The organism is Flavobacterium sp., assembly GCF_027533505.1.
Lineage (GTDB): Bacteria > Bacteroidota > Bacteroidia > Flavobacteriales > Flavobacteriaceae > Flavobacterium.
This window is the reverse complement of the sequence record NZ_JAPZUB010000029.1, coordinates 1-57,671: the sequence shown is the minus strand read 5'-3', so window position 1 is coordinate 57,671 and position 57,671 is coordinate 1. Positions and strand designations below refer to the sequence as shown.

The following is a 57,671-nucleotide window of genomic DNA, read 5'->3' as shown; positions in this document are numbered from 1 at the left end:
GTTTTTTAAATTATGAAAAACGCCTGTAACTTTATCTTCTAAATAAATCGGTTGCTGACCTGCAAACAATCCATCCGTTTTATACAACGCAATGGCGTACGTTCCGGATGTATTCACATAAACACCCAAAGGTACACGATCATTCCCTGTAAAAGGAAGACTTTTTCCTTGAATCGAGAAAGGCTCATCTTGTAATAGAGAGTAAATACTCAATTCTCCCGTGATTTTATGAATACAATCATACAAATGATCGCGACCGTTAGTGGCTTGACTCGCATATCCTACCAAAGTGCGTTCCGAATTTCCGTTGGTGGTATTGACGATATCCAACCATATGCGGTGTTTCTGATTGGAAAGCCATTGTGCATTTCGGTAAAAATCGGTATTATCATAGGGCATCAACAAGGCATCCGCACGAAGACTATTTTCAAAAGCAAGCGTATTTGGCGTAGCAGCTGTATGCAACATGTTGACCATAAATCCTTGCCCTGCTCCAATTTTTCCAGCAAATGAGTCAGGCTCTGTCGAACCCAACCCGTTGTATTTGATATAATCTGAAGTCCAATAATTGTATTGGAAGTTGTTGTAAAACGGACTGGTTGTCGAGGTTGGGGCTAAACCGTATTTCCAAACCCAAATGGAACCCTCAATTTTCGTTTGATTCAATACCAAAAACTCTTCGGCATCAATCGCTGAAGGGTACGGATTTCCGACTAAATTCCAATTGTCATCAAAACGTGTGGTATCAAAATTATCCGGATTTGTAAGATCAGCATCATAATCAGGACCATCATAGTTTCCGCGTGAAATAGGAGTAGTAAACTGACCGTTATGCGGTTTGCCGGTAAAGGTGGCTGTTAAAGGAGTTGCCGTAGCTGCCCCATTGGAAGCACGAGCGATATAGCCTTTTCCGCGCACCATCGTTCCCGAAGCTCCAAGCCAGTTTCCTAGTGTACCATTGGAATTTGCAAAGGTTGGATTCCATTCGTAACGCAAGGCATTGGGTAACGAATTTACAGCCACATTCTCGGTTGGAGCACTCCAATACACATAATCATAATTGCGAGCTAAAGTGGTACGATCCATTCGGAATTTTGTCCCTGAATAATCCCCATCGTTGGTATCTGTCTCATTGATTTGTATCAATTGCCCCGTATTGTTAATGTTTAAAATTCCATCTAACGTCAGTTTATTAAACGCAAAAACATAGTCATCAGCGCCGATGGTCAGAATTTTATTCAACTTGACTTCTAGATTTCCTTGGGCAAATAAATTATTGGAAGTATTCGTGTTAAAATCATTGTCCAAAACTACATTATAAAACTGCTCTACATTAGTATGTACATTCCCGTTGATAACTTGCGGAGCGCTCCCAACAAAGTGAACTGTTCCGTTTCCTTCCTGGAATTGAGCCGCTGAAGCCGCATTGGTCCAATTACCATATAGGTATAAATTCCCATCTGCGGTGCTCGAATTACTGTCATCCATATCCACTATTCCAGTTCCTGAAACACTAAGATTTCCATAGACCTCCAGTCGATTTAACGCATTTCCTTGAATTTGAACACGACGCCCTGAAATGGTCAAGTCTTTACACTTGGCGATATCAGAAAAAGTATCCGAATTGGCTGCTGTATAATCAATAATGGCATCATTTCCTGAAGTTGCATCAATCACCACATCGGTTAACTCATCGGGAACCGATAAAAGTGCCCAGTTATTACAATCAAACCAATTGGTGTTCAAAGCTCCCGTCCATTTGTTAAAAGGATCTGCTGCGGTGATTACAAACGGAGAGTTTGAAGGACATGTACCTAAAGTTGTTGTCCAATTGGTCGTATAATTTAAGACAGACCCAATCAAGTAAGGTCTGCTTCCCGTAGTAAATGTGGTTGAAGAAGTATTGTAACTTACTTCATAGGCTCCGGTGGTCGTGTTGGCTTGTAAAGAAGCACAAATTAGCTGCGGATGTTTTCGAGACCTGCGGAAATTATTGCCACTAATGGCTGTTAAATTATCGGTCAATTCATACCACACACCCCCATCTTGCACACCAGAAAGAACGGTGCCTGTAAAGGTTGAACCTGTTATGTCGTAGGTAAAAAATCCTTGCAACAAAAACATGGAATCGGGAGCTGAACTCGATACGTTAACACTACCGTGACTGGTTAAGGTTGTACCATCTGCATTTCGTCCAGAAATAGTGAATGAATTATAAGTTGCTCCTGAACCATCAACTACTGAAATAGTCGAACCCGTTCCTGCACTGACCGTATTGATACAAAACACAGAAGCCGCTGGTATAGGGGTTGTTCCCGTGTAGGTAAACTCTAAAAAGGGTAAATTTCCATCGGGGGCTGCAGTACAACTGTACCATTTGTCGGTGCGAACATTGGCTGCTGGCATCCCTCCTGTTTCATAGGTGGCATTGGCCCAAATAAAAGTCGTTCCCGGATTGATGTCTACTAAAGATAAAAGTCGTATCGCATCATCGGCGCCTGAGGTTGTATTATCATAAGCAATCAACAACAAGTCTCCTGTTTTTAATACCGTTGGAACAATGTTCAAAGGCGTTAATGCGACCTCGACTCCCGAACTCCAATCGGTTCCACTACGCACAAATAGTTCAATATAATAGGTAACACCATTGGTCAATCCTGTGATATTTACATTGTTTCCGCTGGAGGCATAGACAACTTGATTGAACGCTGTAAAAGCTGGGTTGGCCGTATACGCACTTCCATCGCCAGTTGGGGCAAATGTAATACCAGGAGCCGCGGTGACTACTACCAAAACTTGGTCAAAACAAAGCGCATTGGGATTAGCCCAACCGATTAAGCCCGTAGTATTTCCTGGTGTTGCGATAGCATTACTAACATTACTCAAAGCGGCAATTTGCGTAAGCGAACGAGGGGTTGTTGAAAAAACAGTATTGGTGGGGCCGTTGTTACGGTACGTATAAATTTCATAAACATAGGTTGCTCCTGCTGTCAATCCAGTTATCGTGGCTGTAGTTCCCGTACCAATATAGACGACACGCGAAAGTGGTGCCGTGCTGCCATAGGTGGGTGCCAACGAAAAATCGGTGTTGAAGGGTTGTGTTGAAGCTACCAAACTCGTCACCGCATGCGGATTTAATCCCCCTTGACGGGCAACTATGATATACCCATCGAAAGGACCGGTGAGAGGCGCTGACCAATTCAAGACTTGCGTCGTATTGCTCGAGCAACCGCGAGAAAATGTTGCAGGAAGATTGGGCGCAGAAGGGGCAATGGTTTGCAAGCCGCTATTGGTTGTATTTCCACTGCGCGCAACACCTCCGAAGAAAATAAGGTTAGCCCCTACATTGTTAAAACCGTTTACACCAATGGTGTTGCCAAGGGTGGCCGTTGCTGAAAAATCAGCGGTAATAAATAAATAGCCAACGGTTCCTGCATTGATTACGGTTGACGTAAAGGGTGTGAAGTTTTTATTTCCAGCCACTCCTGGAGCAGTCAAGGTACATAAAGTTGCATCGCCTGCATCCAAAATGTTATCCAAGGAGTAGCGAACTTTAAGATTCACAATATCGGCAGCAGCGTATGTCCCTGTAACAGGAATCGCTTGAAGTCCGTTTAGCGTCGCATTGGAACTGCTTACGGTAAGTTGAAAACGGTGTAAAACGTGATCCACCGTGCCTTGAGAAACAAAGGCTGCCGGAACTTGTGTTCCCATATTGGCTAAAGCTACGATTGGTGTGGCTACAGTTAGTATGGCTGCATTAGAATTAACAGCAGCACAGGGCGCCGTTCCTGTTACCACACAACGATAGCGATACCCATTTAATGAGGATGGAGTAGCATTAATATTCAGGGTAGAATTGATCACATTAGCATAGGGAGCTCCATTGGTTAAATTCGTCCAAGTGGTCCCTCCGTCGGTTGACACTTGCCATTGATACGAAACGGCATTGGAAGCAGCAACCGTAAACACCGTATTGGTTAACGATTGAACGGTTTGACTGGCAGGCTGTGTAGTAATGTTTACCGCAGGAACTATGGTAATGGCAGCGGAAGCCACGTTTCCGGTGGACCAACACGAGGTAGCGGAATTAAATGCACGCACATAATACGTTCCGCTAGTGGTTACATTCAAAGGGGTTGCCGCATTGTTTGCCGTCGACGTACCTGTTGGCGTGGTTTGCCAATAATTGACTACCGGTGCAGTAGCGGTTCCGGTGAAGGTTAGCGTTGTCGACCCACAAGCCGGTGTGGTTCCCGTAATTGTACCGGTTGGATTGGCGGGGGGAGTACACGGAGTGATGAAAGTGGCTGTACACGAAATATCATCCAATCCAAACTCATCTCTAGAGCCAGTTCCACCAATGTCAGCACTTGACCAACGAAGATAAATGTAACTTCCAGGCGCAATATTTAATCCTGTAATCGTTGTGCTTCTTGAGGGAGAAGTTCCCACTTGTACCCAACCTAAAGCATCGGCAGCAACTAAAGAAGTATAATCTAAGGCTCCAACAGCGGTATAGGCTGCATCATCAATAGAATACGAAAAGTTAAAGCTATTCGAACGACCTTGATCATTTCGTACAAACAAATTATACGATAAAGCTAAATCAGTAATATTAGTTGTCCCGTTATTTTGAATACGTAATGTTAACGTACCGGGTGCAAAATCACTTCCACCAGGTTGAATCATCAAACAGGGATTAGCAACCGATTGTGGCGCACCAGTATAGGTATACATACCTCCAGTTGTGACAGCCACTGCAGTAGCTCCACGAGTGTAATCCGTCGCAGCAGTAGTTTGGGTGCCTCCAAACAACAAAGCACCATTACTCCAACCTGTTACCGCCCACGCATTGGAATTCAATTGGCCTGAAACCGGGGTGGCCTGAAAACCAGATCCAGTAAAAGCACCATTTCCTACCGTTGCTTGCATTGAAGCAGAAAAATCAATAGTTGAAGAAGGAGCTGCATTGGTCAATACCATTTGACCTTGCATTACAGTAGCCACAAAAAGAAAAAGGAAAAGTAATTTCTTAGTCATCAGTTCACGTTAATTCAGCGTACAAAATTACAGCTAATTCACAGGATTTCAATAGCTTTGTATTACTAAATTATTAACAAATCAATTGTAACTTTACGTGGTTTTGCACTCAAAATCAGGACTTTCTGCTCAAGAAGTATTGGCCAAACTTGAATATTATTGCGCTTACCAAGAACGGTGCCATCTAGAGGTGTGGCAAAAGCTTCAAGAGTTCACCCTTTCATCACAAGAAAAGGACGAAATTATTGTGGCCTTAATTCAAAACAACTTCTTAAATGAAGAACGGTTCGCTATGGTTTTTGCCCAAAGTAAATTTCACCAAAAAAAATGGGGGAAAGTGCGCATAAAAAACGAACTGAAAGGGAGACAAATCGCCGAAATACTCATCCAAAAAGCCCTCAAAGCAATTTCCCCCGAGGCCTACGAAACGACGTTTGAACAATTGGCTATCCAAAATTGGGAACAAATTCATGAACCCAACCTTTTGAAAAAAAAGAAAAAATTTTGTGATTACCTTCTGCGGAAAGGATGGGAACATTCCCGAATTCTGGATTGGCTTAACGAGCAGAATGTTTAATTTTCTTACAACTCAACTTGTAAGTATTTACTTGCCTTCTAAACCTAACCTTGTTGTGTACTAAAAAATTATTTTTACCTCATTTTCAGGTATTTATTTCCTACTAAAGAATACGAAAACGTTTTCGTTAATCGAAGTTAATCGTGCATTTCATCGATTTTTTTGTGTATTTCGTCGATACTTTGTCAAGTTTTGGTCGACTTTTAAAAAAGTACGTCAAAATCAAAAAATGCCTCAATTACCCATGAAAACAAAAAGATCATCTGTAGCATTACACCTTTGGTCGTTTTTTTTAACACTTCTTTTTAACCTAAATCTTAGCGCACAATGTCCAACACCTCCTGGAAATCCAGCCCTCTATGGCTCTGGATCGTGGAGAGCGTATGTCTACTCGTACACGGATACGGGAAATCCCCCCGCAAATCCGTTTGCTACGTATCGTGGTTTTTTTACCTTACCCGAAACGTTCAATAATGATTTGGCAAGCGGCTCAATTGCTGGCCCCAACATTTGTGGAACTTACAGTGACACCTTCGCCATTCGCATGCGTATGCAACGGACTTTCACTCCTGGCAATTATACCTTTACCGTTGGAGGCGACGATGGATATCGTTTGAGTTTGGATGGCGGAGCAACGTTTATTATCAACAATTGGAGTGACCGCTCGTATGGAACAACTACAAGTGCTGTCGTCTATTTGGATGGTCCTGTAAATATCGTCTTGGAATATTATGAAAAATTTGGACTTTCAAGAGTAAGTTATTCGTTTAACACCTGCGCAAGCTCAACAGCGCCAACCGCTATCAATGCTCCAACTGCCTTATGTCAAAATGCAGGCGGAACAACATTGGTTGCCCAAGGTGGAACGCATGGATCTGGAGCGGTTTTTCAATGGGGTACAGGCGCTGTGGGTACAAACATCATTACCACCACTACTGGAAACGCCCTTTATGTGAATCCTACAGCCACTACCACCTATTGGGTTCGTCGCATCGATCCAGCGCCTTGTCCAGCAAACAACTCGGGACACATCACGACAACGTAACTGTCAATCCGAGTTCGACAGCCCCTACAACCATTACCCCTTCGGCAACAGCTATCTGCCCTGGAAATAGTGTAACCTTAACCGCATCGGGAGGAACAGCCCTTTCTGGGTCAACGTTTCAGTGGGGAACAGGAACAACCATCGGGTCAAATGTTATCAGTGGACAAACGGGGGCGAGTATAACTGTGAGTCCAAACACTACAACAACCTACTGGGTTCGTCGCTTTGATCCTTCGTGTAATGCCTTTACCGCAGGAATTACATTCACACTTCCCACAGCAGTAGCACCAGGAAATCCAGCTCTTTTTGGAGCCAACACATGGAATGTCTATGGGTACTCAGGAGCCGATGTAAATTTAGGAACTACTACATACCTCGGATTTTACACGACCAATACTTTAAATTTCAACACCCAAACCGGAACCAATAGTTGGGCAAACAACACTTCTCCTTCTAGCGCTTCAGGTTGGAATGGATGTCCTGTCCCTGCCGATAGTCATACCTTTACAGCAAAACGCCGCGGATTTCCTTGTGGAAATTATACCGTAGCCATGCAAAATTGGGATGATGTAGCGCAATTATACATCAACAACACACTCGTTTGGTCTGCTAACTCGTGGAGTGGTAATGGAAACTTCAATGTCATTGTTGGAACCTACTACTTAGACTCTACCTCAACCGTGGAGATTCGTAATCGCGAAAACGGAGGCCTCTCCAATATCAGCGTTACTTTTACCAATACAAATATTCCCTCTACAGCCCCAACAGCCATTACAGGAATTACTGTTCTTTGTGAGGGTACTTCTACAACGCTTACAGCTACAGGAGGTACGATGGGAACTACTGGAGCCTTTCAATGGGGCACCGGTACTACGGTAGGCGCAAATATAATTGCAGGTGCAACAAGCGCTTCACTTACGGTTACCCCTACAACAACGACGACCTATTGGGTACGAAGAGTCGACAGCATTTGTTGGGTAACTACTGCTGCGGTTACTACCACTGTTACAGTCAACGCCACCACAGTAGCAGGAAATCTTTCGTCTCCAACAACCACCATTTGTAAAAACACTGCTGTTTCTGAAATTACGTTAACAGGAAACACAGGTGCAGTCATCAAATGGCAATATGCCGCTGATGCAGCATTTACTTCTGGGGTCACCGATATTGCTGTTACAAATACAAGTTTATCGGCAGCTCAAATTGGTACATTCGCTAGCACACGCTATTTCCGTGCCGTGGTTCAAAATGGAAATTGTTTGGTGGTCAATACCGCTCCACTTGCCATTGTTGTACCTGACACTGTTGTCTTTAATGGTACATGGAGTGGAACCCCAACCGATAAAACACCGATACTCATTGCCTCAAACTATACGTTGACTTCCGATTTGGAGGCTTGCTCTTGTCAAATAGCCGCCAATGCAACCTTGACCATTCCCGCAGGTCGAACGCTTCGTACGCAACAGGAAATTGAAGTAAGTACTACAGGCGGTCTTATTGTAGAAAATAATGGAAGCTTGGTACAAGTTAACGATGCCGCTATCAATTCAGGTTCGATTACCTTCAAACGAAACACCACCCCGCTAAAACAATTTGACTACACCTACTTTTCGAGTCCCATTCAAAACACAACATTAGGGCAACTGGCACCCCAATCCATGTTTTACTCCTTTAATCCAACCATTAATAATTGGAATTTGGAAAATGTAAACACAGTAATGACGTCAGGAAGAGGGTATATTTTCCGAGCGCCAAATACGCTTAACTTCAATACTCCCCAAATTTTTGGTGTATCTCTCAACGGGACACCCACCAATGGAATTGTTTCTACAACCATCGTGAAAGGAACGGGGACAACATTTAATTTAAAAGGAAATCCGTATCCTTCGGCAATAGATATTGATGCCTTTTTGATGGATCCCACCAACGATTCGATTGTAAATGGAACCATTTATCTTTGGACACACAACACCGCAATTGCGAATGTGAGCGGCACAAACATTTATGTGTATACCAGTGATGACTATGCCAAGTACAACTTGACAGGTGGCGTTCAAACTGCCGATCCAGCAATTACTGGTGGTACAACCCCCAATGGCAGAATTGCTTCTGGACAGGGCTTTTTCATCGAAGCCAACGATGCACTACCGGCGGGAACCTATACTGCACGCTTTAACAACAGCATGCGTATTATGGGTGAAAACAATCAGTTTTTTAGAACATCAGGCGTGACTACCCAAAGTACCGTTTTGAACAAACACCGTGTATGGTTAAGCTTGAGCAATGCCCAAGGAGCATACAGCGAGCTCTTGGTAGGATACATCACAGGAGCGACCCAAGGTATGGACTCTAAATATGATGGAAGAACCCTTCCTGCCGGGAACGTAGTATCATTTTACTCCTTGTTGAATGCTACGGAGTTGGCGATACAGGGACGAGCCCTCCCTTTTCACGATAATGATCGCGTGCCGCTTGGATTTCAATCGACTCTAACGGGAACGTTTCAAATTCGTTTGAGCAATTTCGACGGTTTGTTTCAAAATCAAAATGTATACTTATACGACACCACTACGCAAACCTATCATGACCTTAAAGCGGGCGCCTTTTCATTTACCATTACACAAGCCGGAACAAATAACAACCGTTTTGAATTGCGTTTTACCGATGGAAATGCATTAGACACAGGAACTTTCACCCCAGACAACACGGTCATGGCCTTCATAAAAGAGGGAATGTTACATATTTCAAGTGCCCGTGAATCCATCGCAAATGTAGCAATGTTTGATTTGTTAGGGAAAAAAGTATACAGCCAAAAGGGAATTAACAGCACGGTTTTCCAGTCGGAATTTCTACCCTTTTCGAATCAGATTTACATTGTTCGCATCACTCTATCAGACGAAAGTGTTGTCACAGAAAAAAAAGTACGTTAATTAAAAATTGGGCTTTTTGTTAACAAAAAAGAACCGTCTTTAGTTAGACGGTTTTTTTATTTTGAAATACGAATCGTCACTGCATTGCCGCCAAATCCAACCGCATTCACTAGAATATTACGCATCGGTTTTACAATACTAAAATCAGCGCCAAATGGTGTTCCAAAAAACGTTTGGTCCTGTAGCATTAACAGCGCCTGTTCCAAACTGAAAATACCCGAAGCGCCAAAAGTGTGCCCCATTTTCCATTTATTCGTCGTTAACAGCGGTAACTGTTCACCGAAAACCTTTTGAATGGCTTTGTATTCCGATAAATCGCCTTTGATAGTGCCCGGCGCATGCATCACGATGGCGTCAATCTCCGACAAAGGCAAATCCCCTATCGCCATTTGCATCGACTTTTGAAAACAAACCGCCTCATCCGAAATGGAAATGTTGTGCTCCAATTCGTCAGTAGCATACCCTACTCCGGTGATGTAGGCCAACGCATTTTCGTTATGACGCTCCAAAGCTACCACGCCAGCTCCTTCCCCCAACACCATCGTATTGCGCAGTTTATCTAAATCCAATGCCTTACACGGATACCCTTCTGTTTCCCGCGAATAGATTTTTAACGCTTGCATTTGTGCTAAAGTAAATGGAGTCAACGGGGCCTCGCTACCTCCCGCAATAAACTTCGCCGCCATTCCCGATTCAATCCAAGCTACCGCGTTTAAAATGGCGTGCAAAGCGGTCGAACAGGTGATGGAATGGGATATTTCGGGTCCGGTAGATTTTAAATCATGGGCCACCCAACTCGAAAGATTGCCCAATGTGGTGGTGGGCGAACTCAAGGTCGCCGTTTTACCGGTCGTGATAAATTCGCGGTGGTACTGTTCCCACAAATGCGTGGCACCTCGGGACGAACCAATATTGATGCCTATCGCCTCCCCCGACTCCCAACCCGCTTGTGCTACTACACGGCGACTCACATCCAAGGCCATAAGTACCGAGGGATCTAGGTTTTTGTATTTCGCATCCGATAACCGCAATTGTTCTAATCGCGCTTGATCGGCTGCTCTCAAGGGAGCTACCCAATAATCATGAGTTCCCAAACGCTTTTTTTGAATAGCAGTTGCGCGCGAAGAATATGCTTCACGAATGTCTTCTTTGGAAGATCCTAAGGGAGATACCGTCGCTAAAGCAGTTATGGAAATGCGGTGTTTCAACGTAAAAAATTAAAGTTGTAAAGTTAGTCGATTTCTACCGCCGCTTCCACCACTTCATAGACTTTTTCCAATTGATCATCAGTTATGATATAGGGCGGTAAAATATATACGATATTCCCCACTGGACGTAAAATCACACCCTTTTCAATAAAAAATTGATACAAGCGGTTTCGGAACGTTCCGTAATAACTCTCCACCCCTTCTCGCGCTATCTCTAAAGCAAAAATAACACCCAAAACCCGCGTCGTTTTTACCCGTGGATGTGCGTTCGTTTTTTCGGCAAAAGCCAAATGCCGTTCATGAATCCGCTGTATGTTGGCTTGCATTTCTGCCGACTCTAACAATCCAATACTCGCCAAGGCTGCGGCACAACCCGTTGGATTCGCCGTAAAGGTATGCCCATGAAACAACGCTTTGTTCACATCGGTATCCAAAAATCCGTCAAAGATTTCTTGGGTAAACGACGTAATTGCCATTGGAATCGTGCCGCCCGTCAACGCTTTGGACAGGCACAGCATATCGGGTTGCTCCGTCAAATAATCACAGGCAAAGTTTTTTCCCGTTTTACCAAAACCCGTCATCACTTCATCGGCAATCGTAAACACCCCATATTTACGACAAAGGACCAGCATTTGATCTAAAACTTCGGGCGCATACATCACCATTCCCGCCGCACCTTGGCATAAGGGCTCGAAAATAAAAGCGGCAAATTCACCCGTTTTTAATTGTTCCTCTAAAACTTGTAACGCATGGGCTTCTTGCCCTTCTACCGGCACTGGAATACGGTAGACATCGACGAGCGATCCTTGAAAGGCTTCGGTAAAAAAGGTAATACCACTGGATGCCATCGCTCCAAAAGTGTCGCCGTGAAAGGCATCATCAAAGGCTAGAATTCGGCGTCGAACTTCTTTCTTATTATAAAAATACTGCATCGCCGCTTTGAGGGCAACTTCTACAGCGGTCGAACCGTTATCGGAAAAGAATACTTTCTTTTGATTGGAAGGCAATAACGAAAGTAATTTCTCCGCCAATTCGACCGCAGGTTTATTGGTAAAACCGCCAAATAACACGTGCTCTAGCGTGGTCAATTGCTTGTAAATCGCCTCCGCCATCACGGGATTGGAATGCCCATACGGATTCACCCACCATGAAGCAATGGCGTCTAAATATTCGTTGCCGTGTTCATCCCACAACACCGCGCCTTGTCCTTTGACAATCGCCGGTAACAAACCTACTGTTTGATGCTGTGTATACGGATGCCAGTTGTACAGCTGGTCTTTTTCGGATAAATTCATATTTTTTGGAGCAAAGAGAAAAGAAGAAAGAGGAAAGAAATTATTTGTAAACTCCAATTTCTTGTCTCTTGTTTCTTGCTTCTTGTTTCTTTCTTCTTGTTTCTTAACCCAACTTCAACAAGGTCGCACGAAATTGCTCTGCATAATCGCGCACCACATTTTCGTCAAAATAAGGTTCGTTATTAATTCTTCCCAAAAAGGGAACCTTCGTTTTTTGTAAAATAATCGATTCGGTAGGCTCGTGTTCGTCCCCCGAAAAGATAATTCCTGCAATGTTTATTTTTCGTGCTTGCAACGCTTCTAGCGTCAACAAGGTATGGTTGATGCTACCCAAATAATGACGGGAAACCACAATCACTTGGTAATCGGGCTGAATCAAATCAATCACACAATCTGTCGCATTTAACGGTACAAAAACACCGCCAGCTCCTTCAATCACCAAATGATTATCTGTTTTCGGCTCTTGAATTTGTGCGATATCTATGGTAATTCCGTCCAATGAAGCGGCCAAGTGGGGACTCGCAGGGGTGTGTAACGCATAGGCATTCGGATGAAATTGTGTTCTGGTATTGGACACGCGGCGTCTGACTTTATGCGTGTCGCTATCCTCCAAATCACCCGCTTGAACAGGCTTCCAATAATCGGCTTCTAGCGCTTCCGTTACGATGGCGGCTGCGACGGTTTTACCCACATCGGTTCCAATTCCCGTAATGAATAATTTCATAGCTTTAATTTTTGGCAAAGTTCGGGAAGTGAATGGAAAATCCCATCAAATTTTAACGAAAGCTTATTATTTTGGGCGGTGCCATCGGCCCGGGCTATTCGCAGTGCCGGCCTTCCTAGCTTCAGGCAGGGCACTTTGCTACTACTTGCCTGCCGATAGGTAGGTCCCTACCGCAATTCCTGCTCCTACTGAAACAACGAGCTCGCCAACAACTCCAGCAAAGCCGTAATGGATTCCATAGGCGTGTAGGCATGCAAACAAATACGCAGGCGTTCTTGTCCTTCAGGAACCGTGGGTGATAAAATGGGTTTCACCTCAAAACCCGCCGCTTGAAGCGTTTGTGCTACGTGGCGCACCTTTTCATTTCCGGGCACAATGGCACAGTGAATCGCCGACTTAGAATACACGAATAGCGGTTGGAGTCCGAGACGCTTCACCTCTTGATTCATGTGCACAATACGCGTTTGCAAGGCTTTGATAGTGGTCTGTTCGTGTTGCAAAAACTGATACGCTACATGGATGGTAGCCACAGCATGCGGGGACAGACCGGTTGTATAAATAAAACTTCGGGCGAAATTGACTAAGTAGGTTTGTAAGTCTTGACTTCCCAATACCGCAGCACCGTGACAGCCCAAGCCTTTTCCAAAAGTTACGATTCGGGCAAAAATGCGGGATTGTAGATTGAGATACTGTACAACTCCTTCGCCATATTCGCCCATGACACCCAAAGCATGGGCTTCATCAACAACCAGCAATGCCTTATGGTGTTCACACAGTTGCACCATTTCTTCCAGCGGCGGCGTATCACCATCCATGGAATAGACGGTTTCGAGGGCGACATAGATATCGAAGTGATTTTCAGCAGTGCGTTGTGCGTTCCATTTCTCCAATAGCCCTTGCAAATCTTCGGGATTATTATGACTAAATTTAAAGGATTTGGCTTTACTCAATTGGAGTCCGTCCCGAATGGAGGCATGACAGAGTTCGTCATACAAGATAACATCGCCACGTTGGGGCACGGCACTAAAAAATCCTACGTTGGCATCATAGCCCGAATTAAATATTAGGGCTGATTCGGCTTGATGAAATTGAGCAATTAATTTTTCGGTTTCGGTATATACGGTATGATTTCCTGAGATAAGGCGCGAACCTGTAGCGCCATTGACTTTGCAATTTCGAACCGTGAGAAAATCATGTACGGCCTCAAACAAAGCACTATTTTGTGCAAATCCCAAATAATCGTTGGAAGAAAAGTCTATACGATTTCCATATACAGGTAACTGGCGTAAGGCATTCTCGTCCTGACGTTCTTGCAACTTATGCTGTAGTTTACTTGGAAATTTCATCGTTCAAATATACGGGATTTAGCCCGGAACTTCCTCATTACGGCAGTCAGGTCGCAGCGGCATCCTCCCGACGTGAGGAGGGCGACCTACCAAGGCAGGCGGGGTTTTAAATAAAAAACCCGATACAAGGCTGCATCGGGTTTTATTTATTTTGAATTAGTCGGGATTAATCGGCTAATACAATGACTTTATTGTCTTTCATTTCGATCGTTCCCGAGGTAATGGCTAGACTGTAGTTTTGGTCGTTAATTTTGGTAAAGCGACCTTTTACAGTTTCGTCAAAATTGAAGGCGCTCGCTGTAATTTTCACAGCACCATCTTTCAAAATGGAAACGATAGGAGCGTGGTTGTTTAAGAGTTGGAAGGACCCATCTACACCAGGAAGTGTTACTGAAGTAACTTCTCCTTTGAACAACGTTGCTTCGGGTGATACTATTTCTAAAATCATAATTTTTATTTAAAATTCCCAATTTTAAAGTTCCAAATTCCAAATTGGGATTTGTGATTTTATTTTTGAAGTTTATCAAGCTTCGCTTGATTTATGCTTCTGCTAACATTTTTTGACCTGCTTCGATCACATCCTCGATAGTTCCCTTCAAGTTGAAAGCCGCTTCAGGCAAGTGGTCTAATTCCCCGTCAATAATCATATTAAATCCTTTGATGGTATCTTTAATATCTACCAATACCCCTGGGATACCTGTAAATTGTTCCGCCACGTGGAACGGTTGCGACAAGAATCGTTGTACACGACGTGCACGTGATACGGCCAATTTATCTTCTTCAGACAATTCCTCCATACCCAAGATGGCGATAATGTCTTGTAATTGTTTGTATTTTTGAAGAATTTCTTTCACACGTTGTGCACAGTTGTAGTGCTCATCCCCTAAAATGAGTGGTGTTAAGATACGTGAAGTGGAATCAAGTGGGTCTACCGCAGGATAGATCCCTAATTCCGCAATTTTACGTGACAATACGGTAGTGGCATCCAAGTGAGCAAACGTTGTTGCTGGCGCTGGATCCGTTAAGTCATCCGCAGGTACGTAAACCGCTTGTACTGAAGTAATCGAACCTTTTTTCGTAGAAGTAATACGCTCTTGCATCGCCCCCATCTCGGTAGCTAATGTAGGTTGGTATCCTACTGCAGAAGGCATACGTCCTAATAACGCAGACACCTCAGAACCCGCTTGTGTAAAACGGAAGATGTTGTCTACGAAGAACAGTACGTCTTTACCTTGATCAGAACCTGCTCCATCACGGAAGTATTCTGCAATTGAGAGACCAGACAACGCCACACGAGCACGAGCTCCAGGTGGTTCGTTCATTTGACCGAATACGAATGTCGCTTTTGAATCGCGCATTCCTGCTTTATCTACTTTAGACAAATCCCATCCTCCATTTTCCATAGAGTGCATGAAATCGTCACCATATTTAATAATTCCCGACTCCAACATCTCACGCAACAAGTCATTTCCTTCACGGGTACGTTCACCTACACCTGCGAATACAGAAAGACCCCCGTGACCTTTAGCGATGTTATTAATCAATTCTTGGATCAATACGGTTTTTCCTACTCCGGCACCCCCGAACAAACCAATTTTACCCCCTTTTGCATAAGGCTCAATCAAATCGATTACTTTAATCCCTGTGAACAAAACTTCTGTTGAAGTAGAAAGTTCGTCAAATCTTGGAGCTGCTTTGTGGATAGGCATTCCGTTTGCACCTTCTTTTGGCAAATCGCCTAACCCATCGATAGCATCCCCAACTACATTAAATAAGCGACCATAAATGTCAGACCCAATAGGCATTTGGATCGGCGCTCCAGTAGCTTGAACTGTAGTACCGCGGCTCAATCCATCGGTAGAATCCATCGAGATCGTACGTACGGAATCTTCTCCGATATGTGACTGAACCTCAAGGATTAACTTAGAGCCGTCTTGTTTTACAATTTCCAAAGAATCATAAATTTTAGGTAATTCATGTTCTTTTGTATTGAACACCACGTCAACAACCGGACCGATGATCTGTGAAACTTTTCCTATTGCGTTTGACATTGCTTATGTATTTATTTAATAGCGAATTAGATTTGAAAAAACGTCGATTTTTTTTCGAGTGCAAAGATAAGTTTTACAAATAGAAAATCAATACAAAAAAGCGATTTTTTTAACCCTTTTTTGATTTTTTCGAAGTGCATTGCCCCAACCATCATGAATTCTATAGAAAACAAAAAACCACCGGGAATACCGATGGTTTTAATGTATTATGGGTTTGTGACTACAAACTTGCTGGGAATAAAATGCGGAAATCTCCGAGGTTATACCCTTTAAAATTAGAACCATACGTGGTGTTAATTGCTTTTAAAAACTCGTTAGCAATTAAACCGTATCCTCTTGGACTTGGATGTACTCCGTCTAAAGAGAATCCTCCACCTGTTACATAGGTTGAACGAACTGTAAAGCCGTCACGAGAAATTCCTGTCGTTGCCACTTGATTCAGAAGTGTATTAGCATCTACAAAGGCTAACCCTTTAGAAGAAGCAATAGCAGCAATTGAATTGTTGAATGCCGTTGTAGCCGTTTTCACTTCAGCGGCTTCAGCAGCGGTCAAAGTTGTATTGTCTTGCATTGGGAATGAAACCCCAACCGTGTTAAACGGTGCTGGAGCACTTGTGGTGGTCGTACCAATTACCCCTCGTGCGGATAATAAAATATAATCACGCGATGAAGCAGCACTACTTGCATGGCGCGCTCTTCCATACAATCCACCTACAAACGTTGCTGTCGTTGGGCCAAGAACGGGAGTTAAAGCATTGGTGATGGCCGCCGATAAATCTACTAATGATTCATCTTGAATTAACAACGGATTATTTTCAACGGTAGCAGCATTTCCATCATCAGCCACTAAAGTTTGAAAACGATTAGGTTGTCCGATTGCTGTAGTAATTTGATTTACTGCGCCAAACAACAAATTCAATTGTCCGGCATTAGCTGCAGGTAATCCTGGTATTGGATTGGTGGGAACTGTAGTAAAAAAAGGTACAGCAGTCACATCGGGAATGTTTGCCACTACGCCTTTAGCGCCATTTGTAGTTAATCCATTTACGAGATTTGTATAAACATTTTCAAATAGTGTTGGATCGGTAATGTCGTTGCTTCCGTAAGTAGCTGGGTTTGGGTTTCCTGCTTGATTCACTCCAGAACCTCCTGAAGTAGCATAGGCCAACACATCATTGTTTCCAATCCATAATGAGAAAAATGTGGGACTTTGTGCTACAGCATCTGCCAAAACATTAGCAGAAGGACTGCTTGCAAAACGCACATAATACGGATTGGCTTGGCCCGTAAGTACACCTGCTGCGTTTCCGTAACCATTGGCTAACAAATGAAAACTTTTGGCCCCGGGAATCCCCATATTATTAAAAGGTCCCGTCAAAACATTGGTCACCTCAGTTGAAGGCACTCCTGAGACATTTACTGGAGCCGTACCGTTGAAGAATAGACGTGTTCCTTGAATGGGCGTACCACCTAATAAAAGTCCACCCACATTATCATTCATATAAGGCACTTTAAACTCTCCTCCGCCAACTAAGGCAAACTTTTGAGCCATTAAGTTGGGATAAGAACCTTTTTGTCCTTCAATAAACAAGGCATTATCGGAAAATCCAGCGGTGAGTGAGTTTCCTAAAGCGACAAACTTTGAAAAATTAGCAGTTCCCGCGGTTAATGGAAGTCCATCTGATGAATTGGCATCGGCTACTGGATCATCGTCGCTACTACATGCTGTTAAGGTAAGTGCTACCAAAAACAACCATTTATAATTCTTTATCATGAGATCGAATGTTTTAATTAAAATTAAGGATTGATGGTTAAAGAAGCAAAATATTGACTTCCGATAAATCCGGCACCTAATACTTGTTGGTATTCATTACCTAAGATATTAGTAGCTCCGATTTTTAGAACCGATTTCAACTTTGGTATATTGTAGTTGATTTGAGCATCAAACACAGTTGCTTCATCAATCCACCCGTCTACGAAAGTTGATTCCCAGCGGTACCCAGTATTCCATCGTCCGCTGATGCTGAATCCAAAGTTTTTAAACAAATTATCATTGCTGATACTCGCTTTAACACGGTGTTTGGGTGTATTGAATCCTGCTTCAAATCCTGGATCTTGATCTTGATCATAATCAAACTCAGCAAAGTTGTAGTTGGCACTAAACTCGAAGTTTTTAGGTAAACGATAGTTGAATCCCGCCCCAAAACCAAGCGAACGAACTTCAACACCTGTATTGGTATACAATTGGAAAACACGGGTATTTCCTGTTGCCAAAGCATCAACCGATTGCGCTCCTGTATCGGTAGGCCCCGCTAAAGGATTGGGAGCGTCTTGAGCCACCCCGTATAATGGAGTTACTACGTTTACGTTACCAATAAAGTCGTTGTAAATATTGTAGTATCCCGTAATGTCATACGATAAATTTTTAATTTGACCACGGTATCCTAATTCAAAAGCTTTCACCGTTTCAGGTTGCACCAAATTTACATTCGCTCTGCGTAACAAAGCAGAGGCTGCAATAGGATCGGTTCCCGCTAGAGCTGCAAATTGTGCCGCTGAAGCAGCAGTATATGAATTGAAGTAGGCATTATTACCATTGATGGTTGTAGAGGTACCTCCAACGATGGCTTGACCTGAAGCAGAAGTAATCGGTAAGGTTTCGGTATAACGGTCTAAGTTATCAGGGGCAGAACCTAACAATACCGCACTCCCTACGTTGAACCCAATATACTGGTCTTGCGTCGTTGGGTTACGGAAACCGGTTTGGAACGAAGCACGGAAATTATGGTTACGTTGTTCACCTGCTGAATACACCAAAGATAAACGTGGTGAATAATCTCCATCAAAGTTTTGTGATTTATCGTAACGAATAGATCCCGTAAACTTCAAACGGTCATCCAAAAATTTCTTTTGGATTTGTGTATAAATTCCATATTCACGGTATAAGATATCTGTTCCTTTATCGGTGTAAATACGACCCAAAGAGTTCAACTCATACATACGGAAAGATCCTCCCACTTGAATTTCAGCAAACTTAACGAGGTCTTTAAAGTTATAATTCGCATCTGAGTGATACAATTTCGAGTCGTCTACCAATCTTGATCCCGTAAGCACATCGGGATCAGCAATAACGCGGTTAAATGCGGCTTGGAATTCAGGTGTCCCTGGAATCAAACGCCCTGTATCGGCAACACCACGTGCCGCAGCATGAGCTTGAGCAGGCGTAGCTCCCGCTAATGTAGATTGAACATACGCTCCAGCATATTGACCAAACCATTGTGCATCGGATTTCCACTGACGGTTTACGTTTAATCCCGTAAACAACATGTCATACGAATTTCCACCATCTTCTGTAGTGAAATATCCCCGCACGAAATAATTTTTCCCTTTAAATTCTAATTTATGTTGTTGCATAAAGAAACCGTTCAAATAGTAACGATTCGCGCCTTGATACACGGTATTTCCAAAACCAAATTTACTTTGCCAGATGATTTCGTTATCATCACCCCAAGGTTTAAAGTGCAACGAAAAGTCAACTTTCGCATTTCTCACTTTATTGTCGGTCAAATCAACTTCATTATACCCTGTTCGACTTACGTTGTAGTTCGGTAAGATTTGTTGGAACACAGCAAATTGAGCTGGCGTAATAGCTCCAGCATTCAAAAGCCCTGTCGCCACACCCCGTAAATTAGTTGAGGCTTCATCTCCGTAAACGTTAATACCATTGTAGTTGTGAAACGAACGATCTAACCCTACATTGTTTACCAAATCTCTATCGCGGTAGTCTGTTGCAAACCAATCGGTTCCTGTCATGAACGAAAAATTGGCTTTGGCCGCAAAATTCTTATTGAATGCATGTGCAACGCGAACACCATAGTCAGCATATTCATTAGTTCCTGCCGCACGTTGACTGGTTTGACCATACTTCACATAGGCTGAAACACCTTGACTTGTAAAAGGACTCTTACTGGTCATGAATAAAATACCATTAAACGCGTTAGCTCCATACAATGCCGAAGAAGCTCCAGGCAGTAATTCCACGCTTTGAACATCAATTTCAGAGATACCAATCAAGTTCCCCAACACGAAGTTCAACAACGGTGAAGAGTTGTCCATCCCATCCACCAACTGCATGAAACGCGTGTTGGCCACCGTAGCAAATCCGCGTGTATTGATTGACTTAAACGACATACTACTCGTGTTCATGTGCACCTCTTTCAGGTTTTCCAAACCATCATAAAAAGTAGGAGATGCCGAACGCTTGATGTCTTTCACCGTCATACGCTCAATTGTTACAGGGGATTCCCGTATGCGCTCAGGCGTTCTTGACGCTGAGATTACAATTTCATCCAATCTGGTATCCTCATTTTGCAACACAGCATCCACTTTTTGAGAAGCAGATGTTACTTGAACCTTTTGCGTGGCAAAACCAATGCTAGAGATTTCAAGGGTAAAAGGAGGTTTTTTGGTCGTTTTTAAGGTAAACTTACCGTTAGCATCTGTCACGGCAGCGGCAGATTCTCCCGCTACTTTAACATTCGCCCCAGGTATGGGTTCGTTTTTACTGTCTTTTACCGAACCTGTAATGGTTGTTTGTGCAAAAGTCACCGCACAGAACAACAGCGTTACAAAAAGATGATAAATCCTCATTTGATTATATTTTGTTGGTTTAAGTAGCCAAAATACGAATAATTTTGATATTATAAATTATGCGCGCATAATTTTTCATTACCTTCAATTTATTGGGATATTTTAACACAATGTCGTTAAAAAATTCTGATTTTTACCAGACTTAAACGAGTAATGAATGAAGAATCTACAACGTTTTCTTTAATTTATCATGAATACAAAAAAAGCAGGACCTAAATCCTGCTCTTAAAAATTGTATTGTTTTGTAGCAAATTAATTACTCAACCGTAACCGATTTCGCCAAATTACGAGGTTGATCAACATTACATCCGCGTAAAACGGCGATATGATAGGATAATAACTGTAATGGGATGGTCGTAATCAAGGGTGATAAAGCATCCGATGTCTCTGGAATTTCGATTACGTGATCGGCCAATTCTTTCACTTGAATATCCCCTTTAGTTACAATGGCAATGATTTTACCGCTTCGGGATTTAATTTCTTGAATATTACTCACAATTTTATCGTAATGCCCTTGCTTTGGCGCAATAACTACCACGGGCATTTTCTCATCAATCAAAGCGATTGGACCGTGCTTCATTTCGGCAGCGGGATACCCTTCAGCGTGAATGTATGAAATCTCTTTTAACTTAAGAGCCCCTTCTAAAGCAACTGGGAAATTATAGCCACGTCCCAAGTACAAACAATTGGAGGCGTCTTTGTAAATCTCGGCGATTTCTTTCGACAATGCATTGCAATTTAATGCTTCGGCTACTTTTTCAGGAATCAATTCCAACTCCTGCAAATAACGGAAGTAATCCGAATTGGATAAAGTTCCTTTTGCTTTCGCTAAACGCAACGCAATCATGGTAAGTACGGTAATCTGCGTGGTAAATGCCTTAGTAGATGCCACTCCAATTTCGGGTCCAGCATGCGTGTAGGCCCCTCCATTGGTTTCACGAGAGATTGACGATCCAACAACATTGCAAACACCAAAAACGAAAGCTCCTTTTTCTTTGGCTAATTTGATAGCTGCCAAAGTATCGGCTGTTTCTCCTGATTGCGATATTGCCACCACTACATCTTTCGGTGTAATAATTGGATTACGATAGCGGAATTCGGAAGCGTATTCGACTTCAACAGGGATTCGCGCAAATTCTTCGATAACATATTCAGCGACTAATCCAGCATGCCAAGAAGTTCCACAAGCAATAATCAAAATGCGATCGGCGTTCAAAAATTTCTCTAAATTATCTTCCACCCCAGCCATTTGAATCAACCCTGTTGACGCATGGAGGCGTCCGCGATAAGTGTCCTTGATTACGTTAGGCTGCTCGTAAATCTCTTTTAACATAAAGTGATCGTAACCCCCTTTTTCAATTTGCTCCAAATTCATTTGCAACTCTTGAACATAAGGATCCACCAAAGTATCATCTTTAATCTTACGAATTTTTAACGGCTTGTGTAAACGCACAATGGCCATTTCTTCATCTTCAAGATAAATCGCATTGGACGTATATTCAATAAATGGCGAAGCATCTGAAGCAATAAAATACTCGTTTTCACCCACCCCAATGGCCAATGGACTTCCCAAACGCGCTACTACAATTTCATCGGGTTTGTTTTTATCAAAAACACATATTGCATACGCCCCAACCACTTGGTTCAAGGCTACTTGTACGGCCTTCCCTAATTTTAGTCCGTCTTTTTTCTGAACATCTTCAATCAAGTTGACCAAAACTTCAGTATCTGTATCTGAAGTAAAGGTATATCCGCGTTTGATAAGCTCTTTTTTCAAAGGCTCATAATTTTCAATAATTCCATTATGGATTATGGCCAAATTGCCCGAGTTGGACAAATGAGGGTGTGAGTTTACATCATTGGGCACACCGTGCGTAGCCCAACGTGTATGGCCCATCCCTATGGTGCCATTGGTAGTGATTTCTTGTTGGGAACGCGCTTCCAGGTCGGAAACTTTTCCTTTGGTCTTACTGATTTTTAAATCCGTACCGTCATACAGCATCACACCGGCACTATCGTACCCTCTGTATTCTAGACGCTTTAAGCCTTTTATTACAATAGGATACGCTTCGCGATGCCCAATGTAGCCTACAATTCCACACATAACTTTGTTTGTTTAATCGGGTTTGGTATAATATACTTGTAAACGAATTCTCTTATTTTCGGGCACATTGGGGTGACCTCCATAGAGAATAGTTCCCAATGGATTCACCACAGCCATGGCCGGGATGTATTTATTGATGCGATTGGCAAAAGAAAATGGGGTACGCAAAAAGGCCCGATTTACATTATTAATATTTTCAGTCACCACCAGTCCAAGTCGTACGTTGGTCGAATCGTTATAAATAAGATTTTGGACGTGACGGGTTAGGCGAATCTTATAAAATTCCCCACGACCATCACTGTCTTTGGAAATAATTCCCCCGTGAATAAACTTATTGTTTTTGACTGAGGCACTTGTCGATAAATCGGCAGAATAATCCACCAAAGGACGGTTATTATTTAAATCATACAATAAAATTCGATTGGGCTCAGGTGCTTTTTTACCATTAATATCCGAGGGAAGTTGCATTTGATCTTTGTCGATATGAAAGACAAGATTCGCTTCATTGACCAACCATTTTTTACCATCAGCGGGGTTGCGTAAACGATCGAGTTCGTCAGAGATTCCATTGGGCGTATTCACTTGATTCCCGTTGGCATCAAAACCAATATTATCGGTGGGATTGAATAGATTTAGCACCGCCATCGAACCTTGCCCGCCTTTCAAATACAGGCGTTGATCGCCATTGACTACATCGGGTGTTGCAATGGGGTTAACATAATCGGTTTCAAAAAAGTTGATCGTACGAGGGCCAAAGTTGAGCACCATCTTTTTTCGAACCTTTTCGGTTCCCGAACTTGAGGCAAAATCTTTGTATAAAATAGTAATTGTACCTCTAGAAAAATTCAACCGTGCCATAGCCCCTTGATTTTCAAAACCAGCAGCTGCTTCGGCTTTAAACAACAATCCTCTGAAATAATTGCGGAACGTATTGTTGTTTAAAAGCACTCCCGAAGGGGCATTGATAATTTTATTTTCGAAAAAAGTTTTATTCAAATTTAAATACATCCCGGGCGCCAATCGCTCTTTAACGGTACCACTGGGACGCAAAATTTTTACCTCATCATCGCGAAATACAAATTGGTCGTTTTGACTAAAATCAGTGGTCGCAGGCGTGTCAATATTGGTATTATCGGTGTTAATTCGCTGACCCCCATTGGCTAAATTTCCTTCAAATTCTGCCAGTTGATCGGAATAATAGTATTGTGGTTGTTGTAAGCCTGAGGAAGGGTCAAAATCTTGAATCGCATAGCCCGATTCGTAGACACTTAGCTTGATTTTGGGCAAAGCCGTTCCTACTTGATGCGCAGGCAAAATAGAATCCAATCGGTAAATGGGGTCACCTGAAGTTTCATCGACATCCGTTAATGTAGCAAAGTAAGGGACATGCATGTAGACGGAGTCAATGGTAATGTCATCGGCATAAAAAATAGGATTATTCGCCGCTAATTCCAATTGAGTTACTATACTCGCCTTGGTTTTCCCAAAAACAGGATTATTGTAATACCCTAAGGAATTTATAGCCATATCATTGGCTTGTACAGCCCCTGTGTTTTGGTTGTAAGCCATTACATCAAAATAGGTTTGATCCAATCCATAATGATCTTCCCCTACTATATCAATTCCTACATTGGTAAAATCTTTATCACAAGAAACCAAAGTCACTAAAGATACTACACCTAAGAATCGTAAAAAACTTGAAAAATTCATATACTTTATTATAACATTTGCTTGTAAAAAGAAGTATAGGCTTCAGCAAACGCTTCTTTTGGGGTGAAAGGTAAAAAAGGTTTTCCGGATGATGCTATAATTTTTGTTAAACCTCCATCCAATGCTTCCGAGCCCACAATAATTCCATCAGAATGCGCAATAGCTACCTCCATCCAATTTTGATAATTGGGTTCTGCAAGCGGCGCTAAAGAGGCTGCGGGCACGCCATCAAACTTAATTTTTTCTATCGCCTCTTTGTCTAATAATCCTTCGAAACCTGAATTATATACGGAGGTAACAATTTTAGTGTCTGAAAACAAAGCCTCATGCTTGTAAAAATGCTTCATATACACGGGCAGCATCGAAGCCAACCAGCCATGAACATGAATAATGTCGGGAACCCAATTTAATTTTTTGACGGTTTCTACAACCCCTTTGGCAAAAAATATAGCCCGCTCATCATTGTCAGGATACAATACCCCATCTTCATCTGTAAACGTTGATTTACGTTTAAAATACTCGTCATTATCAATAAAATAAACCTGAATACGCTCTTTCGGAATGGAAGCAACCTTAATAATTAAAGGCATATCTACATCATTCACCACTAAATTCATTCCCGAAAGACGAATCACTTCATGCAATTGGTGTCTTCGTTCATTGATATTCCCATAACGAGGCATAAAAATTCGTATTTGTCCGCCTTGATCGTTAATCATTTTGGGTACGTCATACGACATTAACGAAACCTCATTTTCAGCTAAATAAGGCACCACTTCAGACGACACATATAATATCCTCTTGTCTTCCATAGGTTGATTCTTGATTGGTTTTGGTTTTACTGTTGTTTAAAAAACAGGCAAAATTACAAAAAAATATGGTGTTTTACACGAAACCTACTAAGTTTGTACCGTAAATTTGAAAACAAATTCATGTTGGTTTTTGACAAAAAAGACGCGCTTTTGCATCATTTAGAGACCCTTAGGCAACCGAAAACCACGGTCGGCTTTGTGCCAACGATGGGTGCGTTACACCAAGGCCACCTCTCTTTATTGGCGCAATCGGTGGATGAAAACGATATCACAGTGATTAGCATTTTTGTCAATCCAACGCAATTTAATAATCCGGAAGATTTAGAAAAATACCCTCGTACGTTGGAGAGCGACATTCAAAAAGTAGGTACTGTTTCTTCTGAAATACTAATTTACGCCCCCTCTGTTGCGGATATTTATGAAGGGAAGACCGAATCAAAATCCTACTCGTTTGAAGGCTTGGAACACCAGATGGAGGGAAAATTTAGACCTGGCCATTTTGATGGGGTAGGCACTGTGGTGAAAAAGCTTTTCGAAATTATAACCCCAACCAAAGCCTATTTTGGCGAGAAAGATTTCCAACAACTTCAAATCGTTAAAAAACTGGTGGCCAAAGAACAACTTCCCGTGGTTATTGTAGGTTGCCCTGTTTTTAGAGAAGCCAATGGACTAGCCATGAGTTCGCGCAATGAACGATTAAGTCCAAAGGAGCGGCAAGAAGCAGCGCTGATTTATGCCACACTTCAAAAAACAGCCGGTCAATTTTCCAAACTATCGATTGCAAAAATGCGACAAATGGTGATTGAGACATTTGCCAATCACCCGCTTTTTCAGTTGGAATACTTTGAAATTGCCGAAGAGAATACGTTAAAACCAGCACTGAAAAAACAAAAAAATAGAAAATACCGTGCTTTTATTGCGGTTTTTGCAAACAATGTGCGACTCATTGATACCATTTCATTAAATTAATTTACCTTTGCCCCATGCAAATTCAAGTAGTTAAATCCAAGATTCACCGCGTAAAAGTAACCGGTGCCGATTTGAATTACATCGGTAGTATCACCATCGACGAAGCGTTGATGGAAGCCTCCAACATTATTGAAGGCGAAAAAGTATCCATTGTCAATATCAACAACGGCGAACGCTTTGAAACCTACGTGATTAAAGGAGCGCGTCAATCGGGTGAAATCACCTTAAACGGGCCCGCAGCACGAAAAGTTCAACCGGGTGATATCATTATTATTATTGCGTATGCTACCCTCGAATTTGAGGCAGCAAAATCCTTCACCCCTTGGTTAGTATTCCCCGATGAAACCACCAATTTGTTGAAATAACCTTTGTGAACAAGCAAGTCAAAAATGTATTGTTACTGCTCATTCCATTACTCCTTGGATGTGGAATAATCTATTATCAATACCAATCACTCTCCCCTGAAGCCGTTCAGAATATAAAAACTAGCTTGTGGAAAGCCGATTATTTCTATGTGGCACTCTCCCTCCTCGTCGCCACCTTAGGACATTGGTTGCGCGCTTACCGTTGGAAATATGCTTTGAACCATTTGGGTTATTATCCAAAAACACACAATAACTTTTTGACCGTTTGCGTATCGTATTTGGTCAATCTAACCCTTCCACGGTCGGGAGAGGTCACCCGTGCCGTATTGCTTAAAAAATACGAGAACGTCCCTTTTGACAAGGCTTTTGGCACCATCGTTGCCGAACGGATTGTGGACTTAGCACTATTCTTTCTCTTTGTCATCATTGGATTTGCGCTTCAATTTGACACCTTGTACGGCTTCTTACAAACCAAAAACATTGGCCTTCAAACCATCGTTTACCTCAGTATCGGTTTTTTGGTGCTGATGGTACTTTTTATTTTTATTTGGATTTATGCCGAGTGGCCTATTATTCAAAAACTTAAGCTTAAATTTTCTGGACTTACCGAAGGCTTGCTAAGTGTCTACAAAATGGAAAAAAAATGGCACTATATTGGGCATTCTTTTCTGATTTGGGGATGCTATCTGGTCATGTTTTATATTCCCATTTTTGCGCTAAAAGAAACGCATGACATCGGTTTTGATGTGATTATTATGGGTTTTATCTTTGGTAGTTTAGCCATCGGATTTACCAATGGAGGCATCGGTGCCTATCCCTTTTCAATTGCCTTAATCTTCGGATTGTATGGCATTCCCAACGAAACAGCTACAGCATTTGGTTGGTTGGTTTGGACTTCGCAAACGCTTCTCACCTTATTGTTGGGTTTGTTATCCTATCTTTTGTTACCCCTACTAAATCGAAAATAATTCCTATATTGGTGGTCGCTTACTGCAACCTAACCCAATATAAAACATGAAAAAAACAATCCTGCTTTTAGTACTTGCCCTGAGTCTAAACGGATTTGGACAAGTCATCAAAGACAGTATTTTTTCAAATCGCTTGGACAAATACCGCTACCTTTCCATTTCATTGCCTCCTTCTTACGGAAAAGACGCAAAACGTACCTATCCGCTGCTTTTGGCATTGGATGGAGATTATTTGTTTGACCCTATTCAAGGCACCTTAAAATACGCCTATTATTGGGATGATCTACCCGAAGTTATTTTGGTCGGATTAAACCACACCTCCGATACCGAGCGCGATGAAGAGTGTAAAGTCGATGAAACCACGGGACTTCCCGAGGGCATGGGAGAATCGTTTTTTGAGTTTATTGGGGGTGAACTCCTCCCGTATTTGCAAAAAAACCTGCGTATTGCCCCTTTCAAAATTGTTGCAGGACATGACGTTACTGCAGGGTTTATGAATTTTTATTTATACAAAGACAATCCCGTTTTCAATGCATACATATCGTTGAGTCCGGTGATGCCTTTAGAAATGGAAACACGTATTCCCGAACGTTTGGCGACTTTTCAAACCAATATGTTTTATTATGTAGCCTCCGCAGATGGTGATATCAAAGCAATAAAAGAAAAAGTAGTAACCTTGGACACCCAAATGAAAGCCGCCAACTTAGCCAAAGTAAACTACCGCTATGATGAGTTCAAAGGGTGTTCCCACTACTCATTGGTTCCTTTTGCCATTCCTAGTGCTTTGTATCAATTTTTTTCAGTGTACCAACCCATTTCATCCAATGAATTTCAAGAAAAAATTGTGGTCCTACAATCGGGTTATGTTGAATACTTAAAAAACAAGTACGATATGGTCGAAAAAGCCTTGGGCATGAAAATGAATATTCGTCTCAATGATTTCAAAGCCATCGAAGCGGCCATTATCAAAAACAAAGCCTTCAACGAATTTGAACAACTTGCCCAATTATCGCGTAAAGCCTATCCCCGATCGATGTTGGCAGATTACCACATGGCGCGTTTCTATGAAAATAATGGCGATTTAAAAATGGCATTGAAACATTATCAAAACGCTTTCCAATTGCAAGAAATTGGCGACTTAACCAAGGAAATGATGATGGACAAAATGGAAGAACTCAAACCTCAAGTCAAGAAAAAATAACCTCTTTTACCCCCAATGGCGAAACTAAAAACAACTTTTTTCTGTCAAAATTGTGGCGCTCAATACGCCAAATGGCAAGGCCAATGCAATGCTTGCAAAGAATGGAATACCATCGTAGAAGAAATCATTCAAAAAGAAGAAAAAGTCGCCTGGAAAGGGACCGTTGAAGTTAAAAAAGCGCCAAAACCTTTAAAGATTAAAGAAATTGATTCCGCGCAAGAAATTCGTTTAAACACGGGAGACGGCGAACTCAATCGGGTCTTGGGAGGCGGCATCGTTCCTGGTTCGGTTATTTTATTGGGCGGCGAACCGGGTATCGGGAAAAGTACACTCTTACTGCAACTTTCGCTGATGCTCCCTTACAAAACGCTTTATGTATCGGGAGAAGAGAGTCAGAAGCAAATTAAAATGCGTGCCGAACGCATCAACCCAAATAACGAAAGCTGTTTTGTACTCACCGAAACCAAAACCCAAAATATTTTCCGTCAAATTCAAGAAGTCGACCCTGAAATCGTAATCATCGATTCCATTCAAACACTCCATACCGATTATATTGAATCAACGGCGGGAAGCATTTCACAAATACGAGAATGCACTGCCGAGTTGATCAAATTTGCCAAAGAAACCAATGTTCCCGTTATTTTAATTGGGCACATCACCAAAGACGGCAACATCGCCGGACCCAAAATTCTAGAGCACATGGTGGACACGGTACTACAATTTGAAGGCGACCGGAATCATGTGTACCGCATTTTGCGCGCCTTAAAAAACCGTTTTGGTTCAACGGCTGAATTGGGAATTTATGAAATGCAAGGCTCAGGCTTACGCGAAGTCACCAATCCTTCCGAAATATTAATTTCCCACCGCGAAGAGGAGCTCTCGGGGACAGCCATTGCTGCTACTTTGGAAGGGATGCGCCCCTTGATGATTGAAATTCAAGCGCTGGTTTCCACCGCTGTTTACGGAACACCGCAGCGCAGCACGACCGGATACAATGCCAAACGATTAAACATGATTTTGGCCGTATTGGAAAAACGGGCCGGATTCCGTTTGGGTACTAAAGATGTGTTTTTAAACGTCACCGGTGGTATTTCGGTAGACGATCCTGCCATCGATTTGGCGGTGGTAGGCGCAATACTCTCTTCCAACGAAGATATCGCTGTCGGGAAAGAAGTTTGTTTTGCGGGCGAAGTAGGTCTATCGGGCGAAATTCGCCCCGTAAACCGTATTGAACAGCGCATTCAAGAAGCCGAAAAATTAGGCTTTACCACCATTTTTGTGTCCAAATACAACAAAGTTACCTTACCGAATCTCAAAATTAGAGTCGTTTTGGTCTCCAAAATTGAAGAAGTTGTTAGTGAATTATTTGGATGAAACGATTGCACTTTTCCCGTAAAAAAATCAAAACCATTGGATTCTGGATCTTGGGACTCTTGGTCTTAGGTATCGGAATGGGGTTTGCCTTTCGTCAATCTATTTTAGAACAAATTATCGCCAAAGCGGCCGTAAAAATGAAATCCGAGTACCAATGTGAATTGGTCGTTGAAAATCCGCATTTTGAGGGACTTGAACATATTGTAATCGATGGCTTACATCTCACCCCGCATCATGCCGACACATTGGTGCATTTGGGACGGGTTCGAACGGGATTCAACTTTTGGAAACTAATTACTGGAACGCTACAGATCAACGATTTAGAAATCAATGGCGGCTATATGCAATGGGTAAAATCGAAAAACGGTTCCAATTTTGACGCCTTCCTTCGGAAAAAAGAAAAAGAAGATCAAGGAACAACGGTAGATTATGCCGAACTCGCTAATCGGTTGACCGCTCGTTTTCTCAACTTGATTCCTACGCAGATGAATGTCAAAGGATTTGCGATAAAAATCAATGATTTGGGACATAAAGTCCAACTCGATTTTACCCAATTCATCATGCAGCAACAGCAACTCACAACAGCCATACAGTTAACCGAAGGGAAAATACAACAGCAATGGCAGCTTTCGGGTTTTGCCGATCCGCGCAACCGAAAAGCCGATTTGATTTTTAAATCCCCAAAAAAGGACACTATTGTATTGCCTTATATCCGCCATAAATTTCAATTGAAAACTGCGTTTCAATCGGCCGCATTTCACCTCGATGCTCTGGGTATGCGCGGGGGCGATTTTCACACCGACGGTTTTGCGTCCATTCAGCAATTGGTGCTCAATCATCCCAAAATTGCCTCCAAAGATGTTGAAGTAGCGCAAGCCCGTGTGGATTTCCACTGGATCATTGGAGAACGAAGTATTGCATTGGATTCCAGTTCACTCCTCACTTTAGGAAAATTACAATGCCGCCCTTATCTTTTTTATCAAAAAGAAGACGGGAAAACCTATGCGTTAAAATTACAAATCCCGAAAACCAAGGCACAAGACTTTATCGATGCGTTGCCCAAAGGCTTGTTTTCGCATTTTGAAGGCATGACGGCAACTGGAAATTTCAAGTATCAATTGGATTTTAAATACCATGATCGCCAACCAAATGCCCTTGTTTTTGAAAGTAAACTCCAACCCGAAAAATTGCAAATCACACACTATGGCGCGGCCGATTTAGGAAAAATAAACAGCGAATTCGTGTATAGGGCTATTGAAAAAGGGATTCCGCAACGCCCGATTCTTATCGGAAGCAGCAATCCATTGTACACATCCCTTACTGAGATTTCACCGTTCCTGCAAAAATGCGTATTGACCAGCGAAGACCCATCGTTTATGCGGCACCGTGGATTTATCAATGAAGCTTTTAAACAGTCGATTGCCAAAAACATTCGCACCAAAAAATTTGCACGTGGGGCTAGTACCATAAGCATGCAATTGGTAAAAAATGTATTCCTCACGCGAGAGAAAACGCTTTCACGCAAATTGGAAGAAATACTTTTGGTGTATATTTTAGAAAACCAACGCATCGCCACGAAAGAACGCATGCTGGAAGTCTATTTCAATATTATTGAATGGGGACCCGATATTTACGGAATTGACGAAGCAGCACAGTATTATTTTCAAAAAAAACCGTCAGAATTGACCTTTAAAGAATGCTTGTTTTTGGCGACAATTATTCCCAAACCCAAAGGATTTATGTATCGCTTTGATGGAGCACAACAGCCCAAAAAGTTTGCCCAACAACAATTTGATTTTCTCACCCGATTAATGTTACGCCGGCAACTGATTACTCCAAACGACACGCTAGGCTACAGTCAACCGCTTGAAATTAAAGGTCCCGCGCGAGAACGCCTTCAATCCAAAATACGGGATACTGTCGTTATAGACAGTCTACGGTGGGATGAATTTGAATTCTAAATTATACGATTCCACGGTTGTTTGCGTTAGTAGTATACGAAACAACTTCACTATGAAAACAACCTTTGGACTCCTCACCTTTTTGCTTTTAATTACTGCCGCTTGCCAACAAAATAAAGGGGCTCGGGAAATGATTGATTTTCCTGAAAGCCGTCAATGGGCGCAAAAGGAACCTAAAAAAATAACCTTAACTCTCAAAGAAGCAGGAACGTACACTGCTTTTGTCGAAGGAAGTGTCGTTTATGGGTCACAATTTCCGAGTTTGCCCATGACTTGGGAGCTATCGGGAACCAACATGAATGAAAACGGTACCCTTTCGCTAGCACTGAAAAATGAGAAAGGAGAAGCATTGGGCGATTGCACGGGTGATGTATGTGATGTTAAACAACAACTCTTTACCGGAAAACCATTTAACGCTGGAACATATACGTTTACCCTAAAAAACACTTTTGAATTTCCGTATTTCCCCAATATTATTGCGCTTGGAATTTCGTTGGAACAAGAAAAATAGTTGCGCTTCCAACCTTTTTGTAGCTTGGCTCCTCTTTGTAGAAAAGCCATTTTATGAAAAAAATTTTCTTACTGCCCCTATGTTTTATCCTTTGGAGTTTTACCCTGAGTGATAATCCGTTGGAAAAATATTTAACCCGTATTACCGATCCTGACATCATTAAACGGGATTTGGCAACCCTTACGGTGTGGAATTCCAATCCCAAAAAAGAAAGTGATCAAAAAATCACACCCCAAAGCCAATGGGAACTCCTCTATTTTTATCATTCGGGATGGCATGAAAATATGCCCAATCAACGAATGACTATTTCAGAAGTTTATGTGGGCACCCCTGGAAATACCATCGCAGGGCAAACCCTTTTGGACTTTACAACATCACCCCATCAAGCGACGTTGATTTACAGTGACAATCCGCTCATGGCAAACATGCTATCGGAAGCCCGTGGCGCCCCATTTAATGGGAAATGGGTGGTCTTTAGCTTGCGGGAAAACCGTATTTGTTTGCGCTATGTGCACAGTTATCCGAATGGTAATCAATCCAGTTGGTACCACCGAAAAGAGTATTATTTCCAGTCCAAAAATTAGCCATGAAAACCATTCTATTTTTTATTTTTTGCGCATTCTCGATTTGGGCACAGCGCCCCGTTTTTGCGAAAGCAGAACTCGTTGCGGCTACCGTTTATTTCTCAGGAGCTGAACTTCGTCACAAAACGAGCGTTATACTACCCGAAGGAACCACTGAAGTGGTGATTTCCAATATAGCCAATGCCGTGGATGAATCCTCCTTACGCATCAGTTCCCCAAAGTCAATTACCGTTTTGGCTACCCAATTCACACAACACTACGCTACCGAATTTGACCCTGAATATGAACGCCCTGAACTCGCCAAAGTCCATGACAGTATTCGCTTTTTTCAATCCCGTTTACAATCCACACTCATTCAAAAAGGAGCCGTTGAAAAAACTATCGCCTTATTGAATGCGAATACCACACTTGGCGGAACTAATAACGGTGTTGTGACCCAACAATTGGCCAATTACACACGCTATTTTCAGTCCAAGCTCTATGAACTTTCATGGGATGCCTTTGTGTTGGGTGAAAAGCAATTGCGCTACCAAAAACAATTGGATTTTTGGCAGCAACAATTAACGCCCAAACCCAATAGCGCTGTAAAATCCAAAGGCCAATTGGTGTTGTATCTCAACACGACACAAGCCGGAACCCATTCACTTCAAATTTCGTACACGACAACCTTGGCGGGCTGGGAACCCACTTATGACCTCAAAGCGATCTCTTTAACTCAACCCTTAGCATTGGTGATGAAAAGTCAATTGTGGCAAACTACAGGTATTGATTGGAAAAATGTCAAACTCACGCTCTCCAACGGGAATCCAGCCACCCAACATGAGGCACCCTTGCAACAAACATGGACATTGGTATACCGCAATCCGTATGGGAAGAAAGAAAAAATTACAATGCAACCAAATGCTGCCGTTTTAAATACGTCACAAGGGCAACTGGCCGGAGTCAATATCACCGCAGGAACAGGAAATCCTGACGCAAAAAGTACTGTTATCATTCGCGGTGTGAGTTCAATTAAGGGCAACTCCGAACCCTTATACATCATCGATGGCAAGCCTTCAAACGCAGAGGATTTTCGTAATCTCCCTCCTAATGCGATTAAAAATGTGGAAGTGATAAAAGATGCAAATGCAGTGGCAATCTATGGCAATCGAGGTTCCAACGGAGTGATTGTAGTTACTACAAAACAAAACGTTTCCGACTATACCGAAGTGGTGGAGCGGGAACTTAATGTATCCTTTGACATTGATTTGCCGTATGTAATTGTATCGAATGGTAAGAAACACGGCATCGAAATTAAAAACCTTAAGATTCCAGCCAACTTTCAGTATTATAGTGTTCCTAAAATGAATCGGGACGTGTTTTTGATGGCAGAAATTACTGATTTTGGCCGGTACAACTTGCTTCCTGGAAAAGCTCAATTGTATTTTGAGGATACTGGAGTGGGTACCACCCATCTCGATCCGAATGAAACGCTTGACACCTTACGTTTGAGTTTGGGTCGCGATCATAAAATCAGCATCCTTCGTGAAAAAGTCAAAGGAAAATCAGCAACCCGATTTTTGTCATCCCAAAAAGAACAGCATTTCACCTATGAAATTACCCTTCGAAACAACAAAAAAGAACCCATTACCATTGACTTGCGCGATCAATATCCGTTGAGTAATGATTCTAGTATAACCATCGAGCTTACTGATAATGGGAAAGCGACGGTCAATTTAGATAAAGGGTTCCTGCGATGGAATCTTTCGTTAAAACCCAACGAAACCAAAAAAGTGCGGTTCAGTTATACGGTACGTTCAGACAAACACAAAATGCTCGAAAAACTATAATTTCAAAACAATAGAACCTATGAAACCGTCGTTTATACATACAACCAACCGAAACCCTTTTATAAAAAACATTCTCTGGCTGCTCCTCGTTCCAGCAAGTCTCCTCGCCCAAAAACCCTTGTTTACCACCGCCAAAACACAAGGCGCAACGGTTTATTTCAGTGGTGCCGAATTGCAACATTCCGCGCAAGTAAACTTACCTGTTGGAAACAGTGAAATCGTAATTAAAAATGTAGCCGACTACATCAACGAAAGTACCTTACAAATCAAAGCCCCAAAGTCGGTCACCGTAATGTCGGTACAGTTTACCAAAAATTATATTTCTGAATACGAAATTGACGAAAGCAACCCTGCCATAAAAAAGGTGCGCGATAGCATTGAAATCGTCAAGAAAGAAATTAAAAAAGTTCAAATTCAAATCTACACCCACCAACAAACCATCGGACTCCTCGACAACAACCAACAAGTAGGCGGCGCCAATTCGGGCTTGAACACCGCCGAATTGATGAAAATGGTGGAGTATTATAAGGCGAAACGCATCGAATTGGACAACCAGATTGAAGCGTTCAAAGAGAAAGAAACCAAGTGGAACAAAACCTTGGCCAACTTAACTGCGCGATTGCAATTGAATACCGCCAAAGAGGAAAAAATGTCGAAAGGGAAATTGGTGTTGCAGGTTTTAAATGAAGTAGCGGGGACTGTTACCTTGAATTTTTCCTACATCACCAACAGCGCAGGTTGGAAACCGATGTATGACCTACGCGCCAACAGTATCAAAGACCCGATTCAATTGCTCTACAAAGCCCAAGTTTGGCAAACTACAGGCATCGATTGGAAAAAAATTAAAATGAGTTTATCCAGCGGTAACCCGAATCAAAGCAATGAAGCGCCATTGCAGCAAGCGTGGTTTTTGAGGTATCGAGAATTTAGAGATGGGGATAAAAATATTCTATATGAGACTACTTCAAATAATTTCAATTACTACAGAGGTAATGTGTTTTCAAAATCAAAAGAAGATAAGTCTGTAGACACAACAGAAGTTGATTATGGTTATGATAGTATCGACGATTATGTAGAAATCTCCGAATCGCAACTCAACGTCACTTTTGACATAGACATACCGTATGATGTGTTGTCCAATGGAAAAATGCACAGTGTATCGCTGAAAGAAATCCAAATTCCGGCCACTTATAAATTCTACAGTGCACCGCGTTTAGAAAAAGAAGCTTATTTATTAGCTAAAATTGATAATTACGGGCAATACAATTTATTGCCGGGTGAAGCCAATATTGTTTTTGAAGAAATGAATGTAGGTAAAACTTTCATCAATCCCGAGCAAACGGGCGACACCTTGAGTTTGAGTATGGGTCGGGACAAAAAGATTTCCATCAAACGCGAGAAAGTCGTCGATAAATCGGGCACCAAGTTTTTGTCTTCCTACAAAGAGCAAACATTTACCTACGACATCACGATTCGCAACAACAAAAAAGAAGAAATTACCTTGACTTTAAAAGACCAATATCCGTTGAGTTCAGACAAAGACATTACGATTGAACTGTTGGAAGACGGTAAAGCGTCGGTCAATCCTGAAACGGGCTTTATGACATGGGATCTTAAATTGGCGCCCAACGAGTCCAAGAAAATACGAATCAGTTACAAGGTGCGCTATCCCAAAGATAAAATCATCGATAATTTATAAGCCTAACCTAAACACACATTTTTATGCCAAGAATCCCGGGAAACTCGGGATTTTTTATTGACAATCAAACCCTTATCATTTTTTTGTATCTTTCGGGAAATAAAGTACACTATGAAAAAAATATTATTTTCACTGTTGATGGGTTGGGGATGTTTCACCTCAGCACAGACTATTGCCATACAAACCGTGGTTACTGGACTGAGTAATGCCGTTGAAATTACCCATTGTGGCGATTCGCGCTTATTTATAGTTCAAAAGGGCGGATTGATTCGAATTGTTCAAAATAATACCGTATTAACGACGCCTTTTTTAAATGTTTCCTCGCTCACTGTGAGCAGTGGGGAACAAGGGTTGTTGGGTTTGGCGTTTCATCCGAATTATGCTAGCAACGGCCAATTTTTTATTAATTACACCAATCTAGTGGGCGATACAGTTATTGCTCGGTATACTGTGAGCAGTACGGATCCTAATGTGGCCAATCCAACGGGGACAATACTTATGACGATTGATCAACCGTTTTCAAACCACAATGGCGGTACGTTAAAATTTGGTCCTGACGGGTATTTGTATATCGGTATGGGCGATGGCGGTAGCGGGGGAGATCCACAAAATTTTGCCCAAAACCTTCAAGTAAACCTCACCGCTCCTTCGCGGGTGTATTTAGGAAAAATGTTGCGTTTGGATGTCAATACCACAGCAGGTTCGTTAAACTATGGATATCCTCCGACCAACCCTTTTGTAAATGAAAGCGGAAAACAAGAAATATGGGCATTGGGATTACGCAATCCGTGGAAGTTCTCTTTTAATCGATTGAACGGCGATTTATGGATTGCCGATGTGGGTCAGAATGAAGTTGAAGAAATCAATCGAATTCCCTCGCCGCTCCCCAACACGGGGTTAAACTTTGGCTGGAAATGTTTTGAAGGTTCTGTAGTGTACAGCGCTTGCAGCAATACTGCCGGAATGATTGCTCCTTTTGCTGAGTATACGCATGCCGCCACGGGGGGATGTTCGATCACAGGAGGCTATGTGTATACCGGCACCTTATATCCCAATATGTTGAACAAGTACTATTTTGCCGACTATTGCCAAAACCGCATGGGGATTCTCAATATTACAACGGGGGCAATTACCTATACACCCTATTTTAATGGCAATAACTTCTTTACTTCCTTTGGGGAAGATGTCAATGGCGAATTGTACATTACAGGAGGATCGTCGTTGTTCCGCATCACCGATACCTCATTGGGTTCACAAACGTTTGCTGCTTTGGGACTCACTGTAGCGCCCAATCCTTCGCGAGGAACGGTTGTGTTGAACAATCCCAAACAACATGCTATTCAAGCCTTAACACTTTTGGATATTTCTGGGAAAATTATACAAACGGTTCAACCCGAGCAAAGCACATTGCAATCGATTGACATCAGTAACCTAACCCCCGGACTCTATTTTTTACAATTGGAAAAAGACGGCCTGCGGTATACGGAGAAAATCATTCGCAAATAAAAATCAAAAAGCCCTTTCAACAAGGGCTTTTTTTATACTACTTGAGGATTATCGTTCTCCCATTTTTCGCTCGAGTTCCGCTTGAAATTCCTCCATCACGGGTTTAACGGTACTTTCTGGCAAATCGGCGATACGAATATACATCAACCCATCGACGGCATTATTAAACAACGGATCGACATTAAACGCAATCACGCGGGCATTTTGCTTGATATATTTTTTGATTAAAACGGGTAACCGCAAATTCCCGGGTTCGATTTCATCAATGATTTTATCAAATTTATTCAAGTCGGCTTCCGCTTCATTGAAGACAAAATCCTTGTCGGCATCTTTCAATTTTACCTTATACTCCATTTTAGGATGAATGTACTGCGCTACATACGGATCATAGTAATGCGACTTCATAAACTCAATCATCAACGATTTTGAGAATTCGGTAAACTGGTTGCTGATGCTCACGCCACCAATCAAATATTTGTGATCAGGGTGACGCAGCGTGGTATGCACAATTCCTTTCCACAATAAAAATAGAGGCATCGGCTTTTGCTGGTACTCTTTGATAATAAACGCGCGGCCCATCTCGATGGATTGTGCCATCATCGGATACAATTCGGGTTCAAAGCGAAACAAATCGTTTAAGTAAAACCCATCGATGCCGTATTGCGGAAAAATTTCACTTCCCAATCCCATCCGATAGGCCCCAGCAATGCGTTGGGTTTCTTCATCCCACAAGAACATGTGCTGGTAGTACTTGTCAAATTTATCTAAGTCCAAGGATTCATTCGTTCCTTCGCCTACTTCCCGGAACGTAATTTCACGAAGGCGCCCGATTTCATGAAGAATATTGGGAATTTTATCGGCAGATACCAAAAAAACCTCATAATTTTTGCTTTGCAGTAAACGGTAATCGCCTTTACGAACTTCAGCAATCTCGGCTAAAATTTTATCATGATTCGCCGGATGCGCAATTTGCTTAACATTCTTGGCGGGCTTCAATGCATGAAAGGATTGAAACTTACTTTCGTCGTCAAAAGAATTGGCCAACATATAGGTTTTTCGCCGTAAAAACTCGGAATACTCTTCTAAGCTACCATGTTCGTTTTGTTCGGCTACCGGAATTGGTTTCCCGATACGCACTTTAATCACACGTCCTTTTTGTGTCAACAGTTCCGAAGGTAATTTGGCCGTACGTAACGTGTCACTTATTTTGGAAAGCAAATAGAAGAGTTTGCTATTTTGCGCGTGAAAATAAATAGGAACTACAGGCACTTGGGCTTTTCGAATCACTTTAATCGCGCCTTCCTCCCATTCTTTATCGACCACCAATTTTCCATCTTTGTAGGTAGAAACTTCTCCGGCAGGAAACATTCCCAACGGTTTTCCATCGCTTAAATGACGCAGTGTTTCTTTAATACCCACCACGCTCGATTTCGCATCTTTGTGATTTTCAAACGGATTCACCGGCATGATGTAGGGTTTCATCGGTTCGATACGATGCAATAAAAAGTTGGCTATAATTTTGAAATTAGGTTCCCGCTCCAGCATGAGTTTTAACAACAAAATACCGTCAATCCCTCCCAGTGGGTGGTTGGAAATGGTTATGTAAGCGCCCTCTTTGGGCAATCGCTTTAGGTCTTCCTCGGGAATTTCAAATTTGATTTCAAACTCGTCTAAAATCGCATTCAAAAAATCAAGTTCACTTAAATGTTTATTGCGATCGTAGATTTTATTTAGGGTAGAAATTTTCAAAACTTTCATCAACAACCATCCTGCAAATGTCCCCAATACTCCGTATTTGTCGGCATTAATTGCTTTGGCTACTTCTTTCGCTGTAACTAAACCCATGGAGTTGTTTTATTGTATCTATTTTGTAAAAAAACAAAGATAACAATTCTTCGGAATCCCCATTTTAAAAAATCCCCTTTTCCCCAAAAAGGTTAAACATTTATTATAATTTTTCCACATCGCTTAAAGAGTTTCCTTGAATTGCCTATTTTTGAACAACGTACAAAGGGAACGATTTTCCTAAACGATTTTTGACCCATTCATGAAAATTATTTCTTACAATGTCAATGGAATTCGAGCGGCCATCACCAAAGGATTTCTTGATTGGTTGCAACACGCCAACCCCGATGTGATTTGCCTTCAGGAGATTAAGGCTACTGAGGATCAAATTCCGACCGATGCCATTACAGCAGCAGGTTATCCGTATCAATACTATTTTCCAGCACAAAAAAAGGGCTACAGTGGAGTAGCGATTTTATCCAAAATCAAACCCGACCACGTAGTTTATGGAACAGGCATTGCGTACATGGATTTTGAAGGACGTAACCTTCGTGCCGATTTTGGCGACCTTTCGGTGATGAGTTTGTATTTGCCCTCGGGAACCAATAGCGAACGCTTGGACCACAAGTTTAAATACATGGACGATTTTCAAGCGTACATCAATACGCTTAAACAAACCGTTCCCAATTTGGTAATTGGTGGTGATTACAACATTTGTCACCAAGCCATCGATATCCATGATCCGATTCGCAATGCAACCGTTTCAGGATTTTTACCTGAAGAACGGGCTTGGTTGGATGCCTTTATAAAGTCGGGATTTATCGATAGTTTCCGTCATTTCAACAAAGAACCCCATCAATACAGTTGGTGGAGTTACCGTGCCAACGCTCGTAATAATAATAAAGGGTGGCGTATTGATTACAACTTGGTGAGTGAATCACTGGCCGATCGCTTGCAACGCGCCGTTATTTTACCCGAAGCGAAACACTCAGACCATTGTCCTATTGTTGTCGAAATTGAACACAAACAAACCCCATAAATAAATGATTATGATAAAAAAAGTGTTTTTAGGTTTTACGTTATTGGCCTTAACTACCTCTTGTGTCTCAAAAAAAATCTATAACGAGTTAGAGAGCAAATACGCCGATTTGAAAAAAGAGAATCGTCAAATTTCAGATGAAAATGAAAAGTTACAAAAAGCAAAAGGGCAATTAGAAACCGATGCGGCGAAACTGAAAGCAGAGTATGACAAACTCAAAGCAGATCGCGATAAGCTTCAAAGCGAACTCAGTGCTTCTGAAAAAAGCCTAAAGAATTTACAAGCCGCATATTCGGCCTTGGAAAAAGACAGCAACGAAGCGTTGAGTAACAATATCAACAAAAACCGGGAGTTGTTGGCACAATTGGAAGCCAAAGAAAAAGCTATGGCGGCCGAACAGGAACGTTTGAATAAATTACGCGGTGAATTGGAAGCCAGCTCCAAACGACTCAACGAATTGGAGGCTTACATTGCAGCCAAAGATGCCAATATGAAACGCTTGAAAGACAACCTTTCACGCGCCTTAAATGCCTTTGAAGGAAAAGGGCTGACTATTGAGCAGAAAAACGGGAAAGTATATGTTTCCATGGAAAACAAATTATTGTTCCAAACCGGAAGCTGGGCTGTAGGGGTTGAAGGAAAAAAAGCGGTAGTAGAGCTAGGGAAAGTGTTGGCACAAAACCCAGAAATCTCAGTATTGATTGAAGGCCATACCGATGATGATAAGATTTTAGGTAATCTTGGTGGCAGTATCGAAAATAACTGGGATTTATCGACCAAACGTGCTACCGCGATTGTAAATATTCTTTCGGAAAATAAAGACATTAACCGTCAAAATCTAACTGCTGCCGGTCGGGGTGAATATGCGCCTTTGCAACCCAACACTACGGCTGAAGGAAAGGCGAAGAACCGACGTATTGAAATCATCCTAACCCCAAAATTGGATGAAATCTCCAAAATGTTGGACGAATTATAATTCCCCATGATGACCTACACCCATCTGCCCCATTCCGAGCTACAGGTGAGCACCGTTTGCCTGGGCACCATGACGTTTGGCAATCAAAATACCGAAGCCGAAGCCCACGATCAATTGGATTTTGCTCTTGAAAGAGGAATTAATTTTATTGATACCGCCGAAATGTATCCCATCGGTGGGAATGCGCAAATTTTTGGCAGTACCGAACGGTTTATTGGGACATGGATTAAAAAAATTGGGGCGAGTGAGCGTGAAAAATTGGTCCTTGCCACCAAAATCGCGGGGCCCAATCGCGGGATGGAATACATTCGTCAGCCGTTGGATTTTTCCAAAAAAAATCTGCATGAAGCGGTAAATTTAAGTTTGAAAAACCTGCAAACCGACTACATCGACTTGTATCAATTGCATTGGCCCGAACGAATTATGAATATGTTTGGAAAACGGGGATTGAACGAATTTGATACACAGTGGCAAGACAACACGCTAGAAGTTCTTCACGTTTTTGACGGCTTGTTTAAAGAAGGGAAGATCAAACACATTGGGGTTTCCAATGAGAATCCTTTTGGGGTTGTTCGCTTTTTACAAGAGAGTGAGCGCCATGGATTGCCGCGTATTGTCACGATTCAAAATCCGTATTCGTTACTGAATCGCTTGTATGAAGTGGGTTTGAGCGAATTATGCTACCGCGAAGGAGTGGGTTTGTTGGCCTATTCTCCCTTGGCCTTCGGATTTCTAACCGGCAAATACCTCAACGGTTATCCTGAACAATCGCGGATGAAATTGTTTCCCAATTTTACACGATATACCAACGAGAATTGCTTTACGGCAACACGTTTATATAAAGAATTGGCGGAGCAATACGGACTAACACTCGCTGAAATGGCGCTTGCTTTTACGCATCAACAATCGTTTGTTACGGCTACAATTATTGGGGCAACGAGTATACGGCAATTGGAAGAAAATCTCGCCGCTTTTTCGGTAGTGTTGTCAAAGGAACTCCTAAGCGAAATTGAAAAAATTCAAGAACGGCATCCGAATCCTGCCCCTTAAATACAAAAATACCTGACCAAAAAAGTCAGGTATTTTTTTTAATGATTTTCTTCTATTTGCCGTTTGAAGGCCTCCCAATCGTTGGGTTTGAGTACCTGCCGATTGCCTAGTTTTTTGCCTTTTACATAATCGAGGATATATCCCGCTCGATCTTCCGACTCGGGATGGGTTGAGATCCAACCAAAACCGTCCGGAAGGGAACGTTCTTGGGCTAACTGGTACATAAAATCAGCCAGAGGCTGTGGGTTAATCTTCGCTTTGATCATATAATCAACCGCGGTCAAATCGGCTTCTTTTTCCAAAGCGCGATCATAGGCCGTCGAAGATAAGGTTTTGATGATTTCACGAATAAGCGCGCCATTATTACCTGAGGCGCCGAGCAATACTGTCAATCCAATTTCTTTTGACAACTTTTGCATCACATGATTCTTGCGAATATGCGCCACCTCATGTGCCAATACCCCTTGCACCGACTCTTGTTTGGTACAGGCTTTAATCAAACCGGTATACACGACCAAATGGTTGTTGGGCATGGCAAATGCATTGACAGCGTCGTTTTCGATCAAGTGCAAACGAATGGAATCTTTGGGAATATCGTTGGCTTCCAGTAAAGGTTGCATCAATGAATCCAGCGTTTTTTGGAGCGTATCGTTATGAATGATAACTTCGGTTTCTTCGACCTGTTCCCAAAGTAAGTCCCCCAACTTTGACGCGGTATTCAATTGCGTTTGACGAATATGAAAAACCTTGACAAAATCAATTTGACGCAAGCCAAAAAAGAGACCAAAAAAGAGCGCGAGTAAAACAACGCCTTGTAAAATAACTTTATTTTGTGCCATCGGGTTTACAGATTAAATTGGTTAAGGGGCCAAAAAACCACAATTCGATATGCTTTCCTTTTCGGGTGTTGACCGCCAAATAAATGGTTGAAATAAACTCGGTGATGTTAAAAATAATTACCGTAAATAAATACGCAAAATAGGTACTACTCACCGGATGATTATAAAAAATAATATCAATGGTCCACCAGAACCCAAAGCTATTCATACACAATAACGCCGCTTGCGAAAATAATGCTTGCGTACAATGCCAGCGCACATAATAGGTGCCTTTTCGATTGGCAATGTAAAAGAAAAATGTGGCAATCAAATTAATAATGGGTAACGGTAATCCCGCAACCAAAGCCACCAGAGACATCAAATAACTATTGGAAGCCTTTTCAGCCTCGTGCTCAGAAGGTTTGTAGGGAAATTGAACGGTTTGTATCATAATGCTTTATAAATATTCCACATCCACAAGGCAAAAATTAAGCCAATCCCGAAGAGCATGGGAATACGCTGGGTAAAAAAAGCTTCAAATTTGCCATAAAAAATAAAAAAATCAGCTTTTTGAGTGAGCACATCGCGGAGCACCCAAATTGGAACCGTAAGGACAACCACAGCCATTACCAAACCTAAAGGATTGTAGTAAATAGCTTCTGCGAAATTACCGTGAAACAAGGCAATTATCGACCGTGTTGTCCCACACGAGGGACACGGATAACCCGAAATATTTTTAAAAAAACAAACGTGTATGGGGGCATCCGATGGGCCAAAAAGAGCATATACTAGGTACAAAAAACCCGAAACGGAGAGCAGCAACACCCATGTGTATAGCCGGTTTCGGGTCATCACTTTTCAGTACGTATTAATAAATCGCGTTTTGGAAATTTTCCATGTTTTTCTCACGAGTAGCTCCCATGATCAAAAACCAATCAACAATCTTCCAAATCCCTAAACCACCGCAGGTTAGTAATTTTGCAATCCCTAGTCCTGTATCGCCTATATAAAATCTATCTATTCCAAAAGCTCCAGCAAAAATAGAGATTATTAATGCTGTACTTGGTTCTTTGAACTGAGCAGTTTGCACCATTCCCCATTTTGCTTCATCCAAACTTAACAAACGCTCGCGAATGGCAGGTAAATGATGTGCTTCAAAATACTTTGAGTTCATCATCATGAACATGTCTACTTTTTGTGAATCCATAATTTTTGTTTTTTTGTTGATTAGATTTTGAATTATAGGTTTTAAAAATAACTATTTTTCTTGAAATGCAGCATCTATCGGCTCCCAAAGTTCAATCTTATTTCCCTCGGGATCCAGAATCCACGCAAAGGTACCATAGTCAAAGGTTTCTGGGTCACCAATAATTTTAACGCCTTGTGCTGCTAATTCTGTAAGGAGTTGCTTGAGATTATGTACCCGAAAATTCAGCATAAATTCTTTATCGCTGGGTTCAAAATAACGGGTGCCTGCCTCAAACGGTGCCCATTGGGTCATCGCATCGTTTCCTTTGGCGTCTTTCCACCAAAACGACCATCCGTAGTCATCGACAGGAATGTCCAAATGAGTTGCATACCAGGTTTTCAGTGCTTTTGGGTCTTTTGATTTAAAAAATATCCCTCCAATACCCGTTACGCCAGCCTCTTTTTTTATACTACTTTCATTTGTGTTGAAAAGACCGTACTGCTGCTTGATTTTATCGACAATGGTTTGGGCTAATTTTTCATGACTTTCATACGTCCACCCAGCAATATGAGGGGTTAACAACACCTTTTCGGAATCCAATAAATACTGTAACGCCTCAGGACGTTGGTCGGTAAACAAGCTTTCAAAAGACAATTTTTCATATTCCAACACATCCAATCCGGCGCCCATAACTTTTCCTGATTGCAAGGCTTCGACCAAATCGGCTGTTACCACATTTTTCCCTCTTGAGGTATTAATCAACCAAAAAGGTTTGGAAAAAGCTTGAATGAAGTCTCGATTGACCATTTGATGCGTTTCGGGCGTCCAAGGCACATGCAAACTCACCACATCGGCCTCCGCTTGAAGTGTCTCTAAATCTACCTGTCGTGCGGAAGCATCCCCTACATTTTCTTGAATATCATAGCAAAGAACATTCACATCAAATCCGCGTAATTTTGAAGCAAAAGATTTTCCCATATTGCCATAGCCAATAATTCCTATGGTTTTTCCTTTCAACTCATAGCCTCGATTGCCCTCACGCACCCATTGCCCTTGGCGCACCATACGATCGGCGCGGTTTAAGTTATTCATGAGCGACAACAACATGCCTAGTGCGTGTTCGCCTACTGCATTGCGATTGCCTTCGGGGGCTGCGATTAATTGCACCCCTTTTTGAGAGGCATATTCAACGTCAATACTTTCCAAACCTGCTCCTACACGCGCTATAAACTGCAATTGGGTAGCGGCGTCGAGAAACTGTGCGTCAATGTTAAACCTACTACGGATTACAATGCCGTGATACTGATCAATCTTGGATTCAACGGCTGCCTTATCGGAAGTGTAGTCGGCTTCGTTAATAAATCCAGCGGCTTCCAATTGCGCCCAAAGCAACGGATGGTTGGTATCTAAATGAAGGATGCGAATGGCGTTGGTCTTCAAAACAATTGCGATTGGTGAAAAACAAAGATAGTAAAAGGGAAAACGAACTAGAAGCCCAAAATCATGCGGGCAATCGTAAAGTAGATCAAAATTCCACAAATATCATTGCTAGTAGTGATAAACGGACCTGTCGCTAAGGCTGGATCGATACCAAATCGATCCAAGATCAAGGGGATAGAGGTCCCAATAAGCGAGGCTGTGATAATTACAGAAATCAAGGCGATGGTAACAATTACGCCTATTTTCACCTCAACGCCCAATAAAAAATGACTTCCCAAAAACAAAATGGATGCTAGGATGATGCCGTTGAGTAAACTCAGGGAAATTTCTTTGAGAAGGCGATTTAAAATGGAACCGCTGATGGATTGATTGGCTAAACCTTGCACGATAATCGCCGAAGATTGTACGCCTACATTTCCTGCCATCGCTGCAATCAGTGGGGTGAAAAAGAATAATTTGTAATGTTCCTTCATGGCGCCTTCAAACAAACTCAGCATTTCGACCGAAATAAAGCCGCCAAACAAAGCCAAAACCAACCAGGGCAGACGCGCGCGCGTCAAATCCAAAATGCTGTCATCCGCCTCGACGTCTTGCGAGATCCCCGCCGCCAACTGGTAATCTTTGTCGGCCTCTTCTTTAATCACATCGACGATATCGTCAATCGTAATTCGTCCTACCAAACGTCCCATTTCATCGACGACAGGAATGGCTTCCAAGTCGTATTTCTGCATGATTCGGGCCACTTCGGTATTGGAGGTGTTTACACGAACGTAATCTACTTTTTTGATATATACCTCACTAATAGGTGTTTTCGTAGAAGTGGTTAATAAATCTTTCAACGACAAGCGTCCTTTCAACCGATTATCATCATCGACTACATAAATAGAATGCACGCGGGTAACGTTTTCGGCTTGCAAGCGCATTTCTTTGACGCAAGTGAGTACATTCCAATTTTCATTGACTTTTACCAATTCTTTCCCCATCAAACCTCCGGCCGTATCTTCGTCGTAACGCAATAAATCGACAATATCTTTAGCATGTTCAACGTCTTCTAGCTCAGAGATTACCTCTTCTTTTTTGCTTTGGGGAAGTTCGGCAATAATATCGGCCGCATCGTCGGTATCGAGTTCGTCAATTTCTTCGGCAATTTCTTTGGCCGACATGCGTTTCAGAATCTTTTCGCGAAGTTCTTCATCGATCTCCATCAGCACGTCGGCTGTTTTTTCAGAATCGAGAATGCTAAAGATGTAGGAAGCTTGCGTATCGTCGAGTTCTTCCATGATCTCGGCGATATCGGCATAATGCAGTTCGCTAAGGAGGTCGTGTAACTCACGCTCCTTATTGTGCAGAATCAAATTATTGATTTGATCCAGTAACTCTTTACTGATTTTAAACTGCATACGCCTCGATTTTTTGGGTCAATGCAATAAAATCTTCGGTGGACAATTGTTCTGGACGAAGATCAAATACCGCATCTTCCCGTAAAGGATCGGGCAAATTTAAGGATTTTAAACTGTTTCGTAGCGTTTTTCTGCGTTGATTAAAAGCAGTTTTTACCACATTGAAGAGCATTTTCTCATTACAGGCTAAGCGATAATCGGATTTTCGCACCAGCCGCAACACCCCTGATTTGACTTTGGGTGGCGGATTAAACACGTGTTCGCCAACCGTAAACAAGTATTCAGCCTCGTAAAAAGCTTGAACCAAAACCGAGAGAATGCCATAGGTTTTGCTCCCCTTTTTTTCACAAATACGTTCGGCTACTTCTTTTTGAAACATCCCTGAAAATTCAGGGACACGATCGCGCATTTCGAGCATTTTGAAAACAATTTGTGTCGAAATATTGTAGGGAAAATTGCCCGTAATGGCAAAAGGCTTTCCTTCAAACTCGGTGTAAAAATCGTGCTTTAAAAAGTCTTTGGAGAGAATTTTTCCGTGCAATTTAGGATAATGTTGTTCCAAATAGGCCACCGATTCAGTATCAATTTCCACCACATGAGTATCGATGTCTTTTTCCAACAGATACTTGGTCAACACCCCCATTCCGGGTCCGATTTCCAATACCGTATCATAGCCTTCCAACGTCAAGGTATCGCCAATACGACGAGCAATCGTTTCGTCGGTTAAAAAATGTTGCCCTAAATGTTTTTTGGCTCTAACTTGGTTCATGTGAATAAATATCAAGGATTTAGTTGACGTAACTGATGTACATCGAGTAAGTCTTTTGGGCGCCCTGCTTTTAATTTGCTTGTAATTAAATCATCAAGTGACAACACATTCCATTGTAAAAATTCATTTTGATTAACGACCACCAACTCACTAGATTGATAGGCTTCCTCAAAAGTTTTATTGACAGAAAAACGAGTAATCAATTCCAAATCTAAATCTTCGGGTGAAAACGTAATCGAAATATTTTGATTTCCATCCAAAACCGATTGAGGAAAAGCATCGATTTCATAACCAAGTTCTTGGAAAACAATGACTAATCGATTGAAATTTTCTGGTGTGGTTTCTATCCAAAAATCAACATCAGCTGAATGCCTTTGGTAACCATGAAAATTTACCGCTCCACCGCCCACCATGAGCATTCGTACCCCGTTTCGTTTTGCAGAGGTTATAAACTGATCGATATTATGTTCCCAATTTCGAATCATTTGGCAGTAATGACAATTAAAAAATTATCTTTCTTTGGCGATGAATTTTGTTTTACGGGGAAGGATTTCATTCGTCTACACAGCGCAAAAAAAGCCAGTACGCGCTCCGTTTTGGAAAGCTTCAAAAAATCGGCTTGTCGACGGGCATTGCTTTCTTCTTTGGTGGTGAAACGCACTTCCATGGTATTAGTTATTTTGAAAATGTTCGGAAATCAATTGCAGTTCGGTGCGAAACGCCAACATTTTCTCCCCAAACAATCGGTAGCCTTCTTCGCGTAATCGGGAGGCATCTTCATCGTAATAGCGTTGTAAGGTTTCCAAGCTATCGGTGGTGTATTGAACGGCATAGGTTACCCCGCCCATTTCTTCTTCAACCAAGACCTTTACCAATCGGGCAGAACAAAACTTACCCGTAGCCAAGACGTCGTTGATATGCTTGGTTTGCATCCAACGCATCCATTGATCGTGGACGCTTTCGTGAATATTGATGGTTACATTGTATAGTATCATATATCCTCTCCCATTTTTAAATAGCACCTCCTATTTAAAATTTATAATTCAACATTTAAAATAGTTCTTTAAAGTTCTTTATCCCCGCGCAAGCGACGGAATTTCTTTTGCGCATCAACATAAAAAATACTGTCTTCCCGGTGGAGAATGATGTCTTCATACAGGGCTTTGGCCTTATCGACTTCTCCTGTTTTTTGGTATAATTCAGCCGCAAAATACGTGGCCTCATCTACATAAATGCACTCTTTGTGTTGGTCAATGATTTGGCGGTAACTTGCAATGGCTTCGGGAAAATTGTTTTGTTCTTCCCACAACTTCCCTATGCGCAACAGCGTTACGGGTTCGATTTCCTGCCCCTTATGTTCTTTTAAAATGGTTTGAAAAGCTTGTAAGGCTTCGGCTTTTTTATTTTGGTATAGTAAATAATCGGCGCGGGCAAACTTTTTCAAGGCCGTTTGTGTCGAATCGGCTACGGTATTGTCGCTGATCAGCAAATACAAATCCATGGCGTCGTTGGCGATTAGTTGGGTTGAGGCCGACTTTAGGACGCCCAATTGGTGTTCGGCCCATTTGAAATCGCCTTTGTAGTAACTCGTCTTTGCCACCCGCAGACTCGCTTCTTGTCCCAACGGATTGTTTCCGCCTTCATTTTCAACTTGCGCGAAGTAGATTAAGGCCTGATTGAATTTTTCTTCCAACAACAATATGGCCGCTAAATCCATTTTCACCTCGGCAATTTCCTCGCGTTTTAAGGGCATTTCGAGGGCATTTTTTAAAATGATTTTTGCGGTTTCGGTGTCTTTTTGCTGAAAAGCCGAAAATTTAGCTTTTAATTGCAATAAGGATAACGAATACGGGCTCACCCCAAACTGCTTGATACGCGTATCCAATTCGGCAGCAATGGCGGGATAAGCAGCAGGCTGTGCTTTTTTGATTTGCAATTCAATCAAGTAGGTATGGGCCTTGATTTGTAAGTCCAAATCACGGGTATTTTCAAGAATAAAGTTGAGAATTTCGGTGGCTGCCTCTTCGTCGTTTTCACTCATGGCCAATTGCGCCAAATTGACAATATTGGAAAAAGATTCGGGACTGCGTTTGTAAATTGCTTTTTGTTGTATAAAGGCCTTGCCGTACTCTTTTTGTTGAACGTAGTACCAACTCAAATAATCATTCCAAAACAAATCTTGGGTTTTTTGAATGCGTCCCAACAAGGCTTTGCGCAAAGCATCGTTGAAAGTTACCGAGGCATCCTCGCTCATGAATCGCGACAATTGGTTTTGAATCATCACTAAACTTTGGGGATTGTTGTAGGATTCGGTCAAGAACTTTTCAATCATGTTGTCCATGTCCCCTTTTTGCCCGTAGAGCAACGCCATTTGGTAATTGAAGTTGTATTTGGGTTCGATACTCACCGCCAATTCATAGGCTTGAATCGCATAATCGGTAAGTCCTTTTTTATCAAAACCATAGGCAATTTGGTATACTTCATTGTGGTTTTTGCGAATTTTATCTAGGGCTTGCTCGTAATACTTTTTGGCTTTGTCGGTCTCCTTTTGCAGTTGGAAATTATACCCCAACTCGACCAAATAACTCCCTTGTTTGTATTGGTCTAGGCGATTTTGAATAAGTTTTTCGGACTTGTCAAATTGTTGCAATTGCTGGTAACATTCAACTGTTCGCTGGAAAAAATTGAAATTATGGGGTTGTGATTTTAGCAATTCTTCATAGCTCACAAGCGCTTTCTCAAATTCTCCACGGTCAAAGTAATTCTGTGCCAATTGCTCGTTTTGAGCCGCGGCAAGCATTCCGATGCAGGTGAACAATAAAAAGAGTAATCGCTTCATCATAAAAAAACAATGTACTAAAATAACACAAATAGCGGTTATCTAGTACACGTGTTTAGGGTTTCTTAACGAATATTAATTGATGATATCAAATCCGGTGTAGGGACGTAATACCTCGGGGATTACAATTCCTTCGGGCGTTTGGTAATTTTCCAAGATGCCCGCCATCACACGAGGTAAGGCCAATGAACTTCCGTTTAAGGTGTGTGCCAATTGGGTTTTTCCATCTTTTCCTTTGAAACGCAGCTTTAGGCGATTGGCTTGAAAGGTTTCGAAATTGGATACCGATGAAATTTCCAACCAACGGTCTTGTGCTGTCGAAAAGACTTCAAAATCGTAGGTTAGCGCCGAAGCAAAACTCATATCGCCTCCACACAAACGAAGAATTCGATAGGGTAATTTTAGTTCGCGCATGATATTTTTCACATGTTCGACCATCCCTTCCAACGCCTCATACGACTTCTCAGGATGCTCGATGCGTACAATTTCAACTTTATCAAATTGGTGCAAACGATTCAGTCCTCGAACATGCGCCCCATAGGAACCTGCCTCACGACGGAAACAAGGGGTATAGCCGGTGCATAAAATCGGCAAGTCATTTTCATGTAATAATTCATCGCGAAACAAGTTGGTTACCGGTACTTCCGCCGTTGGAATCAAATACAAGTCGTCCAAACCTACATGATACATTTGCCCTTCTTTATCGGGTAATTGACCTGTTCCATAACCAGAGGCTTCATTCACCAAATGGGGCACTTGGTATTCTTGATAGCCGGCTTCGGTATTTTTATCCAAAAAATAAGAAATCAACGCCCGCTGCAATCGCGCTCCCTTTCCTTTATAGACAGGGAAACCTGCGCCTGTGATTTTTACGCCCAACTCGAAGTCGATGATATCGTATTTTTTTACTAATTCCCAATGCGGGAGCGCCCCTTCATGTAACACAGGAATAGCGCCTTCTTGAAATACATTCAAATTTTCATCGGCAGTTTTTCCTTCGGGTACTATCGCGGCTGGCAAGTTGGGCAATAAGTAGAGTTTTTCGGTCAATTGAGTAGCAAAAACCTCCAATTGTTCCGATAACTGTTTGCTTTCGTCACGAAGATTGGTTGTTTTTTGCTTTAAGATTTCGGCTTTTGCTTTTTCCCCATTTTTCATCAACATTCCAATATCTTTGGAAAGCTTATTCGATTCGGCCAGTACATTATCCAACGCGGCTTGGGAACTGCGTCGTTTTTCATCCAATTCAACAATCTCCATCACTATCGCTCGAGCCTCAAAATGTTTGCGCTGCAACGCTGTAATAATGCGTTCGGGATTTTCGCGAATAACCGCTATCTGTAACATGGGTGTAGGGTGTTAAAATTCAGTGGACAAAGGTAGCAAAATGCTTTCGATATTTCTTCATGCCTTTCGGGCAAAATCCCCGTAAACAGCCCATTGCATATCTTTCACATAAAACAGAATTTAGCAATTGATTATCAACAATATGCCGTAATTTTTTTTACATTCGCAAAAATTTCATCAAATCTCATGAATAAAATCTACCTACTCACTTGTTTAGGAATGGCGCTTTGGGGTCATGCGCAACAAAATGCTGACGAACTCGAATCCATTAGCCAAGCGGAACGAAAAGCGGCAGAATCTACGATGACCGTTACCGTTAATGCCAATACAACCAACTACGATGTTACATACCATAAAATAGAACTCACCGTAAATCCCTCCGTGGCCAATGTTAATGGAAAAGTGACAACCACATTTACGGCTTTGCAAAACATGACGACCGTAACCTTTGATTTAATGAATGAATTGACGGTGTCCTCGGTAAAATTGAATGCACAAAATTTGGCTTTCACGCAGAATGCCAATGAAGAATTGGTCATTACCTTACCATCACAGGTTACGGCTGGAAATAGCGCAACGGTTGAAATTACGTATGCGGGAACCCCACCTGTAAGCGGTTTTGACTCTTTTGAAGCGAGTACGCATGCGGGTGTTCCCATAATGTGGACGCTTTCGCAACCGTTTGGAGCACGGGATTGGTGGCCTTGTAAACAAGATTTAAATGACAAGATCAACAGTGTTGACATTTTTATTACTGCGCCTTCGCAATATGTTTCGGTGGCCAATGGCGTGAAACAATCGGAAACTGTCAATGGGAGCAGCAAAACAACCCACTTTCATCACGGGTATCCGATTCCCGCGTATTTAATTTGTTTTGCTGTTACCAACTATACTGTATATACGCAAACGGCAGGTACTGCACCCAATACGTTCCCAGTGATTAACTATGTGTATCCTGAAAGTTTCAACGCTACGGTTCAAGCCCAAATGGAAGAGACCTTGAGCATCATGGATTACTTCGAAACGTTGTTTGAACCCTATCCGTACCGCAACGAGCAATACGGTCATGCCCAATTTGGTTGGGGTGGCGGTATGGAACATACAACGATGTCCTTTATGAATAATTTCAGTCGGGGACTCATTGCACACGAATTAGCGCACCAATGGTTTGGCAATAAAGTAACCTGTGGGTCGTGGAAAGACATTTGGTTGAATGAAGGATTTGCTACGTATTTGTCGTCGTTGGTCATCGAACAATTTGATGGCGAAACCGCTTTTATTGCCAATAAAACGCAATTAATCAACAACATCACCTCGCAAACGGGTGGAGCTGTTTACTTAACGGATAGTGAAGCAACCAACTCAAGTCGTATTTTCAGCAGTCGATTGAGTTATAACAAAGCGGCAATGGTGTTGCACATGTTGCGTTGGCGCATGGGAGACACTAATTATTTTCAAGCATTGCGCAATTATTTGGCCGATCCCGCCTTGGCCTTCAATTATGCTGTAACGGCGCAATTCAAAAGCCATTTGGAGGCGGTTCACGGCAGTGATTTGACTGAATTTTTCAACGATTGGGTGTACAATCAAGGGCACCCAACGTATAGCGTCATTGCGCAAAACTGGGGCGGTGGGCAAGCCAAAATTACCCTCAACCAATCGCAATCGCATTCGAGCGTATCCTTTTTTGAAATGCCTGTGATGGTGCGCCTAACGGGCGCTGGAGGACAATCACTAGAGGTTGTTTTGGAGCATACGTTTGACGGAGAAGAATTTATCGTACCGGTTCCTTTTTTGGTGACAGGAGTCCAATTCGATCCTAAACGAGAAATTATCTCTCGCAACAATACAGCACAATTGGGGAACGATACCTTTACACCCGATTCCGTTTTGGCGTTATATCCCAATCCGGCTAAGGAATTAGTTCACCTTCAAATGCCCAATACCCAAACCCTGATTGACATTGAAGTATTTAATCCGCTGGGACAAAAAGTAGCCACTTACACTTCGGTAGACATGAATATTTCAGGATTAGCCACGGGAAGCTACACGGTTCGTATTCGCACATCGGAAGGCGTTTTTCATAAAAAAATGATAAAAAACGGGAATTAATTTTTAAAGGGACCTACTCCGAATCAAAATGTGCTATTTTTGTGGCGCATTGAATTTTTAGGTATCGCATACATGGAATTTGTTATTAAACTGAGTCAGTTTTTACTGAGTCTCTCAATATTGATTGTCCTTCACGAACTCGGCCACTTTATTCCGGCTAAGTTGTTTAAAACACGAGTAGAAAAATTCTATTTGTTTTTTGACGTTAAATTTTCCCTTTTCAAAAAGAAAGTAGGTGAAACGGTCTATGGTATTGGTTGGCTTCCGTTGGGAGGCTATGTGAAAATTGCGGGAATGATCGACGAGTCGATGGACACCGAGCAAATGCAAGGCGAACCCCAACCGTGGGAATTCCGTTCAAAACCGGCTTGGCAACGTTTAATTATCATGTTGGGTGGGGTGATTGTCAATTTCATCCTGGCCTTTATCATCTATATTGGAATGACCTTTTACTATGGTCAGCAGTACATTGCCAACAGTGATGTGAAAGATGGGGTTTGGATTATTAATCCCGTGTTGGAAAAAGCGGGACTTCAAAATGGCGACAAAATTGTACGCATTGACCAAACCAAAATCGAGCGCTTTAACGACATACAACCGCAATTGGCCTTAGCTAAAGAAGTGGAAGTGATTCGAAAAGGGAAAGACACTGTAATTAAACTTCCTGTCAATTTTATTGATCAGTTACTAAAAACCGATCGCAAGGCTTTATTGACCCTTCGAATTCCCTTTATTATTTCTGACGTTCCTGCTGATTCTCACAATGCGAAACAGCTGAAGAAAAAGGATATTTTAAAAGGGATTAATGGGCAACCTATTACCTATGCTGACGAGTTGTTTACGCCGTTAAATTCCTTGAAAGGAAAAACCGTGGCAGCGGTAGTGGAGCGCGATGGAAAAGAAGTCCCCGTACAATTGAACGTAAACAAAGAAGGAAAATTAGGCGTGGCTTATGCGCCGATGTTGCCCTTAGACAATTTGGAAAAATTAGGATTATATACCGTTAAATCAGAAGAATTCAGCTTTTGGGAGTCTATACTAATTGGAATTGAAATGGGGATTGACCAATTGACCAGTTACGGCAAACAATTGAAAGCCATTTTCAACCCCGAAACAGGAGCTTACAAAGCCGTAGGGGGCTTTGGAGCTATTTTCAATGTATTCCCTTCTGCGTGGAGCTGGCAAGTATTTTGGGGGATTACCGCGTTTTTATCGATCATGCTGGGCGTGATGAATTTATTACCCATTCCAGCCCTTGACGGCGGCCATGTGATGTTTTTATTGTATGAAATGATTTCCGGTCGTAAACCCAGCGATAAGTTCTTGGAACGTGCCCAAATGGTTGGTTTCGTGATTCTTATTGCCCTGTTGGTTTTTGCCAATGGAAACGACCTATACAAGGCGATTTTCAAATAGTATTTTTTTGAAAATTTTTACCTAAAATGTTTGCATTTGTAAAATTCCGTTTTATCTTTGCAACCGCTTAAAAGATATAACATCTTCCTCCTTAGCTCAGTTGGTTAGAGCATCTGACTGTTAATCAGAGGGTCCTTGGTTCGAGCCCAAGAGGGGGAGCTTTTATGACAAAGCCGCTATTTAGCGGCTTTTTCTATTTATATCGTTTTGATTTTTAAAGAGTTACGAGCCAAAAAAGCGGTTCGAGAAGTATAAAATAAAATTATGGGTTTTTTGAGCGATTTCTCGAACCGCTTTGATATTTCGTTGAAAATTGAAATGCTACACAAAAAATTCACATTAGTTTAAAACTATTTTTGAATAATCAAAGAATAAATGAAATACCGAAAATGAAGAGTTGTCTTTTTTATTATGTTCTGATAAGTAAGACGCATCAAAATTTTCTTTGATTAAATAGCTATCTAATTTTCTTATAGTTTTAATATTTGAATTTGAAGATAGGTTTTGATTAATAGTTTCTTTAATTTTTATATGGGTTAAAGATGATTTTTCAATAAATCCTAATTGTCCTTCAAATGGTAAGCGTAGTTTAGAGTAATTACGTTCAGTAAACTTTATAGTGTCTTTTACATATTCAGTAACCGATAAAGATTTAAACCTTTTACATTCAATTGCAAAATATGGCTTAGTATTATTTCCCCATGATTTTTTTTGGGCATTATCAACAATATGAATGTCTATTGGGTCATTATGTAGCAGACCATCATTTAATCCTCTATATTCCTCTGAAACCTCCTTATTAACTGTAAAACGGTTAGTCCCATCCTCAAATAAGCTAAGTTCATTTACAAGATAATTATCAACTAAACGATTTCTTAAATAATTTTCCTTATTTAGTCATTCCTTAAAAAGCCACTATTTTAAATTTCGATTAAAATAGTGGTTTTATTTTTAGTGAAAAAGTTGAACAATAATTGTAACCAAAAAATAATTAGTTCTTTAATTTGGTTAAATCGGAGCTTTAGATTG

At 41.8% G+C, this 57,671-nt stretch carries 44 protein-coding genes, 1 tRNA gene and 1 pseudogene (1 of these 46 running past the window's edge); 20 read left to right on the top strand and 26 right to left on the bottom strand.

Features of this window, described 5'->3' with window-relative positions; all coding sequences use genetic code 11:
- Nucleotides 1-5,043 carry the 5' portion of a hypothetical protein gene (locus tag O9316_RS06370; protein WP_298347070.1) on the bottom strand. It extends 333 nt beyond the left edge of the window, so 5,043 of the gene's 5,376 nt are visible here — the first part of the coding sequence; its start codon is at nucleotides 5,041-5,043; the stop codon falls past the left edge of the window.
- Nucleotides 5,044-5,146: 103 nt separating this feature from the next.
- Between O9316_RS06370 and O9316_RS06365 the strand changes: the two genes are divergently transcribed.
- From O9316_RS06365 to O9316_RS06355, 3 genes are all read left to right on the top strand, one after another.
- Nucleotides 5,147-5,620 carry a regulatory protein RecX gene (locus tag O9316_RS06365; protein ID WP_298204240.1) on the top strand — a complete coding sequence of 158 codons (474 nt, stop codon included), beginning with the start codon at nucleotides 5,147-5,149 and terminating at the stop codon, nucleotides 5,618-5,620.
- Between the two features lie 244 nt (nucleotides 5,621-5,864).
- Nucleotides 5,865-6,665, top strand: coding sequence for a hypothetical protein (locus tag O9316_RS06360; protein WP_298204239.1), 801 nt, complete (start codon nucleotides 5,865-5,867; stop codon nucleotides 6,663-6,665).
- Nucleotides 6,626-9,595, top strand: coding sequence for a hypothetical protein (locus O9316_RS06355; protein WP_298204238.1), 2,970 nt, complete (start codon nucleotides 6,626-6,628; stop codon nucleotides 9,593-9,595). The genes O9316_RS06360 and O9316_RS06355 overlap by 40 nt, the downstream gene beginning before the upstream one ends.
- A 56-nt stretch (nucleotides 9,596-9,651) precedes the next feature.
- On the opposite strand, the gene O9316_RS06350 is transcribed toward O9316_RS06355, so the two are convergent.
- The 11 genes from O9316_RS06350 to O9316_RS06300 form a co-directional block, all read right to left on the bottom strand.
- On the bottom strand, nucleotides 9,652-10,803 hold the full coding sequence (locus O9316_RS06350) for a beta-ketoacyl synthase N-terminal-like domain-containing protein (RefSeq protein ID WP_298204237.1): 1,152 nt from the start codon (nucleotides 10,801-10,803) through the stop codon (nucleotides 9,652-9,654).
- 23 nt (nucleotides 10,804-10,826) lie between these two features.
- Nucleotides 10,827-12,098, bottom strand: coding sequence for an adenosylmethionine--8-amino-7-oxononanoate transaminase (bioA, locus tag O9316_RS06345; RefSeq protein ID WP_298204236.1), 1,272 nt, complete (start codon nucleotides 12,096-12,098; stop codon nucleotides 10,827-10,829).
- Between the two features lie 103 nt (nucleotides 12,099-12,201).
- Entirely contained in the window at nucleotides 12,202-12,822 is a 621-nt protein-coding gene (gene bioD, locus O9316_RS06340; RefSeq protein ID WP_298204235.1) for a dethiobiotin synthase, read from the bottom strand.
- A 185-nt stretch (nucleotides 12,823-13,007) separates the two neighbouring features.
- Nucleotides 13,008-14,168, bottom strand: coding sequence for an 8-amino-7-oxononanoate synthase (locus O9316_RS06335; protein WP_298204234.1), 1,161 nt, complete (start codon nucleotides 14,166-14,168; stop codon nucleotides 13,008-13,010).
- Between the two features lie 166 nt (nucleotides 14,169-14,334).
- Nucleotides 14,335-14,616, bottom strand: a complete 282-nt coding sequence (locus O9316_RS06330; RefSeq protein WP_298204233.1) for a F0F1 ATP synthase subunit epsilon — start codon at nucleotides 14,614-14,616, stop codon at nucleotides 14,335-14,337.
- Between the two features lie 91 nt (nucleotides 14,617-14,707).
- A complete protein-coding gene (gene atpD, locus O9316_RS06325) occupies nucleotides 14,708-16,219 on the bottom strand; it encodes a F0F1 ATP synthase subunit beta (RefSeq protein ID WP_298204232.1) in 1,512 nt (503 codons plus the stop codon).
- A gap of 220 nt (nucleotides 16,220-16,439) precedes the next feature.
- Entirely contained in the window at nucleotides 16,440-17,993 is a 1,554-nt protein-coding gene (locus O9316_RS06320) for a G-D-S-L family lipolytic protein (protein ID WP_298204231.1), read from the bottom strand.
- 23 nt (nucleotides 17,994-18,016) lie between these two features.
- Entirely contained in the window at nucleotides 18,017-20,869 is a 2,853-nt protein-coding gene (locus O9316_RS06315) for a TonB-dependent receptor (RefSeq protein WP_298204230.1), read from the bottom strand.
- Nucleotides 20,870-21,125: 256 nt separating this feature from the next.
- Nucleotides 21,126-22,973, bottom strand: a complete 1,848-nt coding sequence (glmS, locus tag O9316_RS06310; protein ID WP_298204229.1) for a glutamine--fructose-6-phosphate transaminase (isomerizing) — start codon at nucleotides 22,971-22,973, stop codon at nucleotides 21,126-21,128.
- Nucleotides 22,974-22,985: 12 nt separating this feature from the next.
- Nucleotides 22,986-24,683 carry a DUF4270 domain-containing protein gene (locus tag O9316_RS06305; protein WP_298204228.1) on the bottom strand — a complete coding sequence of 566 codons (1,698 nt, stop codon included), beginning with the start codon at nucleotides 24,681-24,683 and terminating at the stop codon, nucleotides 22,986-22,988.
- Nucleotides 24,684-24,691: 8 nt separating this feature from the next.
- Nucleotides 24,692-25,495 (bottom strand): glycogen/starch synthase, encoded by an 804-nt coding sequence (locus O9316_RS06300; protein WP_298204227.1) that lies wholly within the window; start codon nucleotides 25,493-25,495, stop codon nucleotides 24,692-24,694.
- A 120-nt stretch (nucleotides 25,496-25,615) separates the two neighbouring features.
- On the opposite strand from O9316_RS06300, the gene panC reads away from it, so the two are divergent.
- The 11 genes from panC to O9316_RS06245 all read left to right on the top strand — a co-directional run bounded on the left by panC (nucleotide 25,616) and on the right by O9316_RS06245 (nucleotide 38,462).
- A complete protein-coding gene (panC, locus tag O9316_RS06295; protein ID WP_298204226.1) occupies nucleotides 25,616-26,464 on the top strand; it encodes a pantoate--beta-alanine ligase in 849 nt (282 codons plus the stop codon).
- A 14-nt stretch (nucleotides 26,465-26,478) separates the two neighbouring features.
- Nucleotides 26,479-26,829: an aspartate 1-decarboxylase gene (gene panD / locus O9316_RS06290; protein ID WP_073360687.1), complete on the top strand. Its 351-nt coding sequence runs from the start codon at nucleotides 26,479-26,481 to the stop codon at nucleotides 26,827-26,829.
- Between the two features lie 5 nt (nucleotides 26,830-26,834).
- A complete protein-coding gene (locus tag O9316_RS06285; protein WP_298204225.1) occupies nucleotides 26,835-27,797 on the top strand; it encodes a lysylphosphatidylglycerol synthase transmembrane domain-containing protein in 963 nt (320 codons plus the stop codon).
- 46 nt (nucleotides 27,798-27,843) lie between these two features.
- Nucleotides 27,844-28,998, top strand: coding sequence for an alpha/beta hydrolase-fold protein (locus O9316_RS06280; protein WP_298204224.1), 1,155 nt, complete (start codon nucleotides 27,844-27,846; stop codon nucleotides 28,996-28,998).
- Between the two features lie 15 nt (nucleotides 28,999-29,013).
- Complete coding sequence (gene radA / locus O9316_RS06275; protein ID WP_298204223.1) at nucleotides 29,014-30,372, top strand: DNA repair protein RadA; 1,359 nt, start codon at nucleotides 29,014-29,016, stop codon at nucleotides 30,370-30,372.
- A complete protein-coding gene (locus tag O9316_RS06270; RefSeq protein ID WP_298204222.1) occupies nucleotides 30,369-32,333 on the top strand; it encodes a transglycosylase domain-containing protein in 1,965 nt (654 codons plus the stop codon). Before radA ends, O9316_RS06270 begins: the two co-directional genes overlap by 4 nt.
- Nucleotides 32,334-32,385: 52 nt before the next feature.
- A complete protein-coding gene (locus O9316_RS06265; RefSeq protein ID WP_298204221.1) occupies nucleotides 32,386-32,844 on the top strand; it encodes a hypothetical protein in 459 nt (152 codons plus the stop codon).
- A gap of 53 nt (nucleotides 32,845-32,897) precedes the next feature.
- On the top strand, nucleotides 32,898-33,428 hold the full coding sequence (locus O9316_RS06260; RefSeq protein WP_298204220.1) for a hypothetical protein: 531 nt from the start codon (nucleotides 32,898-32,900) through the stop codon (nucleotides 33,426-33,428).
- A 2-nt stretch (nucleotides 33,429-33,430) separates the two neighbouring features.
- Nucleotides 33,431-35,257: a DUF4139 domain-containing protein gene (locus O9316_RS06255; protein ID WP_298204219.1), complete on the top strand. Its 1,827-nt coding sequence runs from the start codon at nucleotides 33,431-33,433 to the stop codon at nucleotides 35,255-35,257.
- A gap of 19 nt (nucleotides 35,258-35,276) precedes the next feature.
- Entirely contained in the window at nucleotides 35,277-36,956 is a 1,680-nt protein-coding gene (locus tag O9316_RS06250; RefSeq protein ID WP_298204218.1) for a DUF4139 domain-containing protein, read from the top strand.
- A gap of 111 nt (nucleotides 36,957-37,067) precedes the next feature.
- The gene (locus O9316_RS06245) at nucleotides 37,068-38,462 is read left to right on the top strand and encodes a PQQ-dependent sugar dehydrogenase (protein WP_298204217.1); all 1,395 of its coding nucleotides are present in this window, start codon (nucleotides 37,068-37,070) and stop codon (nucleotides 38,460-38,462) included.
- A 48-nt stretch (nucleotides 38,463-38,510) separates the two neighbouring features.
- On the opposite strand, the gene O9316_RS06240 is transcribed toward O9316_RS06245, so the two are convergent.
- Complete coding sequence (locus O9316_RS06240) at nucleotides 38,511-40,307, bottom strand: lysophospholipid acyltransferase family protein (protein WP_298204216.1); 1,797 nt, start codon at nucleotides 40,305-40,307, stop codon at nucleotides 38,511-38,513.
- Nucleotides 40,308-40,509: 202 nt separating this feature from the next.
- On the opposite strand from O9316_RS06240, the gene O9316_RS06235 reads away from it, so the two are divergent.
- Genes O9316_RS06235 through O9316_RS06225 form a run of 3 tightly spaced genes read left to right on the top strand, consistent with a single transcriptional unit; the run spans nucleotide 40,510 to nucleotide 43,312 of the window.
- On the top strand, nucleotides 40,510-41,286 hold the full coding sequence (locus O9316_RS06235; RefSeq protein WP_298204215.1) for an exodeoxyribonuclease III: 777 nt from the start codon (nucleotides 40,510-40,512) through the stop codon (nucleotides 41,284-41,286).
- A 10-nt stretch (nucleotides 41,287-41,296) separates the two neighbouring features.
- On the top strand, nucleotides 41,297-42,262 hold the full coding sequence (locus tag O9316_RS06230; protein WP_298204214.1) for an OmpA family protein: 966 nt from the start codon (nucleotides 41,297-41,299) through the stop codon (nucleotides 42,260-42,262).
- Between the two features lie 9 nt (nucleotides 42,263-42,271).
- On the top strand, nucleotides 42,272-43,312 hold the full coding sequence (locus tag O9316_RS06225; protein ID WP_298204332.1) for an aldo/keto reductase: 1,041 nt from the start codon (nucleotides 42,272-42,274) through the stop codon (nucleotides 43,310-43,312).
- 38 nt (nucleotides 43,313-43,350) lie between these two features.
- Here O9316_RS06225 and O9316_RS06220 read toward each other — a convergent pair whose 3' ends face one another.
- The 13 genes and pseudogenes from O9316_RS06220 to serS form a co-directional block, all read right to left on the bottom strand.
- Nucleotides 43,351-44,151 carry a M48 family metallopeptidase gene (locus tag O9316_RS06220; protein ID WP_298204213.1) on the bottom strand — a complete coding sequence of 267 codons (801 nt, stop codon included), beginning with the start codon at nucleotides 44,149-44,151 and terminating at the stop codon, nucleotides 43,351-43,353.
- The gene (locus O9316_RS06215; protein ID WP_073360654.1) at nucleotides 44,138-44,581 is read right to left on the bottom strand and encodes a hypothetical protein; all 444 of its coding nucleotides are present in this window, start codon (nucleotides 44,579-44,581) and stop codon (nucleotides 44,138-44,140) included. Before O9316_RS06215 ends, O9316_RS06220 begins: the two co-directional genes overlap by 14 nt.
- Nucleotides 44,578-44,982: a DUF2752 domain-containing protein gene (locus tag O9316_RS06210; RefSeq protein WP_298204212.1), complete on the bottom strand. Its 405-nt coding sequence runs from the start codon at nucleotides 44,980-44,982 to the stop codon at nucleotides 44,578-44,580. Before O9316_RS06210 ends, O9316_RS06215 begins: the two co-directional genes overlap by 4 nt.
- Before the next feature lie 16 nt (nucleotides 44,983-44,998).
- Complete coding sequence (locus O9316_RS06205) at nucleotides 44,999-45,337, bottom strand: TM2 domain-containing protein (RefSeq protein ID WP_298204211.1); 339 nt, start codon at nucleotides 45,335-45,337, stop codon at nucleotides 44,999-45,001.
- A gap of 51 nt (nucleotides 45,338-45,388) precedes the next feature.
- Complete coding sequence (locus O9316_RS13075; protein ID WP_366941526.1) at nucleotides 45,389-45,751, bottom strand: VOC family protein; 363 nt, start codon at nucleotides 45,749-45,751, stop codon at nucleotides 45,389-45,391.
- Nucleotides 45,752-45,814: 63 nt separating this feature from the next.
- Nucleotides 45,815-46,759 (bottom strand): annotated as a pseudogene (locus tag O9316_RS06200) (2-hydroxyacid dehydrogenase); the annotation flags it as partial.
- Nucleotides 46,760-46,806: 47 nt separating this feature from the next.
- Nucleotides 46,807-48,159 (bottom strand): magnesium transporter, encoded by a 1,353-nt coding sequence (gene mgtE, locus O9316_RS06195; RefSeq protein WP_298204210.1) that lies wholly within the window; start codon nucleotides 48,157-48,159, stop codon nucleotides 46,807-46,809.
- Nucleotides 48,149-48,928, bottom strand: coding sequence for a 16S rRNA (adenine(1518)-N(6)/adenine(1519)-N(6))-dimethyltransferase RsmA (gene rsmA / locus O9316_RS06190; RefSeq protein ID WP_073360649.1), 780 nt, complete (start codon nucleotides 48,926-48,928; stop codon nucleotides 48,149-48,151). The genes mgtE and rsmA overlap by 11 nt, the downstream gene beginning before the upstream one ends.
- Before the next feature lie 11 nt (nucleotides 48,929-48,939).
- Entirely contained in the window at nucleotides 48,940-49,413 is a 474-nt protein-coding gene (locus tag O9316_RS06185; RefSeq protein WP_298204209.1) for a nucleotidyltransferase, read from the bottom strand.
- The gene (locus O9316_RS06180; RefSeq protein ID WP_287781682.1) at nucleotides 49,410-49,595 is read right to left on the bottom strand and encodes a hypothetical protein; all 186 of its coding nucleotides are present in this window, start codon (nucleotides 49,593-49,595) and stop codon (nucleotides 49,410-49,412) included. Before O9316_RS06180 ends, O9316_RS06185 begins: the two co-directional genes overlap by 4 nt.
- 4 nt (nucleotides 49,596-49,599) lie before the next feature.
- A complete protein-coding gene (locus O9316_RS06175) occupies nucleotides 49,600-49,923 on the bottom strand; it encodes a DUF4286 family protein (RefSeq protein ID WP_298204208.1) in 324 nt (107 codons plus the stop codon).
- 68 nt (nucleotides 49,924-49,991) lie between these two features.
- Nucleotides 49,992-51,770, bottom strand: coding sequence for a tetratricopeptide repeat protein (locus O9316_RS06170; protein ID WP_366941521.1), 1,779 nt, complete (start codon nucleotides 51,768-51,770; stop codon nucleotides 49,992-49,994).
- Between the two features lie 72 nt (nucleotides 51,771-51,842).
- Nucleotides 51,843-53,114, bottom strand: coding sequence for a serine--tRNA ligase (serS, locus tag O9316_RS06165; protein WP_298204207.1), 1,272 nt, complete (start codon nucleotides 53,112-53,114; stop codon nucleotides 51,843-51,845).
- 186 nt (nucleotides 53,115-53,300) lie between these two features.
- Here serS and O9316_RS06160 point away from each other — a divergent pair, with 186 nt between their 5' ends.
- From O9316_RS06160 to O9316_RS06150, 3 genes are all read left to right on the top strand, one after another.
- The gene (locus tag O9316_RS06160) at nucleotides 53,301-55,226 is read left to right on the top strand and encodes a M1 family aminopeptidase (protein WP_298204206.1); all 1,926 of its coding nucleotides are present in this window, start codon (nucleotides 53,301-53,303) and stop codon (nucleotides 55,224-55,226) included.
- 72 nt (nucleotides 55,227-55,298) lie between these two features.
- Nucleotides 55,299-56,642 carry an RIP metalloprotease RseP gene (gene rseP, locus O9316_RS06155; RefSeq protein ID WP_298204205.1) on the top strand — a complete coding sequence of 448 codons (1,344 nt, stop codon included), beginning with the start codon at nucleotides 55,299-55,301 and terminating at the stop codon, nucleotides 56,640-56,642.
- An 85-nt stretch (nucleotides 56,643-56,727) separates the two neighbouring features.
- A tRNA-Asn gene (locus O9316_RS06150) sits at nucleotides 56,728-56,801 on the top strand.
- Nucleotides 56,802-57,671 lie beyond the last annotated feature (870 nt).

Bases quoted from the DNA above. Each gene is read 5' to 3' on its own strand.
- O9316_RS06360 (WP_298204239.1), top strand. From the start codon at position 5,865: ATGAAAACAAAAAGATCATCTGTAGCATTACACCTTTGGTCGTTTTTT.
- bioA (WP_298204236.1), bottom strand. From the start codon at position 12,098: ATGAATTTATCCGAAAAAGACCAGCTGTACAACTGGCATCCGTATACA.
- bioD (WP_298204235.1), bottom strand. From the start codon at position 12,822: ATGAAATTATTCATTACGGGAATTGGAACCGATGTGGGTAAAACCGTC.
- O9316_RS06335 (WP_298204234.1), bottom strand. From the start codon at position 14,168: ATGAAATTTCCAAGTAAACTACAGCATAAGTTGCAAGAACGTCAGGAC.
- O9316_RS06330 (WP_298204233.1), bottom strand. From the start codon at position 14,616: ATGATTTTAGAAATAGTATCACCCGAAGCAACGTTGTTCAAAGGAGAA.
- atpD (WP_298204232.1), bottom strand. From the start codon at position 16,219: ATGTCAAACGCAATAGGAAAAGTTTCACAGATCATCGGTCCGGTTGTT.
- O9316_RS06320 (WP_298204231.1), bottom strand. From the start codon at position 17,993: ATGATAAAGAATTATAAATGGTTGTTTTTGGTAGCACTTACCTTAACA.
- O9316_RS06315 (WP_298204230.1), bottom strand. From the start codon at position 20,869: ATGAGGATTTATCATCTTTTTGTAACGCTGTTGTTCTGTGCGGTGACT.
- glmS (WP_298204229.1), bottom strand. From the start codon at position 22,973: ATGTGTGGAATTGTAGGCTACATTGGGCATCGCGAAGCGTATCCTATT.
- O9316_RS06305 (WP_298204228.1), bottom strand. From the start codon at position 24,683: ATGAATTTTTCAAGTTTTTTACGATTCTTAGGTGTAGTATCTTTAGTG.
- O9316_RS06300 (WP_298204227.1), bottom strand. From the start codon at position 25,495: ATGGAAGACAAGAGGATATTATATGTGTCGTCTGAAGTGGTGCCTTAT.
- panC (WP_298204226.1), top strand. From the start codon at position 25,616: ATGTTGGTTTTTGACAAAAAAGACGCGCTTTTGCATCATTTAGAGACC.
- panD (WP_073360687.1), top strand. From the start codon at position 26,479: ATGCAAATTCAAGTAGTTAAATCCAAGATTCACCGCGTAAAAGTAACC.
- O9316_RS06280 (WP_298204224.1), top strand. From the start codon at position 27,844: ATGAAAAAAACAATCCTGCTTTTAGTACTTGCCCTGAGTCTAAACGGA.
- radA (WP_298204223.1), top strand. From the start codon at position 29,014: ATGGCGAAACTAAAAACAACTTTTTTCTGTCAAAATTGTGGCGCTCAA.
- O9316_RS06270 (WP_298204222.1), top strand. From the start codon at position 30,369: ATGAAACGATTGCACTTTTCCCGTAAAAAAATCAAAACCATTGGATTC.
- O9316_RS06265 (WP_298204221.1), top strand. From the start codon at position 32,386: ATGAAAACAACCTTTGGACTCCTCACCTTTTTGCTTTTAATTACTGCC.
- O9316_RS06260 (WP_298204220.1), top strand. From the start codon at position 32,898: ATGAAAAAAATTTTCTTACTGCCCCTATGTTTTATCCTTTGGAGTTTT.
- O9316_RS06255 (WP_298204219.1), top strand. From the start codon at position 33,431: ATGAAAACCATTCTATTTTTTATTTTTTGCGCATTCTCGATTTGGGCA.
- O9316_RS06250 (WP_298204218.1), top strand. From the start codon at position 35,277: ATGAAACCGTCGTTTATACATACAACCAACCGAAACCCTTTTATAAAA.
- O9316_RS06245 (WP_298204217.1), top strand. From the start codon at position 37,068: ATGAAAAAAATATTATTTTCACTGTTGATGGGTTGGGGATGTTTCACC.
- O9316_RS06240 (WP_298204216.1), bottom strand. From the start codon at position 40,307: ATGGGTTTAGTTACAGCGAAAGAAGTAGCCAAAGCAATTAATGCCGAC.
- O9316_RS06235 (WP_298204215.1), top strand. From the start codon at position 40,510: ATGAAAATTATTTCTTACAATGTCAATGGAATTCGAGCGGCCATCACC.
- O9316_RS06230 (WP_298204214.1), top strand. From the start codon at position 41,297: ATGATAAAAAAAGTGTTTTTAGGTTTTACGTTATTGGCCTTAACTACC.
- O9316_RS06225 (WP_298204332.1), top strand. From the start codon at position 42,272: ATGACCTACACCCATCTGCCCCATTCCGAGCTACAGGTGAGCACCGTT.
- O9316_RS06220 (WP_298204213.1), bottom strand. From the start codon at position 44,151: ATGGCACAAAATAAAGTTATTTTACAAGGCGTTGTTTTACTCGCGCTC.
- O9316_RS06215 (WP_073360654.1), bottom strand. From the start codon at position 44,581: ATGATACAAACCGTTCAATTTCCCTACAAACCTTCTGAGCACGAGGCT.
- O9316_RS06210 (WP_298204212.1), bottom strand. From the start codon at position 44,982: ATGACCCGAAACCGGCTATACACATGGGTGTTGCTGCTCTCCGTTTCG.
- O9316_RS06205 (WP_298204211.1), bottom strand. From the start codon at position 45,337: ATGGATTCACAAAAAGTAGACATGTTCATGATGATGAACTCAAAGTAT.
- mgtE (WP_298204210.1), bottom strand. From the start codon at position 48,159: ATGCAGTTTAAAATCAGTAAAGAGTTACTGGATCAAATCAATAATTTG.
- rsmA (WP_073360649.1), bottom strand. From the start codon at position 48,928: ATGAACCAAGTTAGAGCCAAAAAACATTTAGGGCAACATTTTTTAACC.
- O9316_RS06185 (WP_298204209.1), bottom strand. From the start codon at position 49,413: ATGATTCGAAATTGGGAACATAATATCGATCAGTTTATAACCTCTGCA.
- O9316_RS06180 (WP_287781682.1), bottom strand. From the start codon at position 49,595: ATGGAAGTGCGTTTCACCACCAAAGAAGAAAGCAATGCCCGTCGACAA.
- O9316_RS06175 (WP_298204208.1), bottom strand. From the start codon at position 49,923: ATGATACTATACAATGTAACCATCAATATTCACGAAAGCGTCCACGAT.
- O9316_RS06170 (WP_366941521.1), bottom strand. From the start codon at position 51,770: ATGATGAAGCGATTACTCTTTTTATTGTTCACCTGCATCGGAATGCTT.
- serS (WP_298204207.1), bottom strand. From the start codon at position 53,114: ATGTTACAGATAGCGGTTATTCGCGAAAATCCCGAACGCATTATTACA.
- O9316_RS06160 (WP_298204206.1), top strand. From the start codon at position 53,301: ATGAATAAAATCTACCTACTCACTTGTTTAGGAATGGCGCTTTGGGGT.
- rseP (WP_298204205.1), top strand. From the start codon at position 55,299: ATGGAATTTGTTATTAAACTGAGTCAGTTTTTACTGAGTCTCTCAATA.